Genomic DNA, 57,671 nt, shown 5'->3' on the forward strand with positions numbered 1-57,671 from the left:
CTCGCTTTCACGACGTAATCGATCCAGACGTTCCTGCTCTTTCCGCGCAGCAGCTTCCCGGGTTGCCTTAATCTGCTGGGCTTGTTGGTGCACCAATGCAGGATCAATGACAACCGCCTGAACCATATTACCGACCGGGTGTGGTTTTTCCTGATAAAACTGTCCCCCCCAGATCAACACTCCAATCAAAACCACATGAAGCACGATTGAAATGATAAGTGGTGCGGTAAAACCTGACAGCTTTTCTTCTCTCTTTTTCATGAAGGTTATATTGCTTATTCCCTGATATCTGTTAACAAACCAACCTTGGGGATGCCGGCTTTGCTCAGCTCATCCAGTACGCGCACAATTTGTGCGTAAGGACTTGTCGCCTCACCACCGACTGCTACAGGTGAGCCGGGATGCAAACTCAGCTCAGCTTTCACCAGAACAATCGCATCCTGCAAAGATAATCCCCGTTTAAAAGGTTCATTATTAATACTCACACCAAGGCCGCCTTCTTTATTGATTTCCACAATAATGAAGCCACCATCATCTCCCGCCAGTTCAGATGCAGGCTTAGCCGTTTCTGTTTTTGGCAGTTCAACATCCACACCCTGAGTGATAAAAGGGGATGTCACCATAAAAATGATTAACAGGACCAACATCACATCGATATAGGGCACCACATTAATTTCTGCGGTCATTTTACGTTTTTTTGGTTGGTAACCCGCCATACAGCTTACTCCCTACCCGCCATGGCCTGACGATGGAGAATACTGTGAAACTCCTCGGAGAAAGTTGCGTAATTTGTTTCGAGTTTACCGACGATTGTCGTCAGTCGGTTATATGCCATAACTGCCGGAATCGCAGCAAATAATCCCATCGCAGTTGCGACAAGTGCTTCAGCAATCCCCGGCGCAACCATCGATAACGTCGCCTGCTTCACCGCACCTAAAGCAATAAAAGCGTGCATAATTCCCCATACCGTGCCGAAAAGACCGATGTAAGGACTAATAGAACCGACTGTTGCCAGAAACGGCAGATGAGTTTCCAGAGATTCGACCTCACGGGAAACGGCAACTCGCATGGCCCGAGCCGTACCATCCATCACAAAATTGGCTTCAGAAGCATGATTCTTTCTTAACCGGGCGAATTCAGTAAAACCAGAATAGAAAATTTCTTCACTGCCGCTCAGTTGATCTTTTCTCTTCTTCACTTCCTGATACAAAACCGTTAAATCCGTACCAGACCAAAAGCGATCCTCAAATGAAGCTGCCTGCTTTTCAGCAGTCGACAACGCTTTCGTTCTTTTAAAAATCATCGCCCAAGACATCACTGACATGCCTAAAAGGATCATCATCACCAGTTTGACCAGAAAGCTGGCCTGTAAAAAAAGATCAAGTATCGAAATTTCAGCACTCACAGTCACTTCTCCGAAAATACCGCGTCGGGAATTCCCTGGGGTTTCATTTTTTGCGTGTCAATACATGCTACCTTAACTATTGCTCGACACAATACCTCATGATCAGGATTAACCAGCTCCTGACAAAATACTAAAGAAGCCTTTTTTTTCTCTATTAGCCGGGTCAGAACTTCTAAATGTTCATCCAGACGCGCACCTTTCAGAAAATCAATCTCCATGCTTCGGACCACAAAGCCGATACTTTGTTCCAGTAAATCTCGCTGGCATATCCCCTGCTCTCTGAGCATTTCTGTCCGTGCACGTTCAAAAAATTTAAGATAGTTTGAATGGTATACAACACCACCGGCATCGGTGTCTTCATAATAGATAGTGACAGGTAACCGAGAAGAAGCTGATTTAGAATGATGCACTTAACGTCCCCAACTGATTCGCATAAGAGCCTACTATAACGCAACTCAAAGGCTTTCGCATGAACGAGACGACATGAATTTTTAATTTTCGGACAAAAAACGCAGCCAATGGCTGCGTTTTCTTTGCTGAGGTTAAATATTGGTAATTTTTTATTCAAATAATTCGGATCAGACTAAAATAAACCAATACGCAACCAGAGAGATAAGGTGTAAATATAATCTGCCAGAACCATCGTCTCGGTTTGAAACCGATCCCGAAAATCATACTGGAGCAGATAGCCCAGATAAGCAAAACTACAATTACAAAATTGAAACCGCCAATCGTCTCTGCGTAGACCTGTGGATTCCACATCAATAATGCAACATGGTAGAAAGCAACGCCCATCAATAATATTCGCCAGAGAATATGATCAACCGGGCGATGCCACTGCTCAACTAAGGCAGAAAAATCACTCACTATCTTTATCCATCATCTCGCTATGTTCCAGCCATAACGCATTGATGATACCGAAAGAGCAAGCCAGTAAAACACCCAGAATCCATGCAAAATACCACATAACTTAGCTCCTCATTAGTAAAGTGAATTTTTGTTGTCTTCAACATACTTATTGTTCAGGCGACCAAACATTTTGTAGTACGTCCAGCAGGTATAGCACAGAATAATCGGCACCATAACTACCGCGACACCGGTCATCAGTTTCAGAGTCAGTTCACTGGATGTTGAATCCCACATCGTCAGACTATGACTTGGCGCCATGCTTGAAGGCATGATGAATGGGAACATTGCAAAACCGGCAGTGAAGATGATTCCTGCATTGGTCAGACTGGAAGCAATAAATGCAATGCCACCTTTTTCCATCCGGGATGCCAGTACAGCAATCAATGGCATAGCAACACCAAGAATCGGAGCCAGCCACAATAATGGATAGTTATTAAAGTTTGCCATCCAGGCACCAGCTTCGCGGGTCACTTCTTTATTCAGCGGATTTGATGCAGCCAGATGGTCCATCGTACTAGTGATCACATAACCATCAATATGTTGTACCCAGAAACCAGCAGCAACAAAAGCAACAGCGACAAGGATACCACATAGCTGAGCAACACCACGGGCACGTGCATGAACAGCATCAGAAGTTTTCATCTGTAACCAGGAAGCACCCTGAAGAACAAACATCAGCACACTGACCAGTCCACACAGAATGCCAAATGGGTTAAGCAGACCAAAGAATGAACCATGATATCTTGGCATTAAGAACTCATTCAGCTCAAAAGGAACACCCTGTAACAAGTTACCGAATGCAACACCAATAATTAATGGTGGTACAAATCCACTGATAGAAATACAGATATCCCAGATATTCCGCCATTTGGTATCTTCAATCTTTGAACGGTAATCCAGACCGATAGGTCTTAACCACAAAGCCGCCAATGTAACAACCATCGCCAGGTAAAAGCCTGAAAAGGAGGTCGCATAAACCAAAGGCCACGCAGCAAATAATGCACCACCAGCAGTAATCAGCCAAACCTGATTACCGTCCCAGTGAGGTGCGATCGAGTTAATCATAACCCGGCGTTCTGTGTCATTTTTACCGATGACTGGTACCAAAGCACCGACACCCATATCGAATCCATCTGCAATAGCGAAGCCGACAAACAGCACACCAATCAGGACCCACCATACAAATCGTAAGATTTCGTAATCCATAATATTCTTCTCCTCGCCTTAAGCTTCTACCTGGCGGTTAACTTGATCTGTTGCTGAAGTTCCATTTTCAAAATGGTAACGACCGGTTTTCAGGCTACTTGGGCCTTTCCGGGCAAATTTCACCATTAGATAAACTTCGGCAACAAGGAACGCCGTATACAATGCAAGAATTGCAAGAAGGGAAATCACCAATTCGCTGGTACTCAATGCAGAATTCGCAATATTCACAGGCAGGATTTCACCGACAGCCCATGGTTGACGTCCATATTCCGCAACAAACCAACCAGCTTCAACACCGATCCATGGCAGAGGAATACTGTAAAGTGCAGCTTTCAGAATCCAGTTTTTCTGTTCGATCTTCTGACGACAGGTCTGAATAAATGCCGCAATAAAGACAACCAGCATAATCACACCACAGGCAACCATAATCCGGAAGGACCAGAACAATGGCCAGACAGTTGGGAGTGAGTCATCGGCAGCCGCCTGAATCTGTTCTTCAGATGCATCTGCGACATTGTCGGTATAGCGCTTCAAGAGCATGCCGTATCCCAGATCTGCTTTCACTTCATCAAAGGCATCACGGTTCATTTCAGACGTATCACCGGAACGTAGCTTCTGGAGAAGTTCATAAGCATACATACCATTACGGATACGCTCGATGTGTTCTTCCCGCAAATCGCTTAATCCTTTTACTGGTGTATCCAGTGAGCGTGTTGCAATAATTCCCATAACATAAGGAATTTTAATTGCAAAATCAGTGTGCATCGTTTCCTGATTCGGGAAACCAAACAGTGTAAATGAAGCTGGTGCTTCTTCGGTATGCCATTCAGCTTCGATCGCAGCAAGTTTTGCTTTCTGAACATCACCCAGCTCATAGCCTGACTCATCACCCAAAACGATGACAGAAAGAACCGCAGCCATACCAAATGATGCAGCAATAGCAAATGAACGACGGGCAAAAGGAATATCCCGGCCTTTTAGCAGGTAATAAGCACTCACACCGAGAATGAACATAGCACCGGTGACATAGCCGGATGCAACCGTGTGAACAAATTTCACCTGAGCTACAGGGTTAAGAACAACTTCAGCAAAACTCACCATCTCCATTCGCATGGTTTCGAAGTTGAAATCAGAACCAACCGGATTTTGCATCCAGCCGTTTGCTACCAGGATCCAAAGTGCGGAGAAATTAGAACCCAATGCAACCAACCAGGTTGTTACCAAGTGTTGACGTTTGGAAAGTCGATCCCATCCGAAGAAGAACAAACCGACAAATGTAGACTCAAGGAAGAAAGCTACCAGCGCTTCGATGGCAAGAGGTGCACCAAAAATGTCACCAACGTAGTGCGAGTAGTACGACCAGTTTGTACCAAACTGAAACTCCATTGTTAGCCCTGTCGCAACGCCCAGAGCAAAGTTAATACCGAACAGCTTACCCCAGAATTTTGTCATATCCTTGTAGATTTGCTTATCGGTCATCACATAAAGTGACTCCATGATAGCGAGTAAAAACGTCATCCCTAGAGTCAGTGGAACAAACAGAAAGTGATACATCGCTGTAAGCGCGAACTGCAACCGCGATAGATCAACTATGTCAATCATGATAACTCCTTTGTGTCGGCTGAAAGACACCACTCAGATTAAAGCAACCAAATTTTATCAATTCATACCTGTCAAAAAATTATAGAAAAGCAGAATATTTGTTACATCAACGTGTATTTTTCTTTGATCAAATATTAATCAAGCAAAATACATATTGCCAAAATACTACTGTCAAATAACTGAGCTTTCAAAGAGTTTGTCTACAGGTCACGTCTTGATTTAGATCAAGTTTTACACACGACAAACCAGTAAAAAAACAACAAAATGATTAAGATCAAAATAAGGAGGAGTTAATTGATGTTTTTTTGTAATAAATAGATTTTGTTTACCCAATAAACACACAAATAATTAACATTAATACTAAGTTAGTAATCTATTTGCTACCTAATAAATTTCCATAAATGAGAGACTTATCACAAATGGAAATCCGTTTATCTATCTATTTATATGCAAAAAATTATTTTTCGAAACCGAAATGAAGGTAAGCCCGTTCCGTAGCAATACGACCTCTGGGAGTTCGCTGTAAATAACCCTGCTGAATCAAATAGGGTTCAATTACATCTTCTATTGTATCTTTTTCTTCACCAATTGCAGCTGCAAGATTATCTAAACCAACCGGACCTCCGGAAAATTTTTCAATAATCGTGATCAACAGCTTACGATCCATAAAATCAAAGCCCTGAACATCGACATCAAGCATATTTAATGCACTATCTGCAGTTCCGGAACAAATATTACCGTCCCCTTTGACTTCCGCATAATCTCTGACTCTTCGCAGCAATCGGTTCGCAATCCGCGGGGTTCCTCTGGAGCGGCGGGCAACTTCCAACGCACCTTCAGGTTCAATGGAAAGAGACAGACACTCAGCACTTCTCTGTACGATATTCTGCAAATCACGGACCTGATAATACTCCAACCTCTGCACGATCCCGAAACGGTCCCGAAGCGGAGAAGTCAGAGAACCGGCACGGGTCGTCGCACCAATGAGTGTAAAAGGCGGCAAATCAATTTTGATCGAGCGAGCTGCCGGTCCTTCTCCAATCATAATATCCAACTGATAATCTTCCATTGCCGGATAAAGTACCTCTTCAACAACCGGACTTAATCGGTGGATCTCGTCAATAAACAGAACATCATTTTCTTCAAGGTTGGTTAACAGGGCAGCTAAATCTCCGGCTTTCTCCAGTACCGGCCCGGATGTTGTCCGGATATTAACCCCCATTTCATTGGCAACAATATTAGCTAATGTCGTTTTCCCCAGCCCCGGCGGACCAAAAATCAATAGATGATCCAGAGCTTCACTACGACGCTGTGCAGCCTGAATAAATATTTCCATCTGATTGCGCACATGATCCTGCCCCTGATAATCAGCCAGAAGTTTAGGGCGAATAGCGCGATCAATCACTTCATCATCTTTGAAAGGTGTACCTACCGGCGTAACAAAACGATCCGCTTCAATCATACCATCGCTCTCAGTGCTTCTTTAATCAGGGCTTCACTACTCATATCCGGCTGGGCAACCTGAGCAACTATTTTTGAAGCTTGCTGAGGTTTATAACCAAGTGCCAAGAGCGCACTTACTGCCTCTTCTTCTGCATGACTGGCTGAATTTTGCGGATGGCTCGGAGCTGAATCCTGCACCAGTTCAAACTCATGAATTTCTGAAGTCGAAAAAGATGCCAGACGGTCTTTCATTTCAACGACCAGACGCTCTGCCGTTTTCTTGCCGACACCCGGTAATTTAACCAACATTGAAACATCTTCACGTTTGACACACTCAACAAACTGACTGGCTGTCATTCCGGACAGAATTGCCAAACCAAGTTTCGGACCGACGCCATTCGCTTTGATGACTTCTCTGAACAAGGCTCGCTCCGCTTTCGAGTTAAAACCATACAGCAGTTGTGCATCTTCCCGGACAACAAAATGCGTATAGATAACCGCTTCCTGTTCCAGTTCGGGTAATTCATAAAAGCAACTCATCGGCATCTGAACTTCATAGCCGATTCCACCCACTTCAATCAATACTTCCGGTGGCTGCTTTTCCAGCAGAGTTCCTCTAAGACGTCCAATCACGGTTTTTCCTTTTTCATATCCAGATTCTGGTTGATCATAATCAATAACTGGATAAATAGCCAGTATCCAGTTATAGCAAATTTTACCGATAGCGGCCTCGCCGCGCACCCTTTGCCTGTCCGGCCAGAGCAACTAACGTTTTATTGGTATTTGCATGGCAGATAGCGACACCGAGGGCGTCAGCGGCATCAGCCTGAGGCTTCGCTGGTAACTTCAACATCTGCTGGACCATATGCTGAACCTGTGTCTTATCCGCACCACCGGTCCCGACAACAGCCTGTTTAACCAGACGGGCAGCATACTCGTAAACCGGCAGTTCCGCATTCACGGCAGCAACAATGGCACATCCACGGGCCTGACCCAGTTTCAGGGCTGAATCGGCATTTTTCGCCATAAAGACCTGCTCTATCGCAAAAACGTCCGGTTGAAATTGCATAATCACTTCTGAAACACCGGCATATATCTGTTTTAAGCGTCCCGGAAGTTCTTTCTCAGTGGTTTTTATACATCCACTGCCAAGGTAAGTCAGCACTCTTCCCTGCTGACGGATAACGCCATAACCAGTCACCCGTGATCCCGGATCAATGCCTAAGATGATCGACATATTTATTGTATTGCCTTAATTCGTATAAACAAAAAGCATAGGAACAAAAAGGGCTTATCCATCCATAAGCCCTTTCAAACGATAAATTCTTCTAAACAATAAGCTCAAAACTGCCCCGGAGTTACTTACGTCGCCAGGTTGTACCGCCCGAGCCGTCTTCCAGAATGATTCCCAGTGCAGTCAGTTTATCCCGGGCTAAATCGGCATTTGCCCAATCTTTAGCCGCCCGGGCATCATTACGCATTTTTATCAGAGACTCAATCTCAGCGACCTCGTCTTCAGAGCCGCTCTCTCCTTGCAGAAAGCTCTCCGGAGTCTGGTACAGGATTCCGATAACACCAGCGAGTTCCTGCATGCGAACTGCAAGTTGACTGGCTTGCTGTAGCTGATCTTCCTGCTTCAGCCGGTTGATCTCTCTGGCCATATCAAACAGGACTGAATAGGCTTCTGGTGTATTGAAATCATCATTCATTGCAGCTTCGAAACAAGCAACAAAGTCCTCCCCACCCGAAGCTTCAACAGTTAAATCCAATCCGCGCAACGCAGTATACAAACGCTCCAGTGCCGAACGGGCCTGCTTCAGATTCTCTTCACTATAATTCAACTGGCTGCGATAATGTCCGGACATCAGGAAATAGCGGACTGTTTCCGGATCGTAGTACGCCAACACATCCCGAATCGTAAAGAAATTCCCTAATGACTTGGACATTTTCTCTTTATCAACCATCACCATGCCACTGTGCATCCATGTATTGACATAGGCAGTGTCATACGCACAGCAAGACTGGGCGATTTCATTCTCATGGTGAGGAAATTGCAGATCAGAGCCTCCGCCATGAATATCAAAATGTGTCCCGAGAATAGAAGAATTCATTGCGGAACATTCAATATGCCATCCCGGACGACCATCGCCCCATGGAGATTCCCAGGTTGGTTCTCCCGGTTTGGACATTTTCCACAAGACAAAATCAAGCGGGCTACGCTTCGCCGTTTCAATGTCGACACGGGCACCAGCCTGTAACTGTTCCAGATCCTGTCGGGAAAGCTTGCCATATTCATCAAATCGGTCGACCTCAAACATGACGTCGCCGTTTTCGGCAATATAAGCAAATCCTTTATCGATCAGACGCTGAACCAGAGCAATGATTTCCTGAATATATGCAGTCGCCCGCGGCTCGACATCAGGACGCAGTATATTTAACGCATCAAAATCAGCATACATATCCTGAATCAAACGTTCAGTGAGCGAATCACACGACTCTCCATTTTCAGCCGCCCGACGAATAATCTTGTCGTCGATATCGGTAATATTCCGCACCAGTGTCAGGTCATATCCCAGATAACGCAGATAACGGGCCACCACATCAAATGAAACAAATGTCCTTCCGTGACCGATATGGCAGAGATCATATATAGTGACGCCACAGACATACATCCCGATTTTTCCGGCAGTAATGGGCTTGAATTCCTCTTTTTGTCTGGTAAGTGTGTTATATATTTGTAACATGATCTCTATCTAAAGTTGTCGTGGTTTACAGAATGGGCCGATTATAGCAATGGTCTCGTCGTCAGGTCATCCTATTCTTTTACAGAACATTTGAATGTCGCCGAAACTACGTTAGAATCACGGTTTCTTGTACAAAAACAGAAAGGTAATCGTGATGATCACCCTGCATACAAATTTCGGCGATATCAAAATTCAGCTTCATGAGGACAAAGCTCCTGAAACCTGTGCAAACTTCCTGCAATACTGTCGTGAGAACTTCTATGACAATACCCTGTTCCACCGTGTCATTGATGGTTTTATGATTCAGGGCGGCGGAATGGCTTCCGGCATGAAAGAGAAAGCAACAAAAGCATCAATCAAAAACGAAGCGAACAACGGCCTCAGCAATAAAGTGGGAACACTGGCGATGGCCCGGACGATGGAACCTCATTCGGCCAGCTCTCAGTTTTTCATCAACGTTAATGACAATACGTTTCTGGATTTCCGTTCAGAAAGCCTTGACGGCTGGGGATACTGCGTATTTGCCGAAGTCGTTGACGGTATGGACGTAGTGAACCAGATTAAAGGCGTCAGTACCGGTTCATACGGTATGCATCAGGACGTTCCTCTCGAAGAAGTTCTGATTACCGGAACAACCATCGAAGAGTAATACTGCCGACTCATTTCCATCACTGATGCAGAATAATATTCTCTGCATCAGTGAATTATCGACAAGCGATTTTATGCATACACTTTTTATTTCCGATCTCCACCTGACTCCAACCCGCCCAGAGATAACAGCAGCATTCCAACATCTGATGCAACACAGAGCACCTCAAGCCGATGCACTTTATATTCTCGGAGATTTGTTCGATTTTTGGATCGGAGATGATGATCCGGGCAGTTTTGCACAGACGATCAAAGACGAGTTCAGGAAACTGACATCTTCGGGAACGCCTTGCTATTTTGTCCATGGCAACCGGGATTTTCTGATCGGGAAGCGTTTCTCCCGGGAAACCGGTGTTCAGTTACTCGGAGAAAAAACACTCATTGAGCTTTACGGAAAACGCCTCGTAATCATGCATGGCGACACTTTGTGTCTGGATGACGTGCGCTACCTCCAGTTCAGAAAAAAAGTCCATCAACCCTGGCTGCAATGGATCTATTACCGGCTACCTTTCACACTGAAGCAGCGGATCGTCAGCAAAGTAAAACAGGATGTCCGGATGGATAAGCAGTCCAAATCCCTTGCCATTATGGATGTCACTCAGGCAGAAGTTGAACGGGTTATGGCTGAATATCAGGTCGACATGATGATTCACGGCCATACACACCGCCCAAATATTCATCACTTTGACGTGGATGGTACAGAAAAAACCCGGATTGTTTTAGGCGATTGGGATCATGAGCTTTCTGTTCTTGAATACCATCAGGATTCCCGCTATTGTCTTCTACATCAACAAATTTAGTTATCTCATCTTCATCTGTCTGTTTCAGACAGACTGATTGATGAAACACTTTGATTTGAAATGAGGAAGTAGTTCGATTGCAATATTCATATATCGCAAGGCAGCCTATTCTTAATCAGCAAAAATCCTTAATTGGCTATGAATTACTTTTTCGGGATGGGCCAAACAATAAGTTTCCAGACATTGAGCCGAATCAGGCAACCAGTCGCCTGGTTTCAGATCATTTCTGGTCGGTCCATCAACGTATTGCCTCATCTCTGCTGAGTTTTGTCAATTTCCCATATCAAAGCCTGATCAATTTAGTCCCAACCCTTTTACCAAAAGAACGGATTGTTATTGAGATTCTTGAAGACTGTCCGCCAACGGAAGAATTACTGGCAGCAGTGAAACATCTGGTGGAACTCGGATATAAAATTGCTCTGGACGATTTTGTTCCCAACAATGCATGGAAGCCTTTTCTGCCCTTTGTCTCTTATATTAAATTTGATATTCAGATTGTGCCGATAGAAAAGGCCCGCCAGTTTATCAGCAGACTGCAAGGCAGTCCGATCCAGTTTATCGCCGAGAAAGTAGAAACTCATGCAGAGTTCGAACAGGCACTTCAGGCAAACTTTTCTTTATTTCAGGGGTATTTTTTCAGTAAACCTGAAATCGTCACACAGAAACAGCTTTGTCCGACACGCCTGACCATGCTTCAGCTGTGCGAAGAAATATCTAAAGAGCCTGTTGATTACAACGCAGTTGAAGCGTTGATCTCCAGAGACGTCAGCCTGTCTTATAAACTGTTAACTCTGGTTAATTCATCAGCCCACATCTTCGCCAGAATCCAGTCGTTTAAACAGGCAATTATCTATCTGGGAGAGCAGAAGCTCCGCAAGTTCATCTCTCTGCTGGCGATAGCATCAACGAATGAAGAGAAACCGCTCTATCTCTTTCGGCTATCACTGCAAACCGCACGTTTCTGCGAACAGATTGCCCCCAAAGCCAAACTCGATCTGGAACCGGGCAGTGCCTTTTTAACAGGGATATTCTGTTATCTGGACAGCATACTCGATCAACCGATCGACGAACTGCTAACAAGCATTCCGATTGACCAGAATGTAAAAGAGGCACTGATCTCAGGCACAGGAGAACTTGGCAGATTACTAACGCTCTCAAAAGCATATGAACGAGCCAACTGGGAACAGGTCAACCTTATTACCGCAGAATTAGAACTGCGCGGAAGTGACACTGTATTTTGTTATAATGAAGCGATTCAGTGGGCCTCAGAGCTGTTTGAAGCCTATTCGTAATTAATATAAGTTCGTAATTAATATAAGTGACATCTCACCATAGACGTCAGAACCTCTGAACTTTAAAATACTCATTTCCCCGCTTTCCGGACCAGCAATCCATGAAAAAATGTCCATGTGGCTCACAGCGCCACTATAAAAATTGTTGCCAGCCAATCCACCATGCTCCCGAAACGGCCAAACTACCGGCCCAGTTAATGCGGGCTCGCTATAGCGCATATGCACTGGGACTGGTTGATTTTATTATTGCCACATACCATCCGAGCTGTCAGGCAGAACATGACCGGCAGGAAATTGAGCATGGCATTCACAACCACTGGACCAAACTTGTCGTACTTCAGGCAGAAAATGGTAGTGACTCAGATGAGGGATTTGTTCGTTTCAAAGCCTACTTCGAACAGGATGGTGAAAGTTACTCACTCCAGGAACGCTCTCGCTTTGTCCGGGAAAACGGCAGATGGTACTACATTGATGGTGAGTTTCCTGAGAGTCAGTAATCCCCATATAAAATGTAAAAAGCCACCGGAGCAAAGTTCCGATGGCTTTCTGTATTCACTATATCAGCGGTATAAAGCTTACTGCCCGACAATCCAGGCTTTGATTTTCTGTTTCTGAGCCGGGGATGCATTGTTATAAAGCAACTGAATCGTCTGAATCAACGTATCATCATCTTTCTTCACATTGATTTTTTGTGATGCAATCTTTGGTGTTGATACATATTGCTGAACTTGAGGGGCGAATTCATTGCCCTGTTCTGCGTTGTGTATCGCAACAGCTCTCTCAATATCGTTAAATGGCATGATACCATTCCCGGTTAATGGCTCATAATCGACCGATTTTACCGTACCGTCCTGATACTGAACTTTCCACTCAGCGCCACGGCGAAAATAGGCCTGAGCCTGAGTATAGCTGGTCAGATGTGGTGCCAGTATTTTGATACTGTCATTGGGTTTGACATCGATGGTAAAGACATCAGGTGCGGTAGAATAAACCACATCACGCTGCCCTTTTCTGACATCACCATAATAACGGATAACAACCTGATGACGTCCTTCCTGTACTTTCAAAGACTTCTGGCCGTCAACATTTTCACGATTAACTTTCAGCCCATCCAGAGCAAGGATTTCTACATCACTCTGACTGGAAATCATCGCTGCATAACTATGAGTGGAAAGTCCAAATACTGAGACTCCCACTAAGGCTACAGGCCCGAGGACTTTTTTCCATAACAACATTTTTAATTATTTCCTTTTACTGAACTCTGTAAAATATATTCTAATGTATCTACTGTCAGATGGATACTGATGATAAGGATACTGATGATAAGGATAATGATGTGTATCACAGATGAAAAAACCGCCTCGATTGAGGCGGTTTCGTCTAAAAGCAATTCCAATTCACAATGATTAGAATTTAACTTCCATACCCAGAGTATAAGCTGGATCATAATCTTTGTTGCTGTCGTCGTCGTAGAAACCAACTTCAGCATAAGTGCGAACGTTAGCATTCATTTTGTAAACAACTACACCGTATAGGTTGTCACCATCGTTACTTACGCTAGTGTTGTCATCGTTATGAACATAGCCCAGAGAAAATGTGGTCTTGTCCATAGTATAAGAACCAACCAATTCGATGATGTCACGATCAGTCACTTCAACACCTGCAGTGTTGTCTTGTTCAGTCTGACCATATGATGCACCAAAGTTAAATGCATCCATTTCGTATGTAACTTCAAGGTTAAATGAGTCTTCGTCACCAGTGGCTGTGCTGCTGATATCTACGTCATCACCAGAATAGATATACAAACGAGCATCTAAACCTTCATAACGGAAACCGATACGACCATCAGTAGAAGTTGCATCAATTGTTGTGCCTTCACTTTCGTCTAAATCATGTGACAAACCAAAGTAGAAAGTACCGTTGTCGTAGACATATTTGATAACGTCTTTTCCAACTGTAGTTTCTTGACCGTACTGATTTTTACCAGTTTCAAAATCAGCACCGATACCAGAATCATCAGTAATCAGATATTGACGACCGTAGGTAATTGTACCGTAATCAGTATATGCAAAACCGACATAAGAACCGTCAGTCTGAACGTTACCTTTAGAAGCTGAACTGTCGTCTTCGAAAGTGAAGTCCAGACCAACAACTGCAGACAGACCTTCAGCAACTTCGATAGTACCATGAGTATTCAACTGCATATCATCGATGCGAAGCTTAGTTGATACATCAGTACCATCTTGTTCGTAAGCTTGCATCAGTTGAACTTCACCAGCACCAGCAACAGTAACTGCAACACCGTCTTGGTTGTATATTTCAGCCGCGCTAGCAGAACCAGCTGCCAGAACAGCAAGAGCTATTAGAGTCTTTTTCATAATTAATCCACTGCCTTTTCTTAGATTAGGAATTCCTTATCCGGATTCCTTTTGTTTTTTGATGATGACGCAGGCATAAAGCCCTTGCCACCGCCATTTCAATTACGAAGATTAGATTGCAAAAGAATAGCTTATGTGTCAAATATTCTAAAGTCATAAAATAAAATTAGATAAATCATTATAAAACAATAAGTTAAATGACATTATTCTCAACGATGCATACTTTATAGCCATTTTTATAAATCAACGTAGATTCTGTTTTTTGCATAAAACTCAGAATAATAATCTACAAATAATCTAAAAAAACATTAATTTTGGTTGTTTATAAAAATTTTACACCCTCTTGAGAGCTATATATTTTTCATGTCATGAATTTATTTTAAGTTGCTGACGATTCGATTTTTTTTGTGAAGAAGATCCCCATTTAGAACAAAAAAATCATATTAAAAGGAACTTCTCCTCATTTCTGTATGTGTTAGTATGTGCGCCCCATGCCATCAGGTTGCATTATGATTACTGCCAGAATTCAAAAATCTATCCGTCAGAGTTATCAAAACTTGCAGGCTCAGATGGAAAATTTTACTCCCCGGCGCGGACAAAATTATCTGGTTGCAGAGATCGCCAAAACATTATGCGGTACTTATCACCCGAAAAATCGTCTGCTGGTTGCTGAAGCCGGGACAGGGATCGGTAAATCACTTTCTTACCTGATGGGCGCCGTTCCGGTGGCTGTGTTAAACAATAAAAAGCTGATTATTGCTACGGCCACGGTTGCATTGCAGGAGCAGCTTCTCCATAAAGATTTGCCTCTTTACCGCAGACTAACCGATTTAGATTTCCAGTTTCGGATCGCAAAAGGAAGACAACGCTACTGTTGTGCCGAAAAACTTGCGGCGATTTGTGAACCGGAAACATCGTCAGGGCAAGTCGCTCTGTTTGAAAGCCCACCGACACCACAGGATATTTCTCTATATAAGGAGATGTACTCTCAGTGGGTAACCGGCAAGTGGGATGGAGACCGGGATAGTTGGCCGAATCCCGTAGAAGAACAGCAATGGCGGCAGATCGTCAGTGACAAGCATAGTTGTAATCCGTCTTTTGCCATGCATCATCACTGTCCTTTTCAGAAAGCCCGCTCAACATTAGAGCAAGCAGATGTCATTATCGCGAATCATAGTCTGGTGATGGCTGATGCTGACCTGGGTGGCGGTATCATTCTTCCGGAACCGGAAAACACAATTTACATTTTTGACGAAGCCCATCACCTGCCTCAGGTCGCACGGGATTATGCTGCCGCTTCATCAACACTAAAAAATACCGCAATCTGGCTGGAAAAATTTCATCAGTCAATGACCAAATGGGCACAGCTGACCGATGAAAGCAGGATATCCCGTTTCAGAGATGAAATTGCCAGTGCAATTCAGGTTCTGATTCCCACATTAACTCAGCTATCCCAGCAGTTCACTCCGGAACAATGTCAGGATGGCGTTCTTCGTTTTGAACATGGTGAACTACCCGAGTGGTTATTCGAAGAATCCAAGTCATTAAAACGGGCAGCAACTAAAATAAATCAGGCAACCGCTAAAGTTGCCGATTTAATTAGCGAACGACTTCAGGAAGGCCAGATCAGCCACCGGATAGCCAGCCCGGTGTTAGCAGAGTTAGGCGTCAGTCTGCAACGTCTGGAAAATATGGTTCAGGTGTGGACACTCATGGCAGAGCCACCCAGAACTTCCGGTGCGCCAATGGCTCGCTGGGTCACTCAGACCGAAGGCTCACCCGGAGACTACACTGTCCACGTCTCGCCGATAGAAATTGGCTGGAAACTGGATCAGCAACTCTGGAGCCGTTGCTATGGTACTATCGCTGTCTCTGCGACACTCCGGGCATTAAATTCATTTACTTTCTTTTGCCATCAGAGCGGAATCAGTTCACAGCCTGATGAAGGAACACAGTTTATCGCTCTGGCTTCTCCCTTCGATTATAACCGTCAGGGCGAACTGTATATTCCCCGGGTTCGTCAGGAACCACAATCACCCCACTATACCCGGGAACTCATCGAACAACTACCACAGCTGATCCCGGAGAAAAAAGCGACACTGGTGCTATTTTCTTCTTACTGGCAGATGAATCAGGTCGCGGAACAATTGCAGCCTGATTTCAAAAAGCGGGGCTGGTTATTGCAGGTTCAAGGGAAAAAATCCCGCACAGAAATCCTGAACGTTCACCGCTTTACGGTAGAGCTTCAGGGAACGTCCGTCATCTTCGGCACCGGTAGTTTTTCGGAAGGACTGGACTTACCCGGTCAACTGCTCGAAAACGTCATTATTACCAAAATTCCCTTCTCGGTGCCGACATCTCCGATTGAACAGGCGCATGCGGAGTATATCCTTTCTAAAGGAGGGAACCCGTTCATGCAAATTACCGTTCCGGAAGCCAGCAGAAAATTAATCCAATGTGTCGGAAGACTACTGCGTAACGAAAAAGATTCTGGTAGAGTTGTCATCCTTGATCGCCGTGTTGTCACGAAACAGTATGGCAAAGCATTACTTGATGCTCTCCCTCCATTTAAACGCATCATTGACCAGTAACTTTGATGAAAAAATAAGAAGGCCAATAAGATTGATGGATTTTCTGGAGCCGACGATTCTGATTGTATTGGCGCTTGTTGCTTTTGTTGCCGGATTTATTGATGGTATCGCCGGCGGTGGCGGTATGCTGACGGTTCCGGCATTACTATCTTTAGGACTCCCGCCCCATATCGCTTTGGGAACCAATAAGGTTGCAGCAACCTTTGCAACATCAACGGCTGCTTTTACCTATTACCGGAAAAAAATGTTCCGTCCTGAAGTCTGGAAGCACGTCTTTGTTTCAACCTTTATTGGTGCCATTATCGGCACTCTGGTCGTTGATTTCATCAGTACTGAACTATTGGATAAGGTGCTTCCTCTCATTATTCTGTCGACAGCGCTGTATACGATTTTCTACCATCCTCAGCATGGAAAACTGCATTCCAACCCGAACATCCCGCGTCAGAGTAAAATCAAACAAATTCCTCAGGGATTGAGCCTTGGCTTTTATGATGGTATTGCCGGCCCTGGTGTCGGTGCTTTCTGGGTAGTTTCTTCAATGGCACTTTACCGGCTCAATATTCTATTTGCCTCCGGTCTTGCCAAAGCAATGAACTTCACCAGCAATGTTACCTCACTGGTGACTTTTGCGATTTTAGGCCATATTAACTGGGTACTTGGACTGACAATGGGAGTCTGTCTGATGGTCGGTGCTTATGTCGGCGCTCACTCAGCGATTCGTTTTGGGACATCTTTTATCCGCCCAGTTTTTATTCTGGTTGTCAGTATCCTCGCTATCCGGCTGGGATATCATGCATGGTTTGATACATTATGATTGATTTATCCCGTTTGCATGAGGTAATTCACTCGCTGGAGCAACAGGCAGTCAGGCTTGATGAGCAGCGTGGAGAACAACGTTATCCGCTGTTTGATCCACTATTATTCCGTTGCAAATCCCACCTGCTGGAACCCTGTGTTGCCGAACTAAAAAACACATATCATGAGATTGTTCAGACTCAGGAACATCAGCGTCTGACGGCAACTCAGGCGACATACCTGACCGAACGGCTTCTGAACCAGTTGAATGCTATTCAGAGAGAGCTTGCTACCGCCGAACTCAGGAAGAAAGAAAGTCATGGTTTGCCTCATGAAACATCAATCAGCTCGCTTTATCAGGAACTGGCACAACATCAGGACTGGGAAAGGCGCTTGCAGGGAATGATTTTTGAGAAAGAGCAGCAGCTTGAAACACAGCCAATGACTCATGGAGAAAGGCAGTCCTGTCAGCAGACAATTCTGACACTGGAACAACGTTTAATCCGCTGCCAGCAATCCAGACAACGTATTGAGAACAAAATCACAGCAAAAGAGAGGAAAGGCTCCAGATGAATCATCAGGTTCCCCCTTTAGAACAGGCTCCTGAGCCGGTAAAACTTGCAGTGGACTTAATTTATCTGCTTGAATCTAACGAAATCGATCCGGCTGTCGCTCTGGAAGCGCTTCAGATTGTGGAAACAGATCTCAGAAACAAATTAAGTGCTTCAACCGAATCATGACATTACTGGATAACCGGTAATTCCGTTCAGATTCTCCACTCTCAGCTTGCAGATAACCAACATGCTGTTAACATCGGTTATTCAATAGAATTCAAGGGTATTTATCATGAAATTGGTTAGTTTCAATATCAATGGACTCAGGGCTCGTCTTCATCAGTTACAGGCACTCATCGACAAGCACCAGCCTGATATCATCGGCCTTCAGGAGACTAAAGTTCACGACGAAGCGTTTCCGCTCACTGATCTGGAAAGCATGGGATATCAGGTTTTCTATTATGGTCAAAAAGCACACTATGGTGTTGCTTTACTCTGTAAACAAACACCACTCTCGGTACAATATGGATTCCCAGGTGATACGCCTGAGCACCAGAAACGGATGATCATGGCAACATTTCAGACTCAGGATGGAAAACTTATTAGGGTCTTCAACGGCTATTTCCCTCAGGGCGATAATATTGCTCATGAGACAAAATTCCCCTATAAACGCCAGTTTTATCGGGATCTGATGGGTTACCTGTCTGATAATCACCAGCCAGATGAAAATCTTGTTGTCATGGGAGATGTCAACATCAGTCCGGTCGATCTGGACATCGGTATCGGAGAGGTGAACCGGAAACGCTGGCTGAAAACCGGCAAGTGTTCTTTCCAGCCGGAAGAGCGAGAGTGGTTTTCTGCCCTGCTAAACTGGGGATTTGTGGATACTTTCCGTCATCTTTACCCTGATGCCACAGAACAATATTCGTGGTTTGACTATCGTTCTCGTGGTTTTGATGATAATCGTGGACTCAGAATCGATGTTATCCTCGCAACGGCAGCACTTGCGCAGCAATGCCAGGAAGCAGGGATAGATTATGAATTGAGAGGGATAGAGAAATCGTCCGATCATGCACCGATCTGGAGCACTTTTGATCTTTGATAAGAGCTCATCCTCAGTGATCTCAGCACTATAACCAAAGTCATAAGGCCTCTTTTCCCGAGGCCTTTTCTATAAATTGCCGCCAGACAACATTCCAGGGTATTCATTGAAGATCACATTATGATCGTGGCCTCAGATGAGCCAGAAAACGTTTTTCTGCCCAACGGAATCCCCATAGAATCATAAAGCTCAGACACATATAGAAAACCCCGGCCGTCAGAAAAGCTTCAAATGGTGCGTAGTATCTGGCATTGACCAGCCTTGCCGCTCCGGTCAGATCGATAATCGTGATAATACCGGCAACCGCACTGCCATGAAGCATGAATATCGCTTCATTGCTGTAAGCCGGTAATACCCGCCGGAATGCACTGGGTAAAATGATCCGGTGGTATATTTTCCAGACACCCATTCCATAGGCTTTTCCCGCTTCAATTTCGCCTTTAGGAAGTCCGTTTATTGCACCGCGGATAATTTCAGCTGTATATGCAGATGTGTTCATCACAAATGAGACCAAAGCACAAAACCATGCATGTTCCCACAATGTTCCTTTAACCGGAAAAAACTGATCCATACCGTAGTAAATCAGATATAGCTGAACCAATAATGGTGTTCCCCGGAAAAAATAAATATATGCCCATGCCGGCCACACCAGAATTGGATTGGCACTATTACGGATGATTGCCAGAGGAAGTGCAATACAAAAGCCGATCACTAAAGATGCAGCCACTAGCCAGACCGTTGTCCACAACCCACTGAGGTAAGTCGGCATGCTTTCCGCAACCAATGAAAAGTCCATATTCACCTCGTATGAAAGCTGTATTTCCGTTCAACATATTTCAGAATGCCGGTGGAAACACTGGTAAAAAAGAGAAAAATCACCGCAATCGTCATATAGAATGTAAATGGCATTTTCGTCGAACCGGCAGCCAGAGAACCTACTCGTACCATATCTTCCAGACCGATAATTGAAACCAGTGCCGTCGTTTTCAGTAAAACCAGCCAGTTATTGCCAAATCCCGGTAAAGCATGCCGTAGCATCTGGGGCAGAAGAATGCGCCGGAATGAAAGAAATGGTGTCATTCCATAAGCTTTTGCAGCTTCAAGCTCTCCCCGGTCTACGGCCAGAATCGCTCCCCGGAATGTCTCTGCCATATAGGCTCCGAAAATAAAGCCGATGGTCAATACTCCGGCAATAAAAGGGCTGACATCAATATAATCCGGCAGATAAGCAGTCCATTCATGCGAAGAATCAATATAAGAGAACCATTGATTCAACCACTCATTCACATTATACAGACTGTTATTCAGGAAAATCTGACCACCGAAAAAAATCAGCATCATCAGAACCAGATCCGGAATTCCCCGAATAATAGTGGTGTAAAGTGTGGCAAGATAACGCGCCCAACGATGTGCAGAAAGCTTCGCCACTGCCCCCAGCAGTCCCAGTAATACTGCCAGTAGAAGTGACAGTAATGCGACTTCGATGGTCAGCATCGCACCATGAATGATAGAACCTTCATATCCCTTTAAATCCAGCATTATGTTGACCCGTACATTGCTGCTGTATCCGGCAAGAAACCGACTCCATTCCTGCCGCTACTTTATATCGTGTATAGACAAACGTTACTTTCCTACTCACCATAAACGTCATAATTGAAGTATTTGTCCTGAATTTTCTGATATACCCCATTATGGCGCAGTGCCTGAATTGCCTGATTCAGCTTTTGGTTCAGGTCTTTATCCTGTTTGCGGGTTGCTATTCCGAATCCTTCACCAAACCATTTGGGGTCGGTCAGGGAAGGACCGACAAACTGATACTGTTCTCCCCCTTCTTTTTTCAGAACACCTTCTTCCAGTGCTGAAGCATCTCCCAATACCGCGTCAATTCGCCCGTTGGCTAAATCCAGATATGCTTCATCGAAAGATCCATACCGGACAATATCAACAGCATCCCCATAGTTATCCGTCAAATACCGATCATGCGTGGTTGCCCGCTGAACACCAATTTTCACTCCTTTCAAACCGGCTTGGGTAAATTCGATTTGTTTCCCTTTACGGGCAATAAATTTATTCGGAATCAGCGCATACTTCTGGGTAAAATCGACTTTTCTTTTTCGCTCTTCCGTAATCGACATGGCTGCAATAATCGCATCGTATTTACGTGCCAGCAGAGATGGAATAATGCCATCCCAGTCTTGTGGCACAATTTTACATTTCACGTCCATTTCCCGGCACAATGCATTTGCCATATCAACATCAAACCCTTGCAGAGAACCGTCAGCTTCAGTCCAGCTAAACGGCGGATAAGCCCCTTCGATACCAAAACGAACCGTATGCCACTCTTTTGCCTGAACATAGCCTGCAGATATAACAAGCCCTGCCGCGATCACCAACCATGTTTTCATATCATGCTCCTTTGACGTCGATACCAGTGATTGTATTTATTTTCTCCGGAATGGATTTCTCCGTTATCCGTTGATGATTCAACTAATAGACCGAAGAGATAAACTGCCGGAGTCTTTCCGATTCCGGTTGAGTAAAAAGTTTTGCCGGACTTCCCTGCTCTTCCACAAGTCCCTGATGCAGAAACATGACATGGCTGGAAATATCGCGGGCGAAAGTCATTTCATGTGTCACCAGCAACATTGTCCGGCCTTCCCCGGCCAGATCACGCATTACACCAAGAACTTCACCAACCAGTTCAGGATCGAGTGCTGATGTCGGCTCATCAAACAACATTACTTCAGGTTCAACAGCCAAAGCCCTGGCGATTGCAGCCCGTTGCTGCTGACCGCCGGAAAGATGGTGGGGATAGTAATCTTTCCGGTCATAAACCCCCACTTTTTGTAGTAAACGCTCTGCTTTCTCAATCGCTTCTTTTTTTGCGACACCCAGAACATGAACAGGCGCTTCAATCACATTCTCCAGTACCGTCATATGTGACCATAAGTTGAATCCCTGAAAGACCATCGCCAAGCGTGAGCGAATACGCTGAACCTGCCTCCCGTTTGCCGGGAATAAATGACCGAGCCGATCTGCTTTCATGTCGATCATTTCACCATTCACCCAGATTTCTCCGGCAGTTGGCACTTCCAGCAAATTGATACATCTCAGAAAGGTACTTTTTCCCGAACCGGAAGAACCGATAATTGAAATCACATCCCCTTTGAAAGCCTGTAAAGAGATCCCTTTCAGCACTTCATTCTGACCAAACGTTTTATGCAAATTTTTTATATGTAACGCAGGTATGTCATCCATGTGCCATCGCTCCTTTGACTAGAACTTACTCACATTAGTCGTTACTGATATAAAACCTAGCACCCGATATCACAACACGCAATAAACAGCGCTCCAGATTTACTGGTTATAAATATTACAAGTCCCGACAGTCATCATTCGGTAAACAGCACCATTCATCATATATCAACCGGATAAACTGGCAGGGATGGGATAAATTTCATATTAGTGAGGTTTTATTTCTATCGATATCACAGACATAGGTTCATATAACCGTGTATAACAGACCATCAGAGTTAATCCATCCTTTCCATCAGAGATCGTCTATGCTTAGGGGATAAATTCAGAGGCGATATCTCAACGTTTAACCGACTGTTCTGGTCAATATGACATCAAAGTTTATTCCTTTTTTTTAAGTTTTATTGATTTAGTTTAAGGTTTATGTGTTTTTTTTATCCTAAGCTACAGTCAATACGATGAGGTTCGTGGTAAGAGTCGCAATATCATTAGTCAAGCTGACGAATATTGTCAGGTGGTCAATCATATTGTTATTCGAAGAGTGTGCTGATTTCTTCCTCAACAGGAAGGCAAGTTAGCTCAACAGCTAGATCAGTACGTGTTTTTCTCTACTATATAAAGGTAGGTATATCATGGCAGAGCAATTTGCTAAAGCTTGGGAAGGTTTTGTCGCAGGAGACTGGCAAAACGAAGTTAACGTTCGTGATTTTATTCAAAAGAACTACACGCCTTATGAAGGTGACGAGTCTTTCCTGGTTTCTGAAGGTACCGAAGCAACCAAATCTCTTTGGTCAGCCGTCATGGAAGGTATCAAGAAAGAGAACTCAACTCACGCTCCTGTTGATTTTGACACTTCCGTTATTTCTACCATCACTGCACACGATGCGGGTTACATCAATAAAGATCTTGAAACAATCGTTGGTCTCCAGACTGAAGCGCCTTTAAAACGCGCCATCATTCCAAACGGTGGTATCCGTATGGTCGAAGGCTCATGTCAGGCTTATGGACGTGAACTGGATCCTCAAGTTAAGAAAATCTTTACTGAATACCGTAAAACACACAATCAGGGTGTATTCGATATCTATACTCCTGAAATCATGAAATGTCGTAAGTCTGGTGTATTGACTGGTCTTCCTGATGCTTATGGCCGTGGCCGTATCATTGGTGACTACCGTCGTATCGCTCTGTACGGTATCGACTTCCTGATGAAAGATAAATTTGCTCAGTTCACTTCACTGCAAGAAAAATTTGAAGCCGGTGAAGATCTGCATATGACTATGCAGCTACGTGAAGAAATCGCAGAACAACACCGTGCACTAGCTCAAATCAAAGAAATGGCAGCTAAATATGGCTGTGACATTTCCCGTCCGGCTGAAACAGCTCAGGAAGCAATTCAGTGGACTTACTTCGGTTATCTGGCTGCTGTGAAATCTCAAAACGGTGCAGCAATGTCTCTGGGCCGGACTTCTACATTCCTGGATATCTTCCTGGAACGTGATATTGCAGCAGGCAAACTGACTGAAGAAGGCGCTCAGGAAATGATCGACCACTTCGTCATGAAACTGCGTATGGTCCGTTTCCTACGTACACCTGAATATGATGAGCTATTCTCAGGCGACCCAATCTGGGCAACAGAATCTCTGGGTGGTATGGGCATTGACGGACGGACACTGGTTACTCGTACCAACTTCCGTTTCCTGAACAGCCTGTACACAATGGGTCCATCACCAGAGCCAAACATTACTGTTCTTTGGTCAGAGCAACTGCCTGAAGGCTTTAAACGTTTCTGTGCAAAAGTATCTATCGATACATCATCAATTCAGTATGAAAATGATGATTTGATGCGTCCTGACTTCGAGTCTGATGATTATGCGATTGCATGTTGCGTATCTCCAATGGTTGTTGGTAAGCAAATGCAGTTCTTCGGTGCTCGTGCTAACCTGGCAAAAACCATGCTGTACACCATTAACGGTGGTGTCGATGAGAAACTGAAAATTCAGGTTGGTCCGAAACTAGGAAAAATCACTTCTGAAGTTCTGGACTACGATGAACTATGGGAAAAAATGGATCACTTCATGGACTGGCTGGCAAAACAGTATGTCACTGCTCTGAATGCGATTCACTTTATGCATGACAAGTACAGCTACGAAGCATCACTGATGGCATTACATGACCTTAATGTGACGCGGACAATGGCTTGTGGTATTGCTGGTCTTTCTGTTGCAGCTGACTCCCTGTCTGCAATCAAATATGCGAAAGTAACTCCAATTCGTGATGAAGATGGCATCGCTGTCGACTTCAAAATTGAAGGTGACTATCCTAAATTTGGTAACAATGATCCACGTGTTGATGACATCGCATGTCAACTTGTTGAAGTATTCATGAACAAAATCCGTTCACTGAAAACTTACCGCAACGCGATTCCTACACAGTCAATCCTGACAATTACCTCTAACGTTGTTTACGGTAAGAAAACAGGGAATACACCTGACGGACGTCGTGCCGGTGCACCATTTGCACCTGGTGCAAACCCAATGCATGGCCGTGATGAAAAAGGCGCTGTGGCATCACTGACCTCTGTTGGTAAACTGCCATTTGCTCACGCCAAAGATGGTATCTCTTATACCTTCTCAATCGTGCCGAATGCTCTGGGTAAAGATAACGATGCACAACGTTCTAATCTTGCTGGTCTGATGGATGGTTATTTCCACCATGAAACTGGTATTGAAGGTGGTCAACACCTGAACGTGAACGTTCTGAACCGTGAAACACTGGAAGATGCTGTGAAACACCCAGAGAAGTATCCACAGCTGACTATTCGTGTATCAGGTTACGCTGTTCGCTTCAATTCACTGACAGCAGAACAACAAGCTGACGTTATTGCACGTACATTTACTGAATCACTTTAATGATTCAGTCATGACAGAAAAAGCTCCCCAAGGGGAGCTTTTTATTGCCCGTAAAATTGAATCTTATACCGTGAAACGCTGGCAATCCTCAGAGAGGCTGGTTGAACGTCGGTCCACTACTTTACTGGTTTCTCTGAGTCTTTCATTATTCTCTTCCAGGTTTTTCATCGAAGATGAAATCTGAACCATACTATCAGCCATTGAATGGCTGGTTACTGCAAGTTCTTTTATTGATTCAAAAATCACTTCGGTCTGACTTGCGGCTTCGCTGGCTTTTTCAGTAATGTGAGAAAGGGCCTGTATAGCTTCCTGTCCTTGTTCCTGTCCCCGCTTCATCGAATCTTCCGACTGACCGATATACTGGATCACTTCCGCACTTTCACGTTTCATCGTCTCAATGGTGTCGGTTATTTCTGTCACTGCATCGACTGTTTTAACTGCCAGATTCCGGACTTCATCCGCAACCACAGCAAACCCTCGTCCCTGCTCTCCGGCCCGTGCAGCTTCAATCGCTGCATTTAAAGCCAGTAAATTGGTCTGTTCAGCAATACCATTGATAATTTCCATCACTGAATCAACTTTCTCAGAAGCAGCTTCAAGTTGTTGGATATGTCCGGCAGCTGAACTCAGAATATTTCCAACGTCCTGAAGTGACTGGATTGCTGCTTCAATAATCTCCCCACCTTCTTGCGCTGCCGAGGTCGATGCTTTACTCACATCAGCAACAAACTCAAGTGAGTTGCTTACTTCCTGGGTCGTCACACTCACTTCTTCCGTAGCAGAAGCAAGTAAATCGGTTTGTCGGATAATTTCTGTCTGCGCAAACACTAGTTGGTCCAGACCATGATTTAAATCTGCAGCATCCCCGGAAAGTGCCTGACTGTTCTTTTGTACCTGATTGACCAGCAAACCTAAATGCTCACAACTTTCATTCAGAGCTACAGCCAGTTGATTAAACTCATCCTGTTGATTCGCCGTGAGATGCAAACGCCGAGATAAATCCCCTTGAGACAGAGCATCCAGAAATGTTTTTGTCTGTGTGAGAGAGCGAGTTAAAGACAATCTAAGGGTAACAAAAATTGTAATAGTGATTACAGCAAGTGCTGCGCAAGCTGCCATGACTGACCATAATGTTTGAGTCGCTTCCCGATGAGCTGTCTGTTGATAATCCCTGCTGACTGATTTCAGTTTATCCGAAACATTGTGGATTAGTTCCTGAGCAGCTTGTTCTGATGCTGCCAGTTCCATCTCATAATTTTTAGCTTGCTGAGATAATTCACCGACACGGGCAAAGGTCTGTTTAAACTGATCGACTTCAGACTGATAACTTGCCAATGCAGCATACAGCTTAGATGTATTGATAAACATCGCCATGGCACGATTGAATAGCTTAAGATTTTTTTCATTTGGTGACAGCAGATAATTCTGCTGAGATTTGATCATTGCCCGAAAATCAGAACGAATAGTGACCATACCGGTTTCTTCAATTTTTGCTTCTATCTGTTCTGCCAACCGGGCAAGTTCCCCCTGTTTTCCTTCACTGACACTAAATCCCAATTCAGTCTTGATAGTCAGCCAAGGGCGCATTGCACTTTCAAACCGGGAAATAGCCTCAAGGAGAGATTCACTTTCACTTGCAAAATCAACACCTTTCAGAAAACTTACATCTTTATCGATATCAGTCGCCAATGATGTTAGTAACTCAGTTACACGGGGAACATCTTTAATCCTGATATTTCCTCTTTCAGCAGCCAGAGATAACAGTTTTGCCTGAGAAGCGAATAAAGTTGTGGTTCCCTGAGAAATATCTCCACTTTGCTCATATTGCGAAGTCATGGTAGATAATTTCTGCGCTATAAATAGCCCCATTGATAAAAAACCAAGACATAACACAATAATAAAAATAGTAATTTTCTGCTTTTGCGATAACTTCAGTACATCCATGACACGATATCCTTAACACTAAACCAGAGTGGCCCAAAACGACGACAATTAATTATTATCAATAAATTTTACTAGTATTAACAAATTTATTACACATATCACAAAATTACTATTTTTTTATGCTGTTCAGAGCTTCTGGTGTAAATCAATACTCCCCTTTTCACTGAACCATCCATGCCACATGAAAAGGGATGATATTTTTATTGTCTGTTCCCCGACATCAGTCCACTGAAAACCCGGTGGCTCCAGTGTCACCTGACGACTTAGGTATATATAATCTCATGGAAATGTAATAAAATAACGGGTAAATCCTTCAAAGAGAAATCATCATGTCAACTCTAGGTCGTATCCATTCTTTTGAGACATGTGGCACCGTTGATGGCCCAGGTATTCGTTTCATCGTTTTCATGCAAGGGTGCCTGATGCGCTGTATGTATTGTCATAACCGGGACACCTGGGATACACATGCCGGTAAACTCATTTCCGTTGAAGACATCATCAAAGAAGCAAAATCTTACCGTCATTTTATGAATGCATCCGGGGGAGGTGTAACCTGTTCTGGAGGCGAAGCCATCCTGCAGCCTGAGTTTGTCAGGGATTTTTTCAGGGCCGCTAAGGCCGAGGGAATGCATACCTGCCTTGATACCAACGGGTATGTCCGCAAACATACCCCGGTTATCGATGAACTACTCGAAGTCACCGATTTAGTGATGCTTGATATCAAACATATGCAGGATGAGATCCACCAGAAACTGATTGGTGTATCTAATCATCGCACTTTAGATTTCGCTCGCTATCTGCATAAAATCGGCCAGACAACATGGATTCGCTATGTAATCGTCCCCGGATATACCGATGATGAGGAAGCTGCCCATATGCTGGGGCGTTTCATTCAGGATATGGATAACATTGAAAAAATAGAACTGTTACCATACCACAAGCTAGGCGCACACAAATGGGAAGCCATGGGTATCGATTATCCTCTCGAAGGTGTGAACCCGCCCTCGAAAGATACAATGGATAATATTGTTTCTATCCTGAGTCAGTACCATTCCAACGTGAAGTATTAAACACCGAAAGCTACGTTTACCGGGGTATCAAGCCCAAATAAACCCCGGTCATCCAGACATATAAATCGATAAAATCCGTGTTGAGATCATGTTTCAGGCACACAATTAACGTTACTCTACTGATAACAACCTTTAATCATTCGAGTAGGAATTTGCTATGGAAATGACCAATGCTCAACGCCTCATCCTATCCAATCAATACTTGCTGATGTCCCAGCTTGATCCGGCGAATGCTGAAAAATATAAACGCTTTCAAACTATTATTGAACGCGGTTATGAACTGCATATGCGGGAATTAAATAAAGAGTTCGGCTGTATGCCGGAGAAACAATGTAGTGAAATCATCAATATCATGGAAATGTACCATGCTATGCAAGAGTCTTATAAACTGCTGACAGAGTCTGACCAAGCTGAAATCGATGCAAGACGTTTGCAGTTTTTGGGCTTTGATTTATCAACAGAAGCTCAGTTTGTTCACTATGTCCGTTTTCTGGTCAACTCAGAAAACTTATACCCACAATTTGAGCAGGGCGAGCATCAGTTTAACAGCCAGGTTCCGATGTTAGATAAATACCGCCGGATGGCAGCCAAATGGCACACTTGCCCCCGTCAATACCACCTCTCTGTTGCTGAGTTTCAGCAAATTTTTAACGCTTAATGGCTCTAGTTCCGGACTACAAATCATCTGTAGTCCGGGCAAAAATTAATATTTTCTTTAATAAAACTTCTCTTTTCCATATACCTGCAGCCCTAAAATTTTGTTAAATTAGTAAAACATTCATTTAACAAATTATTCAAAGTCCAGGAATCTCTTAAGTTAATCTTTTAATTAAACACATATTTTTTAAGCAAAATTGCTAATTAGGGACTAGTCTTAAAGAGTGTGCGATTTGTGTTGAAGCGTTGACATGTCATTAAGACATTTTAGAGGGAATGAGCCATGAGTATATTCGACCATTTTCAAGCGCGTTATGAAGCAGCGAAGGAAGAAGAGTTATCACTACAGGATTTCTTAAAGTTATGTAAAGAAGACAAAAGTGCTTATGCCAATGCAGCTGAACGCCTATTGTTAGCGATTGGTGAGCCAAAAGTGATCGATACATCCAAAGATCCCCGTTTGAGCCGAATTTTCTCTAACCGTGTGATCGCCCGTTACGACACATTTAAAGACTTCTACGGGATGGAAGATTCGATAGAGCAAATTGTTTCTTATCTGAAACATGCAGCTCAGGGGCTTGAAGAACGTAAACAGATTCTCTACCTGCTCGGTCCTGTTGGTGGTGGTAAATCATCACTTGCAGAAAAATTAAAATCATTAATGCAGCAGATGCCCATCTATGTTTTAACCGCCAATGGACAGCGGAGCCCCGTCAATGACCATCCATTCTGTTTGTTCGACATCAGCGAAGACGGAGATCTACTCAAAAAAGAATACGGGATTGACCAACGCTATCTCCGAACCATTATGTCTCCATGGGCAGCAAAACGGCTCCATGAATTTGGCGGTGACATTACAAAATTTAAAGTAGTAAAACTACGCCCATCAATATTGGATCAGATTGCCATTGCCAAAACAGAGCCCGGTGACGAAAACAATCAGGATATTTCTTCATTAGTGGGTAAAGTCGATATCCGAAAACTGGAACATTATTCTCAGGATGATCCTGACGCTTATAGTTACTCCGGTGCACTCTGTCGTTCAAATCAGGGTCTGATGGAATTCGTTGAAATGTTTAAAGCACCAATCAAAGTGCTGCACCCGTTACTAACTGCTACACAGGAAGGTAACTATAACGGTACTGAGGGTTTATCAGCATTGCCATTTGAAGGTATGATTCTCGCTCACTCAAATGAATCTGAGTGGCAGGCCTTCCGCAACAACAAAAACAACGAAGCATTCCTCGATCGGGTCTATATCGTCAAAGTACCTTACTGTCTGCGGGTTTCCGAAGAAGTGAAAATCTATCAGAAACTTCTGGACCACAGTGAACTGGCGCTCGCGCCCTGCTCTCCAAGCACACTGGAAACTCTGGCACAGTTTAGTGTTTTATCCCGGTTGAAAGCTCCGGAAAACTCCTCGGTCTTTTCAAAAATGCGGGTATATGACGGTGAAACACTAAAAGATACAGATCCCAAAGCCAAGAGCTATCAGGAATACCGGGATTATGCGGGTGTCGATGAAGGGATGTCTGGTCTTTCAACACGGTTTGCCTTCAAAATTCTGTCCCGCGTATTTAACTTTGATCAGACTGAAGTCGCCGCAAACCCGGTTCACCTGTTTTATGTCATTGAACAGCAAATTGAACGGGAGCAATTCCCACAAGACACCGCCGAACGGTATCTTGAATATCTGAAAGGATATCTGGTTCCACGCTATGTAGAGTTCATTGGTAAAGAAATTCAGACTGCATATCTGGAATCCTACTCTGAATACGGACAAAATATTTTTGACCGTTATGTTACCTATGCCGACTTCTGGATTCAGGATCAGGAATATCGCGATCCAGAAACCGGACAGTTATTTGACCGTTCAGCCTTGAATAGCGAGCTGGAAAAAATTGAAAAAACGGCTGGTATCAGTAATCCAAAAGACTTCCGTAATGAAATCGTTAACTTTGTCCTCAGAGCCAGAGCCAATAACAATGGCAAAAACCCCGTATGGACCAGTTATGAAAAACTACGGACAGTAATTGAGAAGAAAATGTTCTCTAACACTGAGGAACTATTACCGGTCATCTCTTTCAATGCAAAAACATCCTCTGAAGAACAGAGAAAACATGATGATTTCGTCGCACGGATGATGGAAAAAGGTTATACCGAGAAACAGGTACGATTGCTATCCGAGTGGTATTTACGTGTTCGTAAATCGTCATAAATAGTCTGCACCATAAACCTGGTGCTGTAGGAGGCAAACTTCAGGTGAAGTTACTTCAAGATGAAGTTATTTTATGGAGTGTTGTAAGCAAACCTTGCTCACAGCCTCCTCTGCTTCCATTCCGGGGAAAACCGGTCAACAGCTCATAAACATGACTAGAGCTGTTGTTCGGCGATGTTAAGGAAAGGGGATATTCATGGCGCAATTTATTGACAGAAGATTAAACGGTAAAAATAAGAGTGCAGTGAATCGCCAGCGTTTTCTGCGCCGCCATAAGCAGCAAATCAAAGAATCGATCGCAGACGCGGTGAACCGTCGCTCCATTACCAATACCGAATCCGGGGAAGATGTAACAATTCCCAGTAAAGACATCAAAGAGCCAGTATTTCATCAGGGAAAAGGCGGACTAAAAGAACGAGTGCACCCCGGAAATGACCAGTTCATTACCGGAGATAAGATTGACCGTCCACAGGAAGGCGGTGGCGGTGGCGGTGGTGCCGGCCAGGGAGATGCCAGTGCTGACGGCGAAGGCAATGACGACTTTGTTTTCCAGATATCCAAAGATGAATATCTTGATATTCTGTTCGATGATTTAGCACTGCCCAATCTGAAAAAACGGCAAATCAATAAAATCACCGAATGGAAGACTCATCGGGCCGGTTATCAGACCGCGGGTGTACCTGCCAATATTTCAGTTGTTCGTTCCCTACAACAGTCTCTGGCGAGAAGAACAGCCATGACTGCAGGGAAACGCCGCTTACTCCATGAACTGGAGGAGGAACTGGAAAACATCCAGAATTTAGAACCAGCTCAGCCGTTGGAAGAAAAGCGCCTGCAACAGGAAATCATGGATATCCGCAAAAAGATTGAGCAGGTGCCATTCATTGATACCTTTGACTTACGCTATAAAAATTACGAAAAACGCCCGATTCCTTCCAGTCAGGCCGTCATGTTTTGTCTGATGGATGTTTCTGGCTCGATGGATCAGGCTACGAAAGACATTGCCAAACGTTTTTATGTCCTGCTTTATCTGTTTTTAACCCGTACTTATAAGAATGTAGAGGTCGTTTTCATCCGCCATCATACTCAGGCAAAAGAAGTTGATGAACATGAATTTTTCTACTCTCAGGAAACCGGTGGAACCATCGTATCCAGTGCACTCAAACTGATGCATGAGATCATTGAGGATCGTTATCCGCTCAGCCAGTGGAACATCTATGCAGCTCAGGCATCCGATGGGGATAACTGGGCCGATGATTCACCCCGTTGTCATTCAATACTCGCCGAAAACTTACTACCAAGCTGTCAATACTACGCATACATTGAGATTACGCGTCGTTCTCATCAGACACTCTGGCACGAATATGAGAAATTGCAGACAAGTTTTGAAAACTTTGCAATGAAAAATATTCAGTCAGTGGATGATATTTTCCCTGTGTTCAGGGAATTGTTTCACAAAGAAACAGCTTAGGAGGGACTTCTGAATGGTAGCAAAAACAAAGTCAGTATCTGATAAGCAACAGAGTAAACGCCTACCGGATGGACCGGACTGGACCTTTGATTTACTCGAGCGCTATCACACAGAGATCAAACGCGTTGCAGAGCATTATCGGCTGGACACTTATCCGAGTCAGATAGAAGTTATTACTTCCGAGCAGATGATGGATGCTTATTCAAGCATCGGAATGCCCATTAATTATAACCACTGGTCCTTCGGGAAAAAATTCATTCAGACAGAACAAGGGTATAAGCACGGTCAGATGGGACTGGCATACGAGATTGTCATCAACTCTGACCCTTGTATCGCTTATCTCATGGAAGAAAATACTGTCACCATGCAAGCACTGGTCATGGCTCATGCCAGCTACGGGCACAATTCATTCTTTAAAGGTAACTATTTGTTCCAGACCTGGACGGATGCCAGCTCCATTATCGATTACCTGCTCTTTGCAAAGAACTACATCAGTGGATGTGAAGAAAAATACGGTGTTACTGAAGTTGAGGATATATTAGACTCCTGTCATGCATTGATGAACTTTGGTGTTGACCGGTATAAAAGACCGGAAAAAATATCGATTACTGAGGAAAAAATTCGTCAGGAGCAGCGTGAAGCCTACTTACAGTCTCAGGTAAACGAACTGTGGAAAACACTACCAAAATCCAAAGAAAAATCTGAGGATGAGAAAATTCGTTTCCCTAGTGAACCTCAGGAAAATATTCTCTATTTCATCGAAAAACACGCACCTTTACTGGAGCCATGGCAACGGGAAATTGTCCGGATTGTCCGAAAAATCAGCCAGTATTTTTATCCTCAGAAACAGACTCAGGTCATGAACGAAGGGTGGGCTACATTCTGGCACTACACCATTCTGAATCATCTCTATGATGAAGGACTTGTCTCGGAAAAATTCATTCTCGAGTTTCTCCATAGTCACACCAGTGTTGTCGCTCAGCCGCCATACAACAGCCCCTATTACAGTGGTATCAACCCCTATGCACTTGGATTTGCGATGTTCAAGGATATTCAGCGAATTTGTCAGGAACCGACTGAGGAAGATAAAGAATGGTTCCCGGATCTGGCCGGAACTGACTGGCTGGATGCTGTTCATTTTGCAATGAAAAATTTCAAAGACGAAAGCTTTATCAGTCAGTATCTGTCACCAAAACTCATCCGGGATTTCAAACTTTTTGCTATCACGGATGATGACCGGAAAAACTTCATTGAAGTCAGTGCAATTCACGATGAGTCAGGTTATCAGCAAGTCAGAGAAAAACTCGCAGCACAGTATAATCTGAGTAACATCGAACCTAATATTCAGGTTTACAGTGTGGATGTACGTGGTGATCGCTCTCTGACACTACAGTATATTCCTCATGATCGTATTCCTCTCGATCCTAGCTATGAGGAGGTGTTAAAACACATGCATCGCCTGTGGGGATTTGATGTCATTTTAGAAGAAGTTAAAGATACCGGAAGGCGGGAACGACTGGCGATCTGCCCGACAAAAGACTTACCTGCGCATTCAACTCCCTGACAACAAAAGTGGCTAAGTAAAAACGGATGGGTTCGCCCATCCGTTTCTTTTCACCGTGCTGAGCTGATTCAAAGAGTTACTCAGTTATTTCTGGCAACGAGTGCCCGAAGCTGTTCGAGATCCTTTTCAGTATCAACACCAATCGGTGGTGTCTCAAGTGCGACACCAACATGGATTTTTTCCCCATACCAAAGAACCCGAAGCTGTTCCAGGCATTCGATTTTCTCCAACTGACTCGGTTCCCAGTGGATATAAGTCTGAATGAACCCGGCCCGATAAGCATAGATCCCGATATGACGTAGTAATGGGGAGTGTATTTCCGGAGCCTGCTGGCAATAGCTATCCCGATCCCAGGGAATCGTAGCCCGACTAAAATAAAGCGCATATCCCTGATGATCGGTCACCACTTTAACAGCATTAGGGTTAAAAACCTCTTCCGGGTCAGTAATCTCAACAGCAAGTGTTGCCATTGGTGCCTCATGGTTTGCCAGATTTTCGGCAACCTGAGTAATAATTGCCGGAGGGATCAATGGCTCGTCTCCCTGAACATTAACCACAATGTGGTCGTCCGGTATCGACAGTTTCCGGACAACCTCCGCCAACCGTTCCGTACCGGACTCATGCTGGGAACCTGTCATGCAGACTTGTCCGCCAAACCCTTTGACAACCTGTGCAATTCTCTCATCATCAGTTGCAACCACAACCTGCTCGGCTCCTGACTGAATTGCCTGCTCATAAACACGTTGCACCATGGTTTTGCCACCAATATCTACTAGTGGCTTCCCAGGTAATCGTGATGACTGATAACGTGCAGGAATCACCACTGTATAAGCAGTAGTCATCAGTGTCCCTCATCCATCGACATTGTACGTGCTTCTGGCTCCAGTAGGACTGGAATTCCCTCTTTAATAGGATATGCAAGCCGGTCAAATTTACAAATCAGCTCTTGTTGCTCCTTATCATAGGTAAGCTTTCCTTTACATACCGGGCAGGCAACAATTTCAAGCAGACGATGATCCATACTGTTCAATAACCTCTTCGATTGATCGTAATATTTTTTGTTCATCCATAGGCCGGAATGTGGCGGACACAGGCAAATACCACCAGTTTTCTTTTGCAAACGAACGACATTTCACTGCATCTTTTTCCGTCATAATAATGTGTTCAGCTTCCTGAGAAAGCCCTTCAATATCACTGGAACTATATTGATAATGATCGGCAAACTCTCTGGTCGCAACCAGAGATGCACCTAATTGAGATAGTGTTTGAAAAAAACGGGACGGGTTTCCAATTCCGGCCACAGCACTCAACCGGTTCAATTGCTTCACATCTTTCCGTATACCGGAACAAAGGTTAACTGCTTGCTGGGGAGCCAGAGTCATGGGAATTTCATCGGATCCCGGCTCACCACCATTCGTAATCACAAAATCGACCGTTTCCAACCGATGCAGAGACTCGCGTAACGGGCCATAAGGGATAAACTGCTGGTTACCAAAACGCCGTTGTCCATCTACAACAACAATTTCAACATCCCGCTCCAGAGCATAATGCTGCAAACCGTCATCTGCTACAACCACATTCACCCCCTGGCTCAACAATGCTTTGACCGCATCGGCACGCCGTGGGGCAACGGCAACAGGAGCACCTGTCCGCTGATATATCAGTTTCGGCTCATCACCACAGTGCTCTACCGGTGTATCTTGCTTAAGCAATAAAGGATATTGCGGCGCTTTCCCACCATAGCCACGGGAAATCACACCAGGTGTCATGCCCATCTGTTGCAGAGCTTCCACCAGCCAGACAACAATAGGCGTTTTCCCATTACCGCCAGCAGTAATATTACCAACAACAATCACTGGAACCGGAGCCCGGTATGTTGCCTTCCGTCCCTGTTGATATGCTTTCTTTCTTGATTCACTAACCACACGATACAAACGACTCAATGGCCACAAAACAGGAGCCAGGAATTTACCGATGAGATGATTTGTAAACCAGATCTTTTCAATCACAATTTAATTGCCAAACTGAGTGCGATACAATTGTGCATAAGCACCACCTTTATCAAGCAATGTCAGATGATGCCCTCTTTCGATAACCTCACCTTCATCAATTACCAGAATCTCATTCGCTTCTTCAATAGTTGAGAGTCGATGTGCAATCACTAACACAGTTTTGTTTTTCTGTAATTCGGCTAACGCATCCTGAATTGCCCGTTCGGATTCCGTATCCAGTGCCGAAGTCGCTTCATCCAGAATCAGGACCGGAGCATCTCTGAGTAAGGCCCGGGCAATTGCGATTCTCTGTCGCTGACCTCCCGACAGGCTGGCCCCATTCTCTCCAATGAGAGTATCCAGGCCTGCTGGCATATTCTGAATAAATTCCATCGCATGTGCCTGACGCGCTGCGTACTCAATTTGTTCCCGGGTGTAACTTCCTTCAGCAGCATAGGCAATATTATTTGCAATTGTATCGTTAAACAGGTGAACATTTTGCGACACCAGAGCAAAATGCTTTCTGAGGTTCGTCAGTTTATAGTCACGAAGATCCTGTCCGTCTAACAGGATTTCCCCACTATCAACATCATAAAAACGGGTAAACAGGTTAGCAATCGTGCTTTTTCCTGAACCGGAACGCCCCACCAGAGCAACCGTACTTCCCGGTTGTATGGTAAAAGAAATATGAGAAAGGGCTGGTTTCTCTTTACCCTTATAGGTAAATGACACATCATTTACCTGAACCTCTCCTTTCACTGAGTCTGCTTCATAATGGCCGGTATCTTTTTCTGTTTCCAGATCGATAAAAGCAAATAGCGTCTGACTGGCAGCCATTCCACGCTGAAAATCGGAAGTCACATTCGTTAAGGCTTTCAATGGCCGCATCAGGCCGAACATTGCAGAAAAAACGACAGTAAATGTTCCGGGAGTCAGCTCTGATCGGATTGAGTCAACGCTTGCTAAAAACAACACAGTAACCAGTGCCACTGAGGCAATAATCTGAATGACCGGATTGGCAATTGCCTGAGCCGCAACCAGCTTCATCGTCTGCTGACGCATTCTGTTACTAACATCATCAAAGCGCTTACACTCAACATCATGACCGCCATAACTTAAGACGACTTTATGCCCTTTCAGCATCTGTTCAGCAGAAGAAGTCACCTGTCCCATCGCATCCTGCATATTCTTTGAAATTTTCCGGAAACGTTTCGAGACAACCCGAATAGCCAAAGCAACGACAGGAGCGACAACAATCAGAACCAGTGACAACTGCCAGCTATTCCAGAACATCAACGCCAGGAGCCCGACAATACTTGCCCCTTCCCTGACAATACTCACCAACGCCCGGCTGGTTGCGCCTGCAACCTGCTCTGTATCATAGGTAATCCGCGACAACAACCCGCCGGTTGACTCCTGATCAAAAAAGCTGACAGGCATATGCATGAAATGGTTAAAGATTTTACGCCGCATCATCATCACAACATGTCCGGACACCCAGCTCAGACAATAAGATGAAACAAATCCACTACCTCCCCGAATCAACATCATCACTAAAATGATGAATGGAAGCATTTTCAGAAAATTGGATTCCGCAGAACCAAAACCTTCATCCAGTAGTGGCTTTAACAGGGAAACCATGTAGGTATCCGAGGCAGCATTAATAATCAGAGCAATAACGGCAACAAACAAACCTGACTTGTATAAGCGAATATAAACCCAAAGGCGTTTAAATGTTTGCCAGGTCGTTTCATCATTTATATTTGACATAGATACCATGGTGTTCTTATCGGGAATAACCGCGCCATTCTACCTGTTTACGCAGCATCTGCCTATACCATGGAGATAAGGTATCTCTACGTATGGTATTGAACTGACGTTTTTTTTGCTGGAATATTATTCGAATCTGACCGGATATCGCAGTTTCCAGCCATTGTGTTCCATTATCCCGATACCGTTTTACAATCCGGGGGCTGGGTAAGTGCCATGGGTTCATCCCTGCCAGAGAGGCAACCGCGACATCCGCCTGCACTTTTTTTATCCATTTTAATGAAGAAGAGGTGTGACTTCCGTGGTGAGGAACAATCACAACTTCACTGGCAAGTGGAAGATTTTGCTGCAACATTTCCTGCTCACTGTGTTTTTCGATATCACCAGTCAGAAGAATCGAATGCTCTGCATCATCAGACACCCGGATGGTGCATGATTCATCATTGTGAGACTTCACGACCTGTTTCGGTGGCCACAAAACATCAAACTTCAGCGTCTGCCATCGCCATGAAGTCCCCTGAGAACAAGGCTGATAGCCAGGTAACCGCTGACTGGCCCGTTTCCATACCGGATGCCAGACTTTCTCAATATCAAAACGACCACCTGCGTGATCATTATCCAGATGGCTAAGGATCAGACCATCCAGATTCCGGGCACCTCGCCACCTCAATACCGGAGTAACAACAGACTGACTCATACTTCCGCCCGGCCAGCTTTTCCCCGTATCATAAAGAACATAATGGCCATTTTTTTCGATCAAGACTGACAAACCATGCCCAACATCCAGAATATCAACCTGCCACTTAGTGGTTTCCCCTCTACCGATAGAAGAGCCCCAAAAAACCAGAAAAAAGAATCCTATGATTCGGGATGACAAAATCGGCTGGAGTAGCAAAATACACGTCAACCCCACAAAGAGGTGTGTCATATGAGCAGAGGTAAAGATCCAGACACCATCAGCAAAAGCGGCAGACCAAATCACGGGTTCAAGTAATTGACTGATACCTGCCCATATCAACCCCGCAAATCCCCCCAGAGTGACGACCACTAGTCCGACAAAAAGCAAAGGCACAATCAACAAACTAAACCACGGGATAAAAATCAGATTATACAATGGCGCTACCAAACTGATCCCACCGAAAAAACCGGCGCTCACAGGTAACATACAAAGCATCAAAGCAGTATGTCCTTTTACCTGTTGTTTCAGTTTCTCTAACCAGAGCTGTTGTGATCGATCTTTCTCGAGGCTAACCAGATAAAAGACAAAGAAAACAGCAGTAAATGACATCCAGAAACTGACCGAAATGCTAACAAACGGATTGATCGTTAACATACACCCCAATGTCACCAAAAACCGATCCCTTAAACCAATCCTGATGTGACTCACACGTAATACAATATGAATAAGCAACATCAGTAATGCCCGTATTGTCGGCAGTGAAAATCCGGCCAGCCATGAATAAATAACAGCAGAAATGCCCCCTGAAATTACAGGAGCCCACAGAAAATACCGGCCAAACCGGGAAACCGGCATCCCCAGAAAAAAACCGAATGTATAAGCAATACCAATATGTAATCCGGAAATCGCAACCAGATGTGCCAAACCACTATTCTTCAGCAAACGCCACTGAGATTCACTTAACTCATTTCTGTTGGCAAAAGAGAGGGCAAGAATAATCCCCCGGAATGGGTTGTCCTGTAACTGCTGTTCAACGTGCTGGAATAACCGATAGCGAAAAGAATCCCCGATGGTCTTTAGCTGAGCTTCTGACCGGGCAAATACTTTTGCAACTATCCCCTGACTAAAGTAATAGCGTTCACTATCAAATCCAGCCTCATTCAGTAAGCCAACAATAGGTTTGACCGAAACCTGTACATCCAGTACATCACCCGGATGGAGTTCAGTTGCTGTGTACAATTTGACTCTTGGTTGTCTCCACCACTCAACTGGTGTGTTATTTATAGATAGAACCCGAACACTGCCAGTGTATCCAAAACTATTTTGTGTAAAAAAGCTGTCAACTTTCGCGTTTATGGTAATATCGTGCCCGGACTGGAATAAAATATCCGACTGTCGTTTGATTAAATTTCCGTGAAATAGTATCAGCAGAAATGCGATGCATATGCCAATAATATATCGTAGTTGGCGAATCCGGAGAGAAAAGAACAGCAGGAAGACAGGCACCAAACAATAAATCATGTCAGGCATCTTCGGCCAGTAAGGTGATGATAATAATGTTAAACTATAAGAACTGAGCAACCAGTTGTTTTTTACAAGAGCCATCGTTTTATATGCCTAAAAAATTAATCAAGCGATTCTTACCAGACAGGGAACTGATCAAACGACAGAAAGCCCTGAAGATTTTCGGTAATGTGCTGTATAACCCGAATCTATGGTGCCTGAACCGTCGTTCAGCTGCCGGTGCATTTGCAGTTGGCTTATTTATGGCATTTGTCCCACTACCCAGTCAGATGATTATGTCGGCCGGACTTGCTATCGCATGTGGCGTCAATCTCCCTCTTTCAGTTGCTTTGGTCTGGGTCAGTAATCCAATCACCATGCCAGTATTATTCTATTTTGCTTATAAGCTCGGAGCCTGGGTCCTTCATGTACCACCACAGAATTTCCACTTCGAACTCTCCTGGAATTATATTTCTCAGCAAATGTCGACCATTGCCCCATCGCTGATTGTTGGCTGTTTGATTTGTGGCGTAGCCTGTGCGCTTCTGGGCTACTTCGGTATTCACGGACTGTGGCGTTACTCTGTTGTCAGAAGCTGGCAAAAACGACAACTAAAGTAATCCGGTTTGAAGAAAACGTCTTAATAGAGATCGTTCGTTACGACTCACACAATATAATTATATGCAACAGTAGACTTAGTGAATAATCACGCTCGGATTCACTTCACATTTTTTAAAAAGAAGATAAGAAGCTGCTTTCAGTCACATGCCTGAAAGCAGCTTAATATTTATCGGGAGGAAAGAACGACTGCCGGATTGAGGCGACTTGCCTTGATTGCAGGATAGAATGTGGCAGCCAGGCTCAGTACGATCGCCGTCACCGAGACCAGTGCAACATCCCGAAATTCTACCTGAGAAGGTAGAAAATCGACAAAATAGATATCACCGGATAAAAACTGGTGCCCTAATACGGATTCAAGCACCTTGATAAGTCCGGTCAGATTCATTGCAATCAGAACACCAATCACGCTACCACACAGACTTCCCAAAACACCGGAAAAAATTCCCTGCCACATAAAGATCCGCCGAACCAGTTGATCGGAAGCTCCCATTGTCCTCAGAATAGCAATTTCTGCAGCCCGATCCTTCACAGCCATCATCAATGTTGAAACGATATTAAAGCTCGCAACACCAATCACCAGAACCATCACCAGATACAAAATCGTACGGACTAACTGAATATCCCGGTAAAGATAACCATATTGCCGCTGCCAACTACGCAGGTACACATACTGATCCAGTTGGTTTCCGACCTGACGAACGGTTTGTTCCGCCCGGAAGACGTCATGTACTTTCACTGAAACGCCGGTAACTGATGTTCCGATACCTGTATACTGTTGTGCGTCCCCCAGCGGGAGCAGTGCCAGATTATGATCAATCTGCCCATGCAAGGTCAGCACACCGACAATCTGAACCCGTATCCGCTGAGGTGTTTTCAGCGATTTGGAACGACCAGACATTTTCGGTACCATGAGCGTAAAAGAGTCGCCGACACCAACGCCCAGCCGCTGTGCCACACCCTGCCCCAGAATTACCTGGTGTTTTCCGGGAGAAAAATCAGCAAAAGCCCCACCGGAAATGTAACGGGATAGTTGAGACACATGGCGTTCCATCTCGGGCTCAACACCACGTACTTCAATCGCTTTCAACTGCTGACCTTTCTCCGCCAGAGCAGTAAACCGAACATAGGGCGCAGCGGCAATCACCTGAGGAAAAGATTCAATTTTCTTCATCATTGCCGGCCATTCACGCACTGGCCCTTCCACGCCTTCAAATTCACCATGGGGAATCACTGACAACACACGGTTGTTCAGCTCTCTCTCAAACCCGTTCATTGCCGAAAGTCCGATAACAATAACAGCAACACCAAATGCAATGCCCAGTGTTGAGGACATTGAAATAAAGGAGACTAGCTTATTTCTTTTTTTGGAACGACTGAAACGACGACCAATCATCAGAGATAATGATGAAATCACTTTACTCTCTCCTTACGACGTCAGTAAGCCGTCTTGCATCGTCAGAATACGGTTCATTTTACCAGCAAGTTCCCGGTCATGAGTCACCACCAGAAATGCAGTTTGAGAATCCTCATTCAGCTCTCTCATTAATTCATAGACGGCCAGTGCGGTCTGATGGTCCAGATTTCCGGTTGGTTCATCAGCCAGAACCAAAGAAGGCTGATTTACCAGAGCCCGGGCAATCGCAACCCGCTGGCGTTCGCCTCCGGACAGCTCACTGGGACGGTGTGAAAGCCGATGCTCTAAGCCGACACGCGTTAGCCATTGTTTAGCACTTTTGGTCGCGTTCGCAACAGATTCTCCGCCAATCAGTAGTGGCATGGCAACATTTTCCAATGCACTGAAATCCGCCAGCAGATGATGAAACTGATAGACAAAACCAATATGCCGGTTACGTATTCTGGCCTGCTGTGCAGACTTAAGCTGTAACATGGAATGGCCTAAAAACATCACATCCCCACTGGTTGGCTGATCAAGCGCTCCCAATATGTGTAACAATGTGCTTTTTCCTGAACCAGATGCACCGACAATCGAAGCAAACTCTCCCTGATGCATCGAAAAACTGACTCCCTGTAAAACATGAGTCGCAAGTTCCCCTTCCTGATAGGTTTTTGTTACCTGGCGACATTCAAGGAGATTATTCATATCGTAAAGCCTCTGCTGGGTGAACGGACGATGCACGGAATGAAGGATATAAAGTTGCCAGAAGGCTCAGAGCAATGGTCAGCAACTCCACAAGAATAATCTGACCGGGCCGGATAACGACGGGTAACGAACCACCCATGGAAATCAGGTCGACTCCCAGAACCTGCAAAATCGGATTCAGATAGCTTGCGATCAGAATCCCTAAAATACCGCCACTCAGAGCTCCCACAATCCCACTGCTTGCTCCTTGCACCATGAAGACAAACAGTACCTGTAAATTCGTCATGCCCTGCGTTTTCAAAATAGCAACTTCTGACTGTTTCTCCATTACCACCATGATCAATGCGGAAATAATATTAAAAGCTGCAATAGCAACAATCAGCCCCAACATTAGTCCCATCATATTTTTTTCCATTCGCACAGCCTGAAACAACTCTCCACGCTGATCCCGCCAGTCACTCCAGTGCCATCCCTGAGGCAATTTACTTTTGGCCAGCTCAGACACAACAAAAGGATCAGAGAAAGAAAGCCGCCAGCCTGAGATTGTCTGAGCATTCAAACGCAGTAATCTCTGAGCATCGTGGATATGAGTGATCATTAACTGACCGTCGATATCAGAACCGGTGTTAAAAATACCGGCTACAGTGAAATTCCGCTGACTGGGAATTCTGCCTAATGGTGTAAACTGACTGGCCTGTGTCACCATCAGACGAACTTTATCTCCCTGAGATACATTGAGTTGTCTTGCCAGCTGATGTCCCAGAAGAAGAGTATAGTCTCCGGCATGTAAATCTTTCAGAGAACCAATGATCAGATATTGAGCAATCGGATCGTTATCCTGAGGTTCAATGCCTAACATAATACCGGCAGATAATTCTGTCGAACTCTGAACAACCGCCTCACTCCGGACAATGGGTTCGGGAGGCTGCTGAGCGGATAAATATTGCAGAAAGGAAGGTGGTGTCGTTTGCCATGGTGTCCGCTCATGTCCCTGATAAATGACCGCATGAGGTAAAACACCCAAAATCCGGTTCTTCAGTTGAGACTCAAAGCCATTCATGACAGATAAGACCGTCACTAACGCTAAAACACCGATGGTAATACCTGCGGTTGAGATCCGGGAGACAAAACGGCTGAAACGATCACCTGACTGTCCTCGTAAATATCTGAACCCTATAAATACCGAAACAGGACAAAACATACTATAAACCAATAAAGACAACTGCACGGTACTTTAACGATAAACTGGCTCAGGTTGTAGCATTAATTTGCCAATTCATTGTTAATTCATACAAATGATTGTTCTATACCTTGATTAGTTCATGCGTATAGCGATAATCAACATGCAGAGATGAGGAATGAACGATGGTCGAACAAGAGTTTTTTACAGTGCTTCATGCACTCACAATTAACATTGAACCTTTGGAAACTGGGGCAACACTCCCTTCTGAAGAGGTGTTTGAAAGCGAAATTCCGGTGCCATTTATCGTTGCGTGTGAATTCAGCCATCTGGATCAGCTCAGTGACATTGCCCGGCAAGAGCTTAAAAATAATGATTTCAAAAACCTGATTCAGTTACTTGATAGTCAGAACAATAAGTTAAACTTACTGTTAAACTTCATGTTATCCCAGCAAGACAATCCATCGCAGCGTTATCAGACCGAATCGTTCGGCGCCAGTCAGTTTACTTATTCCGCCAGTCATCCGGTCGAACCCGGAACCTTACTGCGGGTCAAACTGTTTCTGAATCATCCTCCGGCAGCAATATACTGTTATGCACATGTTGAAGCATGTCAGGCAGAAGAAGAACAATACATTATTACCGTGAAATACGACCTTCTGAGAGAGTCAGATCAGGATCTGCTGATTAAAGCAGCCCTCTATCAACAACAGAAGCTTCTCCGTCGCCGCTCTCTTGAAAGAAACAATAAATAGCAAACCAAATGACCAGCTTGAATTCCATTCTATCACTTCCGGTATCTGAAGGTACCGGAGATAAAAAACAAATCGGCAATCTGACCGGCGCAAGTCTGGCACTGACTGCGGCTGAACTCGCCCGGCAGCACCAGCACCATACACTGTTAGTCACTGCTGATCCGCAGATGGCTTTAAAGTTACAGCAGGAAATCGAACAGTTTTTCCCGGAAAACATTGCCCTCTTCCCTGACTGGGAAACTCTGCCTTATGACAGTTTTTCACCACATCAGGAAATCATCTCTGATCGGATTTCCCGGCTATATCAGTTACCGGGAAAGACTGGAGGAATCACCATTACCCCGGTGACAACTTTGTTGCAAAGACAGTCACCTCGGGATTTTTTGCTGCAACACACCCTGATTGTGAAGCGAGGAGATCTCTTTTCTCTGGAAAAACTCCGGGGTCAACTGGAGAATTCCGGATACCGCCATGTGGATCAGGTTTTTGGTCCGGGAGAATACGCCAGCAGAGGTTCGATTCTCGATCTGTTCCCAATGGGAAGCGAACTCCCATATCGCTTCGATTTTTTTGATGATGAAATTGATACTATCAGGACATTTGATCCGGAGAATCAACGTTCGATAGAAGAAATCAGTGAAGTCAGGCTGCTTCCGGCCCACGAATTCCCAACGAACAAAGCAGCAATTGAAGACTTCCGGACACGATGGCGCCAGCGTTTTGAAGCCCGCAGAGAGCCGGAATCTGTCTATATGCAGGTCTCGAAAGGGTTATGGCCTGCGGGAATCGAATATTGGCATCCGTTGTTTTTTGAAAAGACCGAAACTCTTTTTGACTATTTACCGGCAGATAGTCAGTTGATTATTGTCGGAGACATTGAACCGTCGGTCGAGCGTTTTCTGAGCGATGTTCATGAACGTTACGAACAGAGAAAAGTTGACCCGTTACGTCCGCTCCTTGAGCCGGTTGAACTGTGGCTGAAAAAAGATGAATTTTTCACTCAGTTGAAATCTTTTTCTCAGTTTCAGGTTCGGACCGAGCCTGTCACGGAGAAAGCCGGGCGACTCAATCTTCAGATTGCATCTCTTCCGGAAATCAAAGTACAACACCAGCATAAAGAACCACTTGCGGCACTCCGTCAGTTTGTCGAATCCCATTCAGGACAGATTATTTTCTCCGTAGAATCAGAGGGACGACGGGAAGCATTGCTGGAGCTATTACAACGCATCAAATTACGTCCCACAACATTACCATCTTTTCAGGAAGCCTGTCTGAGTGACGAAAAATATATGTTGGTCATCGGTGCTGCTGAACATGGTTTCATCCTGAGTGAACAACAGATTGCATTTATCTGCGAAAGTGATCTGCTTGGTGATCGGGTGGTTCAACGACGCAAGAAAGATAAACGAGTCACAAATAGCGATGCTGTCATCCGCAATCTTGCCGAATTAAAACCGGGCCAGCCCGTGGTACATATCGATCATGGTATCGGACGCTATCTGGGGTTACAGACTCTGGAAGTCGGTGGGATAAAAACGGAATATGTTACCCTGGAATATCAGGGAGAAGCGAAACTTTATGTTCCTGTTTCGGCTCTGAATCTGATTAGCCGCTACTCCGGTGGCGCCGAAGAAAATGCCCCCATTCATAAACTGGGAGGCGAAAGCTGGGCAAAAGCACGCCGGAAAGCAGCGGAAAAAGTTCGTGATGTCGCAGCCGAATTATTGGATGTGTACGCCAAACGAGAGCTGAAGCCAGGACACGTTTTCGCTCTCGACAGGGAGCAGTATGCCACCTTTAAGGCCAGCTTCCCGTTTGAAGAAACCGATGACCAGTCGATGGCAATCAACTCGGTACTTGCGGATATGTGTCAGAATAAAGCCATGGATCGTCTGGTCTGTGGAGACGTTGGATTCGGTAAGACAGAAGTCGCGATGCGTGCTGCATTCGTCTGTACGGATAACAGTAAGCAGGTCGCTGTCCTGGTTCCGACAACCTTACTTGCCCAGCAACATTTTGAAAACTTCAGGGACCGTTTTGCCAACCACCCTATCAGGGTCGAAGTTTTATCCCGTTTTAAGACCGCTAAAGAACAGAAACAGATCCTTCAGGATGTACAGGACGGTAAAATTGATATTCTGGTTGGAACTCACAAGCTACTTTCCAGCGAACTCAAGTTTAAAGATCTCGGATTACTAATCGTAGATGAAGAACATCGTTTCGGTGTTCGTCAGAAAGAAAAAGTAAAAGCCATGCGGGCCAATGTTGATATTCTGACCCTGACTGCAACACCAATACCCAGAACTCTGAATATGGCCATGAGCGGAATGCGGGATCTATCTATCATCGCAACACCTCCGGCGAGACGTCTGGCTGTTAAAACATTTGTCCGGCAAAGCGATCAGGGTGTCATTCGTGAAGCAGTTTTGCGTGAAATCATGCGCGGTGGGCAGGTTTATTATCTGCACAATCAGGTGGAGTCGATTGATAAAGCCGCAGCTGATCTTGAGAAGTTGATTCCGGAAGCACGAATTACGGTTGCACATGGGCAGATGCGTGAGCGTGAACTTGAACGTATCATGAATGATTTTTATCACCAGCGTTTTAATTTACTGGTCTGTACCACAATTATTGAAACCGGGATTGATATACCGACAGCCAACACCATCATTATTCATCGGGCCGACACTCTGGGTTTAGCACAATTGCACCAATTACGTGGCCGGGTCGGACGCTCACACCATCAGGCGTATGCCTACCTGCTGACTCCTCATCCGAAAGCGATGACCAAAGATGCAGTGAAACGGTTGGAAGCATTAGCCTCTCTTGAAGATTTGGGAGCCGGATTCACACTTGCAACCCACGATCTGGAAATCCGGGGAGCTGGCGAGTTACTGGGTGATGAGCAAAGCGGGCAAATCCAGTCAATCGGTTTTACACTCTATATGGAAATGCTTGAACAGGCAGTTGAAGCCCTGAAATCCGGTAAAGAGCCATCACTAGATGAGCTGCTCAAAGAGCAGACAGAGGTTGAACTCAGATTGCCGGCACTGCTTCCTGATGACTATATTCCCGATATCAACACCCGGCTATCAATGTATAAACAGATCGCCAGTGTCGCAAGTTCAGAAGAGCTGAATGAGCTGAAAGTAGAACTGATTGATCGTTTCGGTAAATTGCCGGATGCTGCATTGAATCTTTTAGAGGTCAGTAAGCTGAAACTGGAAGCTGCTGCACTGAATATTAAGAAAATTGAAGCACACAGCAAAGGTGGGTACATTGAGTTCAATCTAAATGCTAGTATAAATCCGACATACTTAGTGCAGCTCTTACAGTCTCAACCAAAGCTATATGGAATGGATGGTCCCACCAAATTCAAATTTACTCTGCCGTTGGATGAGCGAAACCAGCGCATTGGATTTCTCCGGGATATGTTGAGTGAATTTCAGCAAAACATATTACCGGTCTCCTGAGGTTAAGGCAGTCATGATGAAAAATCGTCTTCTAGGTCATAATGGAGTCATAATGAAAAAGCTGATCCCACTGTTGATGTTACTATTTGCAATGCCCTCCTGGGCAGAACGGCAATTTGACATCGAAGTGATCATTTTTAAACGAGCCGTCAATGCGGAAGATATCAATGAGGCATGGCCGAATGTACTTCCTCCAATTGATTATAAAAATGCAGGTAGTCTGAGTTCTCAGGCTTATCTGGCCCGGAAAGGTGTCACACGACTACCACCTGCTTCATACCAGTTGGACAAACAGGAAGAGAATCTGAGAAATCACGCGGGTTTTCAGGTGCTGTTACATACGGCATGGCGTCAGGGTGACGAAGGACAGTCTAATGCACCGGAATTCCATATTCGGGCAGGCATGGATTATTCGTCTCAGTTCCACCCGGATGGTAGCGAAATTACGGCATCAACCACATCTCAGCAGTCTCCGATTGATGGTACGGTCGAACAATCACTACCAAAACCTCTCTATGAACTGGATGGGAAGTTACAGGTTTATGTACAACACTATCTCTACGTTGACGCTCTCTTTGATCTGAAAAAACCTAGCATCCGGGATGTATCCGTCGAAGAAACACCGATTGATTTTTCACAAGATACAACCAATGGAGATGAAAATGTCCAGTTTGGTCATCTTCAGGCTATTTCTCCGACCGTAACGGAAGAACGTTTTCTGAAACCATACCGGCTTAACCAGAAACGCCGAATGCGAAGTGGCGAAACACTCTATTTTGATCACCCGCTGATGGGAATGATTGTGCAAGTCAGAAAAGTTCCGGACAAATAACAAGACATACGGAAAACCTGACATTCTCCAGACGATCTGACAGAGATACAAAGAAAATGCCCGCTTAAGCGGGCATTCTTATATCGGTTATGATTTGGGTCGATATATTGCTTAATGTAATTTTAAATTTGGTCGTAACACTCGGTTAATCCGTCCGACCAGCAGCATAAGTGCAGTTTTAAACATTCCGTGTAATGCCACCTGGTGCATCCGGTAAAGAGAAATATAAACCACACGGGCAATTTTTCCTTCGACCATCATCGAACCTCGGGTCAGGTTCCCCATCAAACTTCCTACGGTGGAAAAACGGCTTAACGAAACCAGAGAGCCATGATCTTTATAAACGTAAGGCTTCATTTCCCGATCATTCAGTTTCGCAACAATATTCCTGAATGTGCGGCTTGCCATTTGGTGTGCAGCCTGAGCACGAGGTGGAACAAATGTCCCGTCAGGTTGTGTACATTGTGCTAAATCCCCAATCACGAAAATGTCCCGATCCCGTGTTGTCTGTAAGGTATTTGTCACCACCAGTTGATTAATACGATTAGTTTCCAAACCAGCAATATCTTTCATAAAGTCAGGAGCTTTAATACCAGCAGCCCATACCATAATCTTGGCTGGTATTTTTTCGCCGTCTTTAGTCGTCAGCCCGTCTTCCTCAACTTTAGTAATCATCGTCGACGTCCGGACAGTCACTCCCAGCTTCGTCAGCTCATGATGTGCGGCAGAAGAAATTCTTGGTGGTAACGCAGGAAGAATACGCTCTCCTGCTTCGATCAGATTCACATTCAATTTATTTGAATCCAGATCGCCGAAACCATAATTACGCAGCTCTTTCACTGCATTATGCAATTCTGCCGAAAGCTCTACGCCGGTCGCTCCGGCACCGACTATCGCAATATCAACTGTTCCCTGACCGTTTTTGGCATGAAGTTTAAGGAATTCATTGTTCATTTCCGTTCTGAACAGATTTGCCTGCTCCGGACTATCCAAAAAGATACAATGCTCTCTCACGCCCGCAGTATTGAAATCGTTAGATTTTGAGCCAATGGCCAATACCAGAATATCGTATTCAACCTCACGACGTGGGATCAACAGCTCACCATGCTCATCTTTCAATTCAGCCAGAGTAATAACCTTTCTTTCCCGATCGATATCTTCCAGGCTTCCCATTTGAAAATCAAAACTGTGGTTTCTCGCGTGAGCCCGGTAACTCAGAGCATCAACGCCATCATCCAGAGAGCCGGTTGCCACTTCATGCAACAACGGTTTCCATAAATGGCTGGCATTTCTGTCCACCAGAGTGATCTGGGCACGACCTTTTCTTCCTAGTGTGTGGCCTAATTTGGTGACAAGCTCTAAACCGCCTGCACCGCCACCAACAACAACAATACGAGTCACAACAAACTATCCTCAAAAATGAATAAACATTGGTATAGCCCGGAACAACAGTTCCGGGCTAGAAAAATAGGACGGGTAAAGAAAGTCGTAGCCACCATCTTTCTACAGAAGCGCTAACACAGATAAAGCATCACTTTACTTCACATAAATCACGGGCAGGTTTACTCCTGCTCTCATTTTATTTTGATTTTTATCAAATTTTGATTGATAAGAGACATTATAAAGAGCAAATCAAGGCATGCAAGCCAAGATTGTCAGAAAAACCAGACTTTCAGAATGGTTTTTCATCTTGCCTGTTTATCTCTTAACCTTATGATAAATATATAATTATTTGTTCTTGAACTGGCTTATAGTCTGAAGATGTTGAGATATCTTCTTGAATTTATGACTTTGTGTCTCATCCCATATAATGTCGTAGTATGTTTCCAGTTCTTCCGCCGTCTTCTGGTTATCCAGAACCTCATCATTTTTTGACAGTACAACCAGGCAATGGTCTTTATTTTTGAGCCGGAACTGAGAAACACATTTTGTTGCAATATCTTCATATTCTTCAGGACGATCGATCTTTCCCTGCATATTGTTTTCCGGATGAAGATTCGGATTAAACAAAACCTGTTTGATCCCACACAAAAAACCAATCCGTTCTGACCAGTAACCACCGAGTCCTACCCCACAGATAACCGGATGCGGATCGTCGCTCAATTCAATCGCTTTATGAACTTCTTTCAGAAGATGCTGCATATCATGTCTGGGATGCAGTGTGCTATAACTGACAAACCGCACATCATCATCGATGAATTGTAATTGCAGTACCTTTTCATGATTCCCCGGGCTGGTTGAATCAAATCCATGTAGATAAATAATCATAACAATATCCTTTGCAACGTACAGGATTAACCTAGCATGAAATACTCAGGTTATACAGAAAACCTGAAATGAAATGGCATGTCACTCCTATCGTTTTCTCTCTTTATTTCTCTAACTGAGAACATTCCGGGCCACCTCTCTGAAATATCCGGTGATACCACCAATATTCCATCTCATTTGACCAGATCTGCAATCAGCCGTTCAATTGCTCTTTTATCCTTTCGGCTTCGGCTATCATCACATCATTTTCCCATAGCTGATAAGCGATCAGATACCACAGCATTGCAAGCATTTTAACTCTGGGCATCCAGGACTTCACCCCGTCAATCCACGCATCAATATCGGTAATATTACGGTGCTGACAATATTGTCCGACAGCAGTAACTAAATTTGTATCCGCCATATAAATCGTCATCGCCAGATCAATTCTCGGGTCAGCCAGAGCTGCATACTCCCAGTCAATTACTTTGACTCCCTGAGCTGTTCTGATCAGATTATGGCTCCCCAGATCAAAATGGCAAAGGGAAATCGGAACTTCAGGAATATTTGGTAATGTACGCCAGATTTTATACAGTGGTTCAACATCCCCCAGTTCAACAGACATCGACTGTAGTTTAAACCAATAATGATCAATGCGAGCAGTGTAGATGAAAGGAATGATAGGAAGTCTGGTGACTGGAAACTGATGAATCTGACTCAATAAACGTGTCATCATCTCAACGTCATTTTCAATCACCCTGACGCCGTCAATCCACTGGACCAGCAACCCATGTTCATTGATATGAAGCGGCTCAGGAGAAATCAGCACAGCTCTCTCTTTTAAGGCTGATAAAATATGGTATTCCTGATGCCGGGAGATTGAAAACGCCTGCGTCACATCAGTGGCAGGACGCCACACAACGGGAGGCTGGCCGGGAAACTCGATTTTCCAACAACGGTTTGTCAAACCACCAGTTAAAGTCTGAGCAACTTCTGGTGTTTCCCGGAAAATATGAGTAAGAGACGTCAGCGAAGGATCTAGCTGACATGCTTCGTACCATGACATACGTGCCATCACTGACGTCCTCAACTCAGCAGGTTAAAAACCTAGGAAGCTCTTTGACTGCTCTTTCCGGATTTCAGTTTCATCAGCCCATTCAATCAGGCCGGAACGCAGATCCATTAAACGCATTGTCATTTTATAATATACATCTTTATCACTGCCTGTATCTTTAACGATACTCGCCAGATTACCGTATAACATATACTGTGCACCGACCATTTTCCCAAACTGAATAGAGCTGCTTTTATCGACTAACGCGTCATTATTCTGGAAATCCAGCTGCTTTTTAACTGCGTCTACGCGCGCCATATCAACAAAACGGAACTTACCTGAATTCAGCATTTTGGTACTGATCGTATCAGTAATCGATTCGGTATCGATATGTTCACTGGTTTTGTTCTTAATACTTTCCACAAAGACAACCGGGCGGGAATTACGGGTAATTGCAGCTACGGAGCCGGACATCATCATACTATCGACCATATCCGCCGCAATTTTCTGCAGATCCGTCGAACCAAAATCAACGGTTTTTGTCTCAACAGCCTGAGCATCCCCATAGGAAACCTGATTTGCACAACCACCCATGAGAGCAGCCAACCCCAACACGAGGATTATACTTTTTTTCATAAAGACTCACCTTGTCACTTATTGATTCAATTCTCTAATCTGTACTCTGAAATTCACTGCTTTCGGAGATACAGACACTTCAGACAACGAGACTTCATCCATACCTCTGATAATGGCTTGTCTCCAGGGGCCTGGCCGGGCATTCACTTCCAGTCCCTGTTCATCGTACCAATAAAAACGGTATTGAATATGTTGATCTGACGATGTTTTATTTTTAACTCTGACCACACCTCGCGTATGATCGTTCACTTCCGCCGTTGAAATATCTTTCACCTCAACTTCAGAAGCCAATACATTGTCACCAAACAAGATCCGTTGATATTCACTATCAACAGTCAATCCGGCGGTATGTGTATTAGTACATCCGACAAACGCAAATACAACAAAACTGAGGAGCCATTTTTTCATCATAACCTTCCCAACTGTTTGTGCCAAATAACGGCATTTTCCCCCTGACGGGAAAGCCATACTAATGTCGTTCCCTGTTCCGGGACACGAAATGAATACGACTGACTGCCAACAGTCAATGTTTGTTCGCCGGCAGATACAATCGTCGTCGCACTAAAAACTGCACCAGGCAACGTAATCCAGCTTCGGGTATCCGGTTGCTCAGTCAAAGTGTTCCACACATTCATAACAATATTTGCGACATCAACATTGTTATTATCATCTTTCGTCGATTCTTTGCGAAGCGCATTCTTTAATGTTAGCCGAAGTATCTGCCGGAAAACGATAGAAGTAATCCTTTCATTCAGCTGTTTCCGGGCCATCATATTCGTATCGACCAATCGATCACCCTCAACCATCATTTCATTGAGGCTGACAGGGAAAGCATTCGACGCATGATAAGCTGGATAATATGGCAGCGCGACAGAATAGAGATTCATTCTTCCATTGCTGTCATATACGGGTAAAGATTGTTCCCATCCCTTCAGTTGGTCAACAATACCCTGTTCCTGAATAATAATAACCCGTCCCTGTTTTTTACCCGGCCGCTGCGGTGCGCCATATTTCTTCCGAAGTAACGTGACATCCTGATTCATGCCTAGCTTCTGAGCACACCGTAATGCACTCCCGGCGACACTGGCATTATCCGGAGCGACAGCAAGCGCCCGCCGATAATCGACATAAGCATCATTGAGATCACCGTTTGCCTCATACAACAACGCCGATAGATAGAACAGATATCCATTTTGGATCGACTGAAGTGTTGTCCCCGAACTGGGGTAATTGGCCAACAGACTACCAACATTCGTATGAACACCTTCGCGCTTCAGCTGGTCCTTCTCTTTTAGTAACTCGTCCTGCCGCTGGTTCCTGGCCTTCTCCTGAACCTGATTAGCCCGTCTCAGTTCAACCAGAGCATCTTCAAGTTGATTATCATAAACATAAGACAAGGCCAGATATAAGTGTAAAAAACCCAACTCATAATCTGCCGGAACATATTCCGTTAAATTGTCATTAGCAACAAGGCTGCCAAAGCTGGCCGCTTCCCGGCTGACGGAGATAATCGCCTCATCCTGCTGCCGTCTGACTGCCTGATCGCTTTGGGCAAGAAACGACTGACTCTTTTGCACATCATGATTGAGAAAATAAACTCTGCCTTTTTCTAAGTTATCCAGAATATCACCACCAATATTGTCAGGAAGCTCATTGCTCGCATCCTGATAGTGGCCTGACCTGACAGCCTGATACATTTTCCGGTTCTGCTCGGAATAATGGCTGAATAGATTTCCGGCAGAGAAATTGGCACATGCACTGGCTCCTAGCGCCATACATATCACAGCAATATGTCGTATCCGTCTTATCACAACGTTCCTATGCCTGTCTGTATTCATATAAATTGTCGAGAATCACTGACCGGGAGCTCATCAGTTCATCAGTTCATCAGTAGCGGCCCCAGAGGCTTCCCTCCCAGAAGGTGCATATGAATATGATAAACTTCCTGCCCGCCATGAGCATTACAATTCACAATAAGCCGGTATCCATCCTGAGCAATGCCTTCCTGCTCCGCCAGCTTTCTTGCAACTGTAAAAAGCCGTCCCAGAGCAACCTCATCGTCAGACTCAATATCATTTACTGTCGGGATCAATTGGTTAGGAATAATCAGAATATGACTCGGCGCTCTCGGATTGATATCCCGGAATGCAGTAACCAACTCATCCTGATAAAGAATGTCGGCCGGAATTTCTTTACGAATAATCTTACTAAAAATAGTTTCTTCAGCCATCTAAAGCCTCTTCTGTATACATTGAACCAACATCTCAGTGTAATTTCTCAACCGAAAAGCAACAGCTATTCTGACTCAGACTCTCTGCTTCAGTTCCTCAGATAAATCACACCTTATGATAATAAATCACAGACAAGCTATAAATCACATGTCTATGCCTTGCACTTTAAATCACCACAGGCTAACTATCCGTGATTCATTTGAAGTACTCACTGTATTTTAAGCACTTTTCATTCCCTAAATACAGAAGAATGTGATTGTTGTGTCGTGTCACAGAGACATTCCCCCGTTTTCAGGACTGACTTATCTCATCTGGTCTGAATTTTAGTTCCGGGTTGATGACAGGTAAAGATAACGTCATATTTCCCCCGAAATACATATTTATCGCTACTTGGTCTTGTTTTTTACCGTATGCACCTTTATATCCTAGTTATACCGCTTGTCTTTTCCCTTTTGATTCCTGCAAGCGAAACATGAGGATAATTTATGACCATTCATGTTGGCATTCTTGATGAAGATCCTGTCCGTCTGGTAACACCGCTGCTTGATCACTGTATCGTGAGCTCTCATACCATACTGATCGGTGATGCCTCACAAAAGACAATTTATTTTCGTTTACATAACGTATTAAAACAGCATGGCATCAGTAGTGAGTTTTACGAAATCCCGTCAGGCTCGAATGTCACATTAATTAAACGAGCCATTTATCAGTTGGCACAAAACCTGAAAAGCCGGGCTCAGGATATCCAGCTCAATGCAAGTTGCGGTCTCCGTCACCGGCTTCTCTCGGTCTACGAAGTTTTCAGGACATTCCAGTGGCCAATCTTTGTTGTCGAACCCAATTCTGATTGCCTGTGCTGGCTGTATCCGGATGACTGCAAAGATACTCAGGTTCAGGATCGCATCACCATCTCAGATTATTTGACTATCTTTGGTGCCCGGGGAGAATTTGTCGAACAGGATATTCCACCGGAACTGGATATGAAACTCTGTCAAATTGGAGAGTCCTGGGCAAGCAATGCCCTTGAACTTGGCCCGGGGCTGGCAACCCTGAATTATCTGGCAACAACGTGTAGGAAAGAACAGCGCCTCGACGTCGAATTATCGGAGAAACAACAAGGCTATAAAGAGCTTAATCTTCTGATTCAGGATCTGGTAAATGCGCAGATTGCGACCTATACAAATGGCATACTTACATTCGCTGACGAAGACGCCAGACGTTTTGCTAATGGAGAATGGCTAGAAACACTAGTACACAGTACAGTCAGAAAAATTCAGCATCATATGCCAACCATTCAGGATCGCTCTCTGAATGTTCAGGTCTACCGACAATTGGGCGAACGTGAAGTGAGAAATGAGCTGGATGTCGCAACTGTTGTAAATAACAAACTACACATCATTGAATGCAAGACCAAAGGGATGAGAGATGACGGTGACGATACACTATACAAACTAGAATCTCTGAGAGACTTACTGGGTGGCCTTCAGGCAAGGGCCATGCTTGTCAGTTTCCGCCCGCTTCGGCAAAACGATATCACCCGTGCACAAGATTTGGGGCTGGCATTGATCGGACCGGAAGAGCTAAAAGCTCTGGAAACACATTTATCAAATTGGTTTGCTCAGGCCGGAGGTCGGGAAAATCTTTCTTAGCCAAACAGAAAAAAGGGCCAACGGCCCTTTTTTAAAAACAATGTTCATCTGACTAAATCGATCAACAATCATCTTCCGTAAAGCTTGTCGGTAAGGAACGCTTCATCTCATTCCAGATTTGCCGACTTTCGACGCCATACTGGCGAATACAGGCAGAAAGATGTTCCAGCTTATCGCTTCCATTCGAGCAGATAGACAGTAGGTCTTTATAGAATTCCAGAGCCAGAACCCGCGCTTTCGGGTTAGAAAAATAGTAGCTTCCGACTCGATCATATAGTTTTTTCAGGCCGTTAAAAATCAGACCATAAATCTGATTTCCTGAGTGAAAAGCCAAACGCTGAAACAACATGTAATCGTAAAAATTAAAAGTTTTGGCGAGAAGTTTCTGCTCA

At 44.5% G+C, this 57,671-nt stretch carries 55 protein-coding genes (2 of these 55 only partly in view); 20 read left to right on the plus strand and 35 right to left on the minus strand.

The window, feature by feature from the left end; genetic code table 11:
- The 12 genes from tolA to cysS all read right to left on the minus strand — a co-directional run.
- Window positions 1-261: the 5' end (the start) of a cell envelope integrity protein TolA gene (tolA, locus tag OCU74_RS09560; protein ID WP_087479508.1), read on the minus strand. Its footprint begins 750 nt before the window's first position; 261 of the gene's 1,011 nt are visible here — the first part of the coding sequence; its start codon is at window positions 259-261; the stop codon falls past the left edge of the window.
- 14 nt (window positions 262-275) lie between these two features.
- Window positions 276-716 carry an ExbD/TolR family protein gene (locus tag OCU74_RS09565; protein ID WP_087479509.1) on the minus strand — a complete coding sequence of 147 codons (441 nt, stop codon included), beginning with the start codon at window positions 714-716 and terminating at the stop codon, window positions 276-278.
- A 5-nt stretch (window positions 717-721) separates the two neighbouring features.
- Window positions 722-1,405, minus strand: a complete 684-nt coding sequence (gene tolQ / locus OCU74_RS09570) for a protein TolQ (RefSeq protein ID WP_087479510.1) — start codon at window positions 1,403-1,405, stop codon at window positions 722-724.
- Between the two features lie 2 nt (window positions 1,406-1,407).
- A complete protein-coding gene (ybgC, locus tag OCU74_RS09575; RefSeq protein ID WP_087479511.1) occupies window positions 1,408-1,815 on the minus strand; it encodes a tol-pal system-associated acyl-CoA thioesterase in 408 nt (135 codons plus the stop codon).
- A 154-nt stretch (window positions 1,816-1,969) separates the two neighbouring features.
- Window positions 1,970-2,272 (minus strand): cyd operon protein YbgE, encoded by a 303-nt coding sequence (gene ybgE, locus OCU74_RS09580; protein ID WP_087479512.1) that lies wholly within the window; start codon window positions 2,270-2,272, stop codon window positions 1,970-1,972.
- Entirely contained in the window at window positions 2,265-2,372 is a 108-nt protein-coding gene (gene cydX, locus OCU74_RS09585) for a cytochrome bd-I oxidase subunit CydX (RefSeq protein WP_087479513.1), read from the minus strand. The genes ybgE and cydX overlap by 8 nt, the downstream gene beginning before the upstream one ends.
- Before the next feature lie 14 nt (window positions 2,373-2,386).
- Window positions 2,387-3,523: a cytochrome d ubiquinol oxidase subunit II gene (cydB, locus tag OCU74_RS09590; protein ID WP_087479514.1), complete on the minus strand. Its 1,137-nt coding sequence runs from the start codon at window positions 3,521-3,523 to the stop codon at window positions 2,387-2,389.
- A 15-nt stretch (window positions 3,524-3,538) separates the two neighbouring features.
- Complete coding sequence (gene cydA / locus OCU74_RS09595; protein ID WP_087479515.1) at window positions 3,539-5,122, minus strand: cytochrome ubiquinol oxidase subunit I; 1,584 nt, start codon at window positions 5,120-5,122, stop codon at window positions 3,539-3,541.
- Between the two features lie 457 nt (window positions 5,123-5,579).
- Window positions 5,580-6,584: a Holliday junction branch migration DNA helicase RuvB gene (gene ruvB / locus OCU74_RS09600; RefSeq protein ID WP_087479516.1), complete on the minus strand. Its 1,005-nt coding sequence runs from the start codon at window positions 6,582-6,584 to the stop codon at window positions 5,580-5,582.
- On the minus strand, window positions 6,581-7,198 hold the full coding sequence (gene ruvA, locus OCU74_RS09605; protein ID WP_087480098.1) for a Holliday junction branch migration protein RuvA: 618 nt from the start codon (window positions 7,196-7,198) through the stop codon (window positions 6,581-6,583). Before ruvA ends, ruvB begins: the two co-directional genes overlap by 4 nt.
- A gap of 82 nt (window positions 7,199-7,280) precedes the next feature.
- Window positions 7,281-7,802, minus strand: a complete 522-nt coding sequence (ruvC, locus tag OCU74_RS09610) for a crossover junction endodeoxyribonuclease RuvC (protein ID WP_087479517.1) — start codon at window positions 7,800-7,802, stop codon at window positions 7,281-7,283.
- A 121-nt stretch (window positions 7,803-7,923) separates the two neighbouring features.
- Window positions 7,924-9,309 (minus strand): cysteine--tRNA ligase, encoded by a 1,386-nt coding sequence (cysS, locus tag OCU74_RS09615; protein WP_087479518.1) that lies wholly within the window; start codon window positions 9,307-9,309, stop codon window positions 7,924-7,926.
- Window positions 9,310-9,463: 154 nt separating this feature from the next.
- Between cysS and OCU74_RS09620 the strand changes: the two genes are divergently transcribed.
- From OCU74_RS09620 to OCU74_RS09635, 4 genes are all read left to right on the plus strand, one after another.
- Window positions 9,464-9,958 carry a peptidylprolyl isomerase gene (locus tag OCU74_RS09620; protein WP_087479519.1) on the plus strand — a complete coding sequence of 165 codons (495 nt, stop codon included), beginning with the start codon at window positions 9,464-9,466 and terminating at the stop codon, window positions 9,956-9,958.
- A 73-nt stretch (window positions 9,959-10,031) separates the two neighbouring features.
- Window positions 10,032-10,757: a UDP-2,3-diacylglucosamine diphosphatase gene (gene lpxH, locus OCU74_RS09625; protein WP_087480099.1), complete on the plus strand. Its 726-nt coding sequence runs from the start codon at window positions 10,032-10,034 to the stop codon at window positions 10,755-10,757.
- Window positions 10,758-10,834: 77 nt separating this feature from the next.
- Entirely contained in the window at window positions 10,835-12,049 is a 1,215-nt protein-coding gene (locus tag OCU74_RS09630) for an EAL and HDOD domain-containing protein (protein ID WP_087479520.1), read from the plus strand.
- Between the two features lie 101 nt (window positions 12,050-12,150).
- Window positions 12,151-12,546 carry a YchJ family metal-binding protein gene (locus OCU74_RS09635; protein ID WP_087479521.1) on the plus strand — a complete coding sequence of 132 codons (396 nt, stop codon included), beginning with the start codon at window positions 12,151-12,153 and terminating at the stop codon, window positions 12,544-12,546.
- A 78-nt stretch (window positions 12,547-12,624) separates the two neighbouring features.
- Here OCU74_RS09635 and OCU74_RS09640 read toward each other — a convergent pair whose 3' ends face one another.
- A complete protein-coding gene (locus OCU74_RS09640) occupies window positions 12,625-13,284 on the minus strand; it encodes a DUF2057 family protein (RefSeq protein WP_087479522.1) in 660 nt (219 codons plus the stop codon).
- Window positions 13,285-13,455: 171 nt separating this feature from the next.
- Window positions 13,456-14,427, minus strand: a complete 972-nt coding sequence (locus OCU74_RS09645; RefSeq protein ID WP_087479523.1) for a porin — start codon at window positions 14,425-14,427, stop codon at window positions 13,456-13,458.
- A gap of 509 nt (window positions 14,428-14,936) precedes the next feature.
- On the opposite strand from OCU74_RS09645, the gene dinG reads away from it, so the two are divergent.
- From dinG to xthA, 5 genes are all read left to right on the plus strand, one after another.
- Window positions 14,937-17,018, plus strand: coding sequence for an ATP-dependent DNA helicase DinG (dinG, locus tag OCU74_RS09650; protein WP_087479524.1), 2,082 nt, complete (start codon window positions 14,937-14,939; stop codon window positions 17,016-17,018).
- A gap of 34 nt (window positions 17,019-17,052) precedes the next feature.
- On the plus strand, window positions 17,053-17,832 hold the full coding sequence (locus tag OCU74_RS09655) for a sulfite exporter TauE/SafE family protein (protein WP_087479525.1): 780 nt from the start codon (window positions 17,053-17,055) through the stop codon (window positions 17,830-17,832).
- Window positions 17,829-18,386, plus strand: a complete 558-nt coding sequence (gene priC, locus OCU74_RS09660) for a primosomal replication protein PriC (RefSeq protein ID WP_087479526.1) — start codon at window positions 17,829-17,831, stop codon at window positions 18,384-18,386. The genes OCU74_RS09655 and priC overlap by 4 nt, the downstream gene beginning before the upstream one ends.
- A complete protein-coding gene (gene rsmS, locus OCU74_RS09665) occupies window positions 18,383-18,553 on the plus strand; it encodes a pleiotropic regulatory protein RsmS (protein ID WP_087479527.1) in 171 nt (56 codons plus the stop codon). Before priC ends, rsmS begins: the two co-directional genes overlap by 4 nt.
- Before the next feature lie 106 nt (window positions 18,554-18,659).
- Window positions 18,660-19,469, plus strand: coding sequence for an exodeoxyribonuclease III (gene xthA, locus OCU74_RS09670; protein WP_087479528.1), 810 nt, complete (start codon window positions 18,660-18,662; stop codon window positions 19,467-19,469).
- A gap of 118 nt (window positions 19,470-19,587) precedes the next feature.
- On the opposite strand, the gene OCU74_RS09675 is transcribed toward xthA, so the two are convergent.
- The 4 genes from OCU74_RS09675 to OCU74_RS09690 all read right to left on the minus strand — a co-directional run bounded on the left by OCU74_RS09675 (window position 19,588) and on the right by OCU74_RS09690 (window position 22,727).
- Window positions 19,588-20,265 (minus strand): ABC transporter permease, encoded by a 678-nt coding sequence (locus OCU74_RS09675; RefSeq protein WP_087479529.1) that lies wholly within the window; start codon window positions 20,263-20,265, stop codon window positions 19,588-19,590.
- Between the two features lie 2 nt (window positions 20,266-20,267).
- Window positions 20,268-21,008 carry an ABC transporter permease gene (locus tag OCU74_RS09680; protein WP_087479530.1) on the minus strand — a complete coding sequence of 247 codons (741 nt, stop codon included), beginning with the start codon at window positions 21,006-21,008 and terminating at the stop codon, window positions 20,268-20,270.
- Between the two features lie 92 nt (window positions 21,009-21,100).
- Complete coding sequence (locus tag OCU74_RS09685) at window positions 21,101-21,874, minus strand: ABC transporter substrate-binding protein (RefSeq protein ID WP_087479531.1); 774 nt, start codon at window positions 21,872-21,874, stop codon at window positions 21,101-21,103.
- 82 nt (window positions 21,875-21,956) lie between these two features.
- A complete protein-coding gene (locus OCU74_RS09690; protein WP_087479532.1) occupies window positions 21,957-22,727 on the minus strand; it encodes an ABC transporter ATP-binding protein in 771 nt (256 codons plus the stop codon).
- Between the two features lie 629 nt (window positions 22,728-23,356).
- Here OCU74_RS09690 and pflB point away from each other — a divergent pair.
- Window positions 23,357-25,633 carry a formate C-acetyltransferase gene (gene pflB / locus OCU74_RS09695; protein WP_087479533.1) on the plus strand — a complete coding sequence of 759 codons (2,277 nt, stop codon included), beginning with the start codon at window positions 23,357-23,359 and terminating at the stop codon, window positions 25,631-25,633.
- Window positions 25,634-25,696: 63 nt separating this feature from the next.
- Here the strand turns inward: pflB and OCU74_RS09700 are convergent, their stop codons facing one another.
- Window positions 25,697-27,577: a methyl-accepting chemotaxis protein gene (locus OCU74_RS09700; protein WP_087479534.1), complete on the minus strand. Its 1,881-nt coding sequence runs from the start codon at window positions 27,575-27,577 to the stop codon at window positions 25,697-25,699.
- Window positions 27,578-27,906: 329 nt separating this feature from the next.
- Here OCU74_RS09700 and pflA point away from each other — a divergent pair, with 329 nt between their 5' ends.
- The 5 genes from pflA to OCU74_RS09725 all read left to right on the plus strand — a co-directional run bounded on the left by pflA (window position 27,907) and on the right by OCU74_RS09725 (window position 34,557).
- A complete protein-coding gene (pflA, locus tag OCU74_RS09705) occupies window positions 27,907-28,647 on the plus strand; it encodes a pyruvate formate lyase 1-activating protein (protein ID WP_087479535.1) in 741 nt (246 codons plus the stop codon).
- Between the two features lie 157 nt (window positions 28,648-28,804).
- A complete protein-coding gene (locus tag OCU74_RS09710; protein WP_087479536.1) occupies window positions 28,805-29,305 on the plus strand; it encodes a YfbU family protein in 501 nt (166 codons plus the stop codon).
- Window positions 29,306-29,587: 282 nt separating this feature from the next.
- Entirely contained in the window at window positions 29,588-31,522 is a 1,935-nt protein-coding gene (locus tag OCU74_RS09715; protein ID WP_087479537.1) for a PrkA family serine protein kinase, read from the plus strand.
- A gap of 196 nt (window positions 31,523-31,718) precedes the next feature.
- Window positions 31,719-32,993: a YeaH/YhbH family protein gene (locus OCU74_RS09720; RefSeq protein ID WP_087479538.1), complete on the plus strand. Its 1,275-nt coding sequence runs from the start codon at window positions 31,719-31,721 to the stop codon at window positions 32,991-32,993.
- A gap of 13 nt (window positions 32,994-33,006) precedes the next feature.
- Entirely contained in the window at window positions 33,007-34,557 is a 1,551-nt protein-coding gene (locus OCU74_RS09725) for a SpoVR family protein (protein WP_087479539.1), read from the plus strand.
- 80 nt (window positions 34,558-34,637) lie between these two features.
- On the opposite strand, the gene kdsB is transcribed toward OCU74_RS09725, so the two are convergent.
- Genes kdsB through OCU74_RS09750 form a run of 5 tightly spaced genes read right to left on the minus strand, consistent with a single transcriptional unit; the run spans window position 34,638 to window position 40,602 of the window.
- Complete coding sequence (gene kdsB, locus OCU74_RS09730) at window positions 34,638-35,399, minus strand: 3-deoxy-manno-octulosonate cytidylyltransferase (protein WP_087479540.1); 762 nt, start codon at window positions 35,397-35,399, stop codon at window positions 34,638-34,640.
- A complete protein-coding gene (locus tag OCU74_RS09735; protein WP_087479541.1) occupies window positions 35,399-35,578 on the minus strand; it encodes a Trm112 family protein in 180 nt (59 codons plus the stop codon). The genes kdsB and OCU74_RS09735 overlap by 1 nt, the downstream gene beginning before the upstream one ends.
- Complete coding sequence (gene lpxK, locus OCU74_RS09740) at window positions 35,559-36,566, minus strand: tetraacyldisaccharide 4'-kinase (protein ID WP_087479542.1); 1,008 nt, start codon at window positions 36,564-36,566, stop codon at window positions 35,559-35,561. The genes OCU74_RS09735 and lpxK overlap by 20 nt, the downstream gene beginning before the upstream one ends.
- A 3-nt stretch (window positions 36,567-36,569) precedes the next feature.
- Window positions 36,570-38,318 carry a lipid A ABC transporter ATP-binding protein/permease MsbA gene (gene msbA / locus OCU74_RS09745; RefSeq protein ID WP_087479543.1) on the minus strand — a complete coding sequence of 583 codons (1,749 nt, stop codon included), beginning with the start codon at window positions 38,316-38,318 and terminating at the stop codon, window positions 36,570-36,572.
- Window positions 38,319-38,334: 16 nt separating this feature from the next.
- Window positions 38,335-40,602, minus strand: coding sequence for a DNA internalization-related competence protein ComEC/Rec2 (locus tag OCU74_RS09750; RefSeq protein ID WP_087479544.1), 2,268 nt, complete (start codon window positions 40,600-40,602; stop codon window positions 38,335-38,337).
- Between the two features lie 8 nt (window positions 40,603-40,610).
- Here OCU74_RS09750 and OCU74_RS09755 point away from each other — a divergent pair, with 8 nt between their 5' ends.
- Entirely contained in the window at window positions 40,611-41,120 is a 510-nt protein-coding gene (locus OCU74_RS09755; protein ID WP_087479545.1) for a DUF2062 domain-containing protein, read from the plus strand.
- Window positions 41,121-41,287: 167 nt separating this feature from the next.
- Here the strand turns inward: OCU74_RS09755 and lolE are convergent, their stop codons facing one another.
- The 3 genes from lolE to lolC are packed head-to-tail and all read right to left on the minus strand — an operon-like array spanning window position 41,288 to window position 44,423.
- On the minus strand, window positions 41,288-42,535 hold the full coding sequence (gene lolE / locus OCU74_RS09760; RefSeq protein WP_087479546.1) for a lipoprotein-releasing ABC transporter permease subunit LolE: 1,248 nt from the start codon (window positions 42,533-42,535) through the stop codon (window positions 41,288-41,290).
- 12 nt (window positions 42,536-42,547) lie between these two features.
- Complete coding sequence (gene lolD, locus OCU74_RS09765; protein ID WP_087479547.1) at window positions 42,548-43,222, minus strand: lipoprotein-releasing ABC transporter ATP-binding protein LolD; 675 nt, start codon at window positions 43,220-43,222, stop codon at window positions 42,548-42,550.
- Window positions 43,215-44,423 (minus strand): lipoprotein-releasing ABC transporter permease subunit LolC, encoded by a 1,209-nt coding sequence (gene lolC / locus OCU74_RS09770; protein ID WP_087480100.1) that lies wholly within the window; start codon window positions 44,421-44,423, stop codon window positions 43,215-43,217. Before lolC ends, lolD begins: the two co-directional genes overlap by 8 nt.
- A gap of 164 nt (window positions 44,424-44,587) precedes the next feature.
- Between lolC and OCU74_RS09775 the strand changes: the two genes are divergently transcribed.
- Genes OCU74_RS09775 through OCU74_RS09785 form a run of 3 tightly spaced genes read left to right on the plus strand, consistent with a single transcriptional unit; the run spans window position 44,588 to window position 49,462 of the window.
- A complete protein-coding gene (locus OCU74_RS09775) occupies window positions 44,588-45,157 on the plus strand; it encodes a PilZ domain-containing protein (RefSeq protein WP_087479548.1) in 570 nt (189 codons plus the stop codon).
- 8 nt (window positions 45,158-45,165) lie between these two features.
- The gene (gene mfd, locus OCU74_RS09780) at window positions 45,166-48,630 is read left to right on the plus strand and encodes a transcription-repair coupling factor (RefSeq protein ID WP_087479549.1); all 3,465 of its coding nucleotides are present in this window, start codon (window positions 45,166-45,168) and stop codon (window positions 48,628-48,630) included.
- A 52-nt stretch (window positions 48,631-48,682) separates the two neighbouring features.
- The gene (locus OCU74_RS09785; protein ID WP_087479550.1) at window positions 48,683-49,462 is read left to right on the plus strand and encodes a peptidoglycan binding protein CsiV; all 780 of its coding nucleotides are present in this window, start codon (window positions 48,683-48,685) and stop codon (window positions 49,460-49,462) included.
- 111 nt (window positions 49,463-49,573) lie between these two features.
- On the opposite strand, the gene OCU74_RS09790 is transcribed toward OCU74_RS09785, so the two are convergent.
- The 7 genes from OCU74_RS09790 to hinT form a co-directional block, all read right to left on the minus strand.
- A complete protein-coding gene (locus OCU74_RS09790) occupies window positions 49,574-50,863 on the minus strand; it encodes an NAD(P)/FAD-dependent oxidoreductase (protein WP_087479551.1) in 1,290 nt (429 codons plus the stop codon).
- 327 nt (window positions 50,864-51,190) lie between these two features.
- Window positions 51,191-51,730, minus strand: coding sequence for an alpha/beta hydrolase YcfP (gene ycfP, locus OCU74_RS09795; RefSeq protein ID WP_087479552.1), 540 nt, complete (start codon window positions 51,728-51,730; stop codon window positions 51,191-51,193).
- Window positions 51,731-51,923: 193 nt separating this feature from the next.
- Window positions 51,924-52,784 (minus strand): phosphotransferase, encoded by an 861-nt coding sequence (locus tag OCU74_RS09800; RefSeq protein ID WP_087479553.1) that lies wholly within the window; start codon window positions 52,782-52,784, stop codon window positions 51,924-51,926.
- Window positions 52,785-52,808: 24 nt separating this feature from the next.
- Window positions 52,809-53,399, minus strand: a complete 591-nt coding sequence (gene lpoB / locus OCU74_RS09805; RefSeq protein ID WP_087479554.1) for a penicillin-binding protein activator LpoB — start codon at window positions 53,397-53,399, stop codon at window positions 52,809-52,811.
- Between the two features lie 18 nt (window positions 53,400-53,417).
- The gene (locus OCU74_RS09810) at window positions 53,418-53,807 is read right to left on the minus strand and encodes a YcfL family protein (protein ID WP_087479555.1); all 390 of its coding nucleotides are present in this window, start codon (window positions 53,805-53,807) and stop codon (window positions 53,418-53,420) included.
- Complete coding sequence (locus tag OCU74_RS09815; RefSeq protein ID WP_390623627.1) at window positions 53,807-55,237, minus strand: COG3014 family protein; 1,431 nt, start codon at window positions 55,235-55,237, stop codon at window positions 53,807-53,809. The genes OCU74_RS09810 and OCU74_RS09815 overlap by 1 nt, the downstream gene beginning before the upstream one ends.
- Before the next feature lie 41 nt (window positions 55,238-55,278).
- On the minus strand, window positions 55,279-55,629 hold the full coding sequence (hinT, locus tag OCU74_RS09820) for a purine nucleoside phosphoramidase (RefSeq protein WP_087479557.1): 351 nt from the start codon (window positions 55,627-55,629) through the stop codon (window positions 55,279-55,281).
- A gap of 486 nt (window positions 55,630-56,115) precedes the next feature.
- Here hinT and OCU74_RS09825 point away from each other — a divergent pair, with 486 nt between their 5' ends.
- A complete protein-coding gene (locus OCU74_RS09825) occupies window positions 56,116-57,279 on the plus strand; it encodes a DUF1887 family protein (RefSeq protein WP_087479558.1) in 1,164 nt (387 codons plus the stop codon).
- Between the two features lie 61 nt (window positions 57,280-57,340).
- Here the strand turns inward: OCU74_RS09825 and fadR are convergent, their stop codons facing one another.
- On the minus strand, window positions 57,341-57,671 hold the end of the coding sequence (fadR, locus tag OCU74_RS09830) for a fatty acid metabolism transcriptional regulator FadR (RefSeq protein ID WP_087479559.1). Its footprint extends 515 nt past the window's final position; 331 of the gene's 846 nt are visible here — the last part of the coding sequence; its start codon lies off the right edge, out of view; it ends in the stop codon at window positions 57,341-57,343.

This window comes from Vibrio mangrovi (assembly GCF_024346955.1).
GTDB lineage: Bacteria > Pseudomonadota > Gammaproteobacteria > Enterobacterales > Vibrionaceae > Vibrio > Vibrio mangrovi.

What these genes read in the sequence shown, in the direction of transcription:
- OCU74_RS09720 (WP_087479538.1), top strand. Translation starts at nt 31,719, where the DNA reads ATGGCGCAATTTATTGACAGAAGATTAAACGGTAAAAATAAGAGTGCA.
- OCU74_RS09785 (WP_087479550.1), top strand. Translation starts at nt 48,683, where the DNA reads ATGAAAAAGCTGATCCCACTGTTGATGTTACTATTTGCAATGCCCTCC.
- OCU74_RS09700 (WP_087479534.1), bottom strand. Translation starts at nt 27,577, where the DNA reads ATGGATGTACTGAAGTTATCGCAAAAGCAGAAAATTACTATTTTTATT.
- ycfP (WP_087479552.1), bottom strand. Translation starts at nt 51,730, where the DNA reads ATGATTATTTATCTACATGGATTTGATTCAACCAGCCCGGGGAATCAT.
- cydA (WP_087479515.1), bottom strand. Translation starts at nt 5,122, where the DNA reads ATGATTGACATAGTTGATCTATCGCGGTTGCAGTTCGCGCTTACAGCG.
- OCU74_RS09685 (WP_087479531.1), bottom strand. Translation starts at nt 21,874, where the DNA reads ATGAAAACATGGTTGGTGATCGCGGCAGGGCTTGTTATATCTGCAGGC.
- dinG (WP_087479524.1), top strand. Translation starts at nt 14,937, where the DNA reads ATGATTACTGCCAGAATTCAAAAATCTATCCGTCAGAGTTATCAAAAC.
- mfd (WP_087479549.1), top strand. Translation starts at nt 45,166, where the DNA reads ATGACCAGCTTGAATTCCATTCTATCACTTCCGGTATCTGAAGGTACC.
- OCU74_RS09710 (WP_087479536.1), top strand. Translation starts at nt 28,805, where the DNA reads ATGGAAATGACCAATGCTCAACGCCTCATCCTATCCAATCAATACTTG.
- OCU74_RS09725 (WP_087479539.1), top strand. Translation starts at nt 33,007, where the DNA reads ATGGTAGCAAAAACAAAGTCAGTATCTGATAAGCAACAGAGTAAACGC.
- OCU74_RS09640 (WP_087479522.1), bottom strand. Translation starts at nt 13,284, where the DNA reads ATGTTGTTATGGAAAAAAGTCCTCGGGCCTGTAGCCTTAGTGGGAGTC.
- OCU74_RS09645 (WP_087479523.1), bottom strand. Translation starts at nt 14,427, where the DNA reads ATGAAAAAGACTCTAATAGCTCTTGCTGTTCTGGCAGCTGGTTCTGCT.
- rsmS (WP_087479527.1), top strand. Translation starts at nt 18,383, where the DNA reads ATGAATCATCAGGTTCCCCCTTTAGAACAGGCTCCTGAGCCGGTAAAA.
- lolD (WP_087479547.1), bottom strand. Translation starts at nt 43,222, where the DNA reads ATGAATAATCTCCTTGAATGTCGCCAGGTAACAAAAACCTATCAGGAA.
- OCU74_RS09815 (WP_390623627.1), bottom strand. Translation starts at nt 55,237, where the DNA reads ATGAATACAGACAGGCATAGGAACGTTGTGATAAGACGGATACGACAT.
- OCU74_RS09620 (WP_087479519.1), top strand. Translation starts at nt 9,464, where the DNA reads ATGATCACCCTGCATACAAATTTCGGCGATATCAAAATTCAGCTTCAT.
- OCU74_RS09690 (WP_087479532.1), bottom strand. Translation starts at nt 22,727, where the DNA reads ATGGATGACATACCTGCGTTACATATAAAAAATTTGCATAAAACGTTT.
- hinT (WP_087479557.1), bottom strand. Translation starts at nt 55,629, where the DNA reads ATGGCTGAAGAAACTATTTTTAGTAAGATTATTCGTAAAGAAATTCCG.
- lpxH (WP_087480099.1), top strand. Translation starts at nt 10,032, where the DNA reads ATGCATACACTTTTTATTTCCGATCTCCACCTGACTCCAACCCGCCCA.
- OCU74_RS09565 (WP_087479509.1), bottom strand. Translation starts at nt 716, where the DNA reads ATGGCGGGTTACCAACCAAAAAAACGTAAAATGACCGCAGAAATTAAT.
- OCU74_RS09735 (WP_087479541.1), bottom strand. Translation starts at nt 35,578, where the DNA reads ATGGATCATCGTCTGCTTGAAATTGTTGCCTGCCCGGTATGTAAAGGA.
- OCU74_RS09715 (WP_087479537.1), top strand. Translation starts at nt 29,588, where the DNA reads ATGAGTATATTCGACCATTTTCAAGCGCGTTATGAAGCAGCGAAGGAA.
- OCU74_RS09635 (WP_087479521.1), top strand. Translation starts at nt 12,151, where the DNA reads ATGAAAAAATGTCCATGTGGCTCACAGCGCCACTATAAAAATTGTTGC.
- OCU74_RS09755 (WP_087479545.1), top strand. Translation starts at nt 40,611, where the DNA reads ATGCCTAAAAAATTAATCAAGCGATTCTTACCAGACAGGGAACTGATC.
- ruvC (WP_087479517.1), bottom strand. Translation starts at nt 7,802, where the DNA reads ATGTCGATCATCTTAGGCATTGATCCGGGATCACGGGTGACTGGTTAT.
- lpoB (WP_087479554.1), bottom strand. Translation starts at nt 53,399, where the DNA reads ATGAAAAAAAGTATAATCCTCGTGTTGGGGTTGGCTGCTCTCATGGGT.
- OCU74_RS09750 (WP_087479544.1), bottom strand. Translation starts at nt 40,602, where the DNA reads ATGGCTCTTGTAAAAAACAACTGGTTGCTCAGTTCTTATAGTTTAACA.
- cydX (WP_087479513.1), bottom strand. Translation starts at nt 2,372, where the DNA reads ATGTGGTATTTTGCATGGATTCTGGGTGTTTTACTGGCTTGCTCTTTC.
- OCU74_RS09800 (WP_087479553.1), bottom strand. Translation starts at nt 52,784, where the DNA reads ATGGCACGTATGTCATGGTACGAAGCATGTCAGCTAGATCCTTCGCTG.
- OCU74_RS09675 (WP_087479529.1), bottom strand. Translation starts at nt 20,265, where the DNA reads ATGGACTTTTCATTGGTTGCGGAAAGCATGCCGACTTACCTCAGTGGG.
- priC (WP_087479526.1), top strand. Translation starts at nt 17,829, where the DNA reads ATGATTGATTTATCCCGTTTGCATGAGGTAATTCACTCGCTGGAGCAA.
- OCU74_RS09825 (WP_087479558.1), top strand. Translation starts at nt 56,116, where the DNA reads ATGACCATTCATGTTGGCATTCTTGATGAAGATCCTGTCCGTCTGGTA.
- ruvB (WP_087479516.1), bottom strand. Translation starts at nt 6,584, where the DNA reads ATGATTGAAGCGGATCGTTTTGTTACGCCGGTAGGTACACCTTTCAAA.
- pflA (WP_087479535.1), top strand. Translation starts at nt 27,907, where the DNA reads ATGTCAACTCTAGGTCGTATCCATTCTTTTGAGACATGTGGCACCGTT.
- pflB (WP_087479533.1), top strand. Translation starts at nt 23,357, where the DNA reads ATGGCAGAGCAATTTGCTAAAGCTTGGGAAGGTTTTGTCGCAGGAGAC.
- msbA (WP_087479543.1), bottom strand. Translation starts at nt 38,318, where the DNA reads ATGTCAAATATAAATGATGAAACGACCTGGCAAACATTTAAACGCCTT.
- OCU74_RS09775 (WP_087479548.1), top strand. Translation starts at nt 44,588, where the DNA reads ATGGTCGAACAAGAGTTTTTTACAGTGCTTCATGCACTCACAATTAAC.
- cysS (WP_087479518.1), bottom strand. Translation starts at nt 9,309, where the DNA reads ATGTTACAAATATATAACACACTTACCAGACAAAAAGAGGAATTCAAG.
- lolC (WP_087480100.1), bottom strand. Translation starts at nt 44,423, where the DNA reads ATGTTTTGTCCTGTTTCGGTATTTATAGGGTTCAGATATTTACGAGGA.
- OCU74_RS09680 (WP_087479530.1), bottom strand. Translation starts at nt 21,008, where the DNA reads ATGCTGGATTTAAAGGGATATGAAGGTTCTATCATTCATGGTGCGATG.
- OCU74_RS09810 (WP_087479555.1), bottom strand. Translation starts at nt 53,807, where the DNA reads ATGAAAAAATGGCTCCTCAGTTTTGTTGTATTTGCGTTTGTCGGATGT.
- xthA (WP_087479528.1), top strand. Translation starts at nt 18,660, where the DNA reads ATGAAATTGGTTAGTTTCAATATCAATGGACTCAGGGCTCGTCTTCAT.
- kdsB (WP_087479540.1), bottom strand. Translation starts at nt 35,399, where the DNA reads ATGACTACTGCTTATACAGTGGTGATTCCTGCACGTTATCAGTCATCA.
- OCU74_RS09655 (WP_087479525.1), top strand. Translation starts at nt 17,053, where the DNA reads ATGGATTTTCTGGAGCCGACGATTCTGATTGTATTGGCGCTTGTTGCT.